The sequence below is a fragment of the Micromonospora sp. NPDC048999 genome (assembly GCF_040649295.1).
GTDB lineage: Bacteria > Actinomycetota > Actinomycetes > Mycobacteriales > Micromonosporaceae > Micromonospora.
Map to the genome: position 1 here is coordinate 1 of NZ_JBEZFI010000003.1, position 57671 is coordinate 57671.

The 57671-nt window shown below is 72.8% G+C and carries 49 protein-coding genes, 1 tRNA gene and 1 pseudogene (1 of these 51 running past the window's edge); 29 read left to right on the top strand and 22 right to left on the bottom strand.

All coding sequences use genetic code 11. The features are described 5' to 3' along the window. Positions 1–244: 244 nt before the first annotated feature. Positions 245–2050, bottom strand: a complete 1806-nt coding sequence (locus AB0C02_RS06485; protein WP_357541849.1) for a hypothetical protein — start codon at positions 2048–2050, stop codon at positions 245–247. A 102-nt stretch (positions 2051–2152) separates the two neighbouring features. Here AB0C02_RS06485 and AB0C02_RS06490 point away from each other — a divergent pair. The 4 genes from AB0C02_RS06490 (at position 2153) to AB0C02_RS06505 (ending at position 4414) form a co-directional block, all read left to right on the top strand. Then, positions 2153–2233 (top strand) — tRNA-Leu (locus tag AB0C02_RS06490). A gap of 109 nt (positions 2234–2342) precedes the next feature. Next, positions 2343–3161 carry a Bax inhibitor-1/YccA family protein gene (locus AB0C02_RS06495; protein ID WP_357541851.1) on the top strand — a complete coding sequence of 273 codons (819 nt, stop codon included), beginning with the start codon at positions 2343–2345 and terminating at the stop codon, positions 3159–3161. Between the two features lie 121 nt (positions 3162–3282). Beyond that, positions 3283–4035, top strand: a complete 753-nt coding sequence (locus tag AB0C02_RS06500; RefSeq protein ID WP_357541853.1) for a Bax inhibitor-1/YccA family protein — start codon at positions 3283–3285, stop codon at positions 4033–4035. Positions 4036–4093: 58 nt separating this feature from the next. Beyond that, positions 4094–4414: a hypothetical protein gene (locus tag AB0C02_RS06505; RefSeq protein WP_357541855.1), complete on the top strand. Its 321-nt coding sequence runs from the start codon at positions 4094–4096 to the stop codon at positions 4412–4414. Positions 4415–4497: 83 nt separating this feature from the next. Here the strand turns inward: AB0C02_RS06505 and AB0C02_RS06510 are convergent, their stop codons facing one another. From AB0C02_RS06510 to AB0C02_RS06520, 3 genes are all read right to left on the bottom strand, one after another. Continuing rightward, on the bottom strand, positions 4498–5760 hold the full coding sequence (locus AB0C02_RS06510; protein ID WP_357541857.1) for an acetyl-CoA C-acetyltransferase: 1263 nt from the start codon (positions 5758–5760) through the stop codon (positions 4498–4500). A gap of 75 nt (positions 5761–5835) precedes the next feature. Continuing rightward, complete coding sequence (locus tag AB0C02_RS06515) at positions 5836–6636, bottom strand: SGNH/GDSL hydrolase family protein (protein ID WP_357541859.1); 801 nt, start codon at positions 6634–6636, stop codon at positions 5836–5838. A gap of 76 nt (positions 6637–6712) precedes the next feature. Beyond that, the gene (locus AB0C02_RS06520) at positions 6713–7759 is read right to left on the bottom strand and encodes an SGNH/GDSL hydrolase family protein (protein WP_357541861.1); all 1047 of its coding nucleotides are present in this window, start codon (positions 7757–7759) and stop codon (positions 6713–6715) included. 141 nt (positions 7760–7900) lie between these two features. Between AB0C02_RS06520 and AB0C02_RS06525 the strand changes: the two genes are divergently transcribed. Together AB0C02_RS06525 and AB0C02_RS06530 are read left to right on the top strand one after the other, a co-directional pair. Continuing rightward, positions 7901–8257 carry a YkvA family protein gene (locus AB0C02_RS06525; protein ID WP_357541863.1) on the top strand — a complete coding sequence of 119 codons (357 nt, stop codon included), beginning with the start codon at positions 7901–7903 and terminating at the stop codon, positions 8255–8257. A 75-nt stretch (positions 8258–8332) separates the two neighbouring features. After that, complete coding sequence (locus AB0C02_RS06530; protein WP_357541865.1) at positions 8333–9703, top strand: cystathionine beta-synthase; 1371 nt, start codon at positions 8333–8335, stop codon at positions 9701–9703. A 51-nt stretch (positions 9704–9754) separates the two neighbouring features. On the opposite strand, the gene AB0C02_RS06535 is transcribed toward AB0C02_RS06530, so the two are convergent. The 4 genes from AB0C02_RS06535 to AB0C02_RS06550 form a co-directional block, all read right to left on the bottom strand. Then, entirely contained in the window at positions 9755–10270 is a 516-nt protein-coding gene (locus AB0C02_RS06535; RefSeq protein ID WP_357541867.1) for a GNAT family N-acetyltransferase, read from the bottom strand. Next, a complete protein-coding gene (locus tag AB0C02_RS06540) occupies positions 10267–11196 on the bottom strand; it encodes a ribonuclease Z (protein WP_357541869.1) in 930 nt (309 codons plus the stop codon). The genes AB0C02_RS06535 and AB0C02_RS06540 overlap by 4 nt, the downstream gene beginning before the upstream one ends. Before the next feature lie 487 nt (positions 11197–11683). Next, positions 11684–12346 carry a peptide-methionine (S)-S-oxide reductase MsrA gene (gene msrA / locus AB0C02_RS06545; protein WP_357541871.1) on the bottom strand — a complete coding sequence of 221 codons (663 nt, stop codon included), beginning with the start codon at positions 12344–12346 and terminating at the stop codon, positions 11684–11686. A gap of 74 nt (positions 12347–12420) precedes the next feature. Further along, the gene (locus AB0C02_RS06550) at positions 12421–12834 is read right to left on the bottom strand and encodes an HIT family protein (protein WP_357541872.1); all 414 of its coding nucleotides are present in this window, start codon (positions 12832–12834) and stop codon (positions 12421–12423) included. Between the two features lie 66 nt (positions 12835–12900). Here AB0C02_RS06550 and AB0C02_RS06555 point away from each other — a divergent pair, with 66 nt between their 5' ends. The 3 genes from AB0C02_RS06555 (at position 12901) to ilvA (ending at position 16829) form a co-directional block, all read left to right on the top strand. Beyond that, positions 12901–14043 carry a cystathionine gamma-synthase gene (locus tag AB0C02_RS06555; RefSeq protein ID WP_357541874.1) on the top strand — a complete coding sequence of 381 codons (1143 nt, stop codon included), beginning with the start codon at positions 12901–12903 and terminating at the stop codon, positions 14041–14043. A gap of 16 nt (positions 14044–14059) precedes the next feature. Further along, on the top strand, positions 14060–15460 hold the full coding sequence (locus AB0C02_RS06560) for an amidase family protein (RefSeq protein WP_357541876.1): 1401 nt from the start codon (positions 14060–14062) through the stop codon (positions 15458–15460). Between the two features lie 148 nt (positions 15461–15608). Continuing rightward, positions 15609–16829, top strand: coding sequence for a threonine ammonia-lyase (gene ilvA / locus AB0C02_RS06565; protein WP_357541878.1), 1221 nt, complete (start codon positions 15609–15611; stop codon positions 16827–16829). Positions 16830–16960: 131 nt separating this feature from the next. Here ilvA and greA read toward each other — a convergent pair whose 3' ends face one another. Then, on the bottom strand, positions 16961–17461 hold the full coding sequence (gene greA / locus AB0C02_RS06570; protein WP_357541880.1) for a transcription elongation factor GreA: 501 nt from the start codon (positions 17459–17461) through the stop codon (positions 16961–16963). 152 nt (positions 17462–17613) lie between these two features. Next, positions 17614–18045, bottom strand: coding sequence for a DUF4307 domain-containing protein (locus tag AB0C02_RS06575; RefSeq protein WP_357541882.1), 432 nt, complete (start codon positions 18043–18045; stop codon positions 17614–17616). Positions 18046–18259: 214 nt separating this feature from the next. On the opposite strand from AB0C02_RS06575, the gene mca reads away from it, so the two are divergent. The 6 genes from mca to purE all read left to right on the top strand — a co-directional run bounded on the left by mca (position 18260) and on the right by purE (position 26007). Then, positions 18260–19141: a mycothiol conjugate amidase Mca gene (mca, locus tag AB0C02_RS06580; RefSeq protein WP_357541884.1), complete on the top strand. Its 882-nt coding sequence runs from the start codon at positions 18260–18262 to the stop codon at positions 19139–19141. A 48-nt stretch (positions 19142–19189) separates the two neighbouring features. After that, a complete protein-coding gene (locus AB0C02_RS06585) occupies positions 19190–19483 on the top strand; it encodes a hypothetical protein (protein WP_357541886.1) in 294 nt (97 codons plus the stop codon). A gap of 213 nt (positions 19484–19696) precedes the next feature. Further along, the gene (locus tag AB0C02_RS06590) at positions 19697–22192 is read left to right on the top strand and encodes a bifunctional diguanylate cyclase/phosphodiesterase (RefSeq protein WP_357542362.1); all 2496 of its coding nucleotides are present in this window, start codon (positions 19697–19699) and stop codon (positions 22190–22192) included. A gap of 62 nt (positions 22193–22254) precedes the next feature. Then, positions 22255–24294 (top strand): thioredoxin domain-containing protein, encoded by a 2040-nt coding sequence (locus AB0C02_RS06595; RefSeq protein WP_357541888.1) that lies wholly within the window; start codon positions 22255–22257, stop codon positions 24292–24294. A 64-nt stretch (positions 24295–24358) separates the two neighbouring features. Next, positions 24359–25519, top strand: coding sequence for a 5-(carboxyamino)imidazole ribonucleotide synthase (locus AB0C02_RS06600; RefSeq protein WP_357541890.1), 1161 nt, complete (start codon positions 24359–24361; stop codon positions 25517–25519). Beyond that, positions 25516–26007: a 5-(carboxyamino)imidazole ribonucleotide mutase gene (gene purE, locus AB0C02_RS06605; RefSeq protein ID WP_357541891.1), complete on the top strand. Its 492-nt coding sequence runs from the start codon at positions 25516–25518 to the stop codon at positions 26005–26007. The genes AB0C02_RS06600 and purE overlap by 4 nt, the downstream gene beginning before the upstream one ends. A gap of 368 nt (positions 26008–26375) precedes the next feature. Here the strand turns inward: purE and AB0C02_RS06610 are convergent, their stop codons facing one another. Together AB0C02_RS06610 and AB0C02_RS06615 are read right to left on the bottom strand one after the other, a co-directional pair. Then, entirely contained in the window at positions 26376–31265 is a 4890-nt protein-coding gene (locus tag AB0C02_RS06610; protein ID WP_357541893.1) for a permease, read from the bottom strand. 93 nt (positions 31266–31358) lie between these two features. Further along, positions 31359–32786: a UDP-glucose/GDP-mannose dehydrogenase family protein gene (locus AB0C02_RS06615; protein ID WP_357541895.1), complete on the bottom strand. Its 1428-nt coding sequence runs from the start codon at positions 32784–32786 to the stop codon at positions 31359–31361. 241 nt (positions 32787–33027) lie between these two features. Here AB0C02_RS06615 and AB0C02_RS06620 point away from each other — a divergent pair, with 241 nt between their 5' ends. Beyond that, positions 33028–34191 carry an acyl-CoA dehydrogenase family protein gene (locus AB0C02_RS06620; protein ID WP_357541897.1) on the top strand — a complete coding sequence of 388 codons (1164 nt, stop codon included), beginning with the start codon at positions 33028–33030 and terminating at the stop codon, positions 34189–34191. A 53-nt stretch (positions 34192–34244) separates the two neighbouring features. On the opposite strand, the gene AB0C02_RS06625 is transcribed toward AB0C02_RS06620, so the two are convergent. Beyond that, positions 34245–34904, bottom strand: coding sequence for a hypothetical protein (locus AB0C02_RS06625; protein ID WP_357541899.1), 660 nt, complete (start codon positions 34902–34904; stop codon positions 34245–34247). Between the two features lie 23 nt (positions 34905–34927). Between AB0C02_RS06625 and AB0C02_RS06630 the strand changes: the two genes are divergently transcribed. Together AB0C02_RS06630 and AB0C02_RS06635 are read left to right on the top strand one after the other, a co-directional pair. Continuing rightward, the gene (locus tag AB0C02_RS06630) at positions 34928–35446 is read left to right on the top strand and encodes an acyl-CoA thioesterase (RefSeq protein ID WP_357541901.1); all 519 of its coding nucleotides are present in this window, start codon (positions 34928–34930) and stop codon (positions 35444–35446) included. 153 nt (positions 35447–35599) lie between these two features. Beyond that, positions 35600–37588: an acetoacetate--CoA ligase gene (locus tag AB0C02_RS06635; RefSeq protein ID WP_357541903.1), complete on the top strand. Its 1989-nt coding sequence runs from the start codon at positions 35600–35602 to the stop codon at positions 37586–37588. A gap of 15 nt (positions 37589–37603) precedes the next feature. On the opposite strand, the gene AB0C02_RS06640 is transcribed toward AB0C02_RS06635, so the two are convergent. Then, positions 37604–38293: a TIGR03089 family protein gene (locus AB0C02_RS06640; protein WP_357541905.1), complete on the bottom strand. Its 690-nt coding sequence runs from the start codon at positions 38291–38293 to the stop codon at positions 37604–37606. 150 nt (positions 38294–38443) lie between these two features. On the opposite strand from AB0C02_RS06640, the gene AB0C02_RS06645 reads away from it, so the two are divergent. Both AB0C02_RS06645 and AB0C02_RS06650 read left to right on the top strand, forming a co-directional pair. Then, positions 38444–39589 carry a glycosyltransferase family 1 protein gene (locus AB0C02_RS06645; protein ID WP_357541907.1) on the top strand — a complete coding sequence of 382 codons (1146 nt, stop codon included), beginning with the start codon at positions 38444–38446 and terminating at the stop codon, positions 39587–39589. Positions 39590–39653: 64 nt separating this feature from the next. Continuing rightward, positions 39654–40745 (top strand): sugar phosphate nucleotidyltransferase, encoded by a 1092-nt coding sequence (locus AB0C02_RS06650; protein ID WP_357541909.1) that lies wholly within the window; start codon positions 39654–39656, stop codon positions 40743–40745. A gap of 43 nt (positions 40746–40788) precedes the next feature. Here AB0C02_RS06650 and AB0C02_RS06655 read toward each other — a convergent pair whose 3' ends face one another. Further along, a complete protein-coding gene (locus tag AB0C02_RS06655) occupies positions 40789–41373 on the bottom strand; it encodes an NUDIX domain-containing protein (protein WP_357541911.1) in 585 nt (194 codons plus the stop codon). Between the two features lie 314 nt (positions 41374–41687). Here AB0C02_RS06655 and AB0C02_RS06660 point away from each other — a divergent pair, with 314 nt between their 5' ends. Further along, entirely contained in the window at positions 41688–42683 is a 996-nt protein-coding gene (locus AB0C02_RS06660) for a winged helix-turn-helix domain-containing protein (RefSeq protein WP_357541913.1), read from the top strand. Between the two features lie 23 nt (positions 42684–42706). Here the strand turns inward: AB0C02_RS06660 and AB0C02_RS06665 are convergent, their stop codons facing one another. Both AB0C02_RS06665 and cofD read right to left on the bottom strand, forming a co-directional pair. Further along, positions 42707–43795 (bottom strand): coenzyme F420-0:L-glutamate ligase, encoded by a 1089-nt coding sequence (locus AB0C02_RS06665; RefSeq protein ID WP_357541915.1) that lies wholly within the window; start codon positions 43793–43795, stop codon positions 42707–42709. Beyond that, on the bottom strand, positions 43792–44778 hold the full coding sequence (gene cofD / locus AB0C02_RS06670) for a 2-phospho-L-lactate transferase (RefSeq protein ID WP_357541917.1): 987 nt from the start codon (positions 44776–44778) through the stop codon (positions 43792–43794). The genes AB0C02_RS06665 and cofD overlap by 4 nt, the downstream gene beginning before the upstream one ends. A gap of 100 nt (positions 44779–44878) precedes the next feature. Between cofD and AB0C02_RS06675 the strand changes: the two genes are divergently transcribed. The 3 genes from AB0C02_RS06675 to AB0C02_RS06685 all read left to right on the top strand — a co-directional run bounded on the left by AB0C02_RS06675 (position 44879) and on the right by AB0C02_RS06685 (position 49037). Next, a complete protein-coding gene (locus tag AB0C02_RS06675) occupies positions 44879–45754 on the top strand; it encodes a hypothetical protein (protein WP_357542364.1) in 876 nt (291 codons plus the stop codon). A gap of 158 nt (positions 45755–45912) precedes the next feature. Continuing rightward, on the top strand, positions 45913–48420 hold the full coding sequence (locus AB0C02_RS06680) for a bifunctional FO biosynthesis protein CofGH (protein ID WP_357541919.1): 2508 nt from the start codon (positions 45913–45915) through the stop codon (positions 48418–48420). Between the two features lie 356 nt (positions 48421–48776). After that, the gene (locus tag AB0C02_RS06685) at positions 48777–49037 is read left to right on the top strand and encodes a WhiB family transcriptional regulator (RefSeq protein ID WP_013284161.1); all 261 of its coding nucleotides are present in this window, start codon (positions 48777–48779) and stop codon (positions 49035–49037) included. Between the two features lie 68 nt (positions 49038–49105). On the opposite strand, the gene AB0C02_RS06690 is transcribed toward AB0C02_RS06685, so the two are convergent. Then, entirely contained in the window at positions 49106–49555 is a 450-nt protein-coding gene (locus AB0C02_RS06690) for a metallopeptidase family protein (RefSeq protein ID WP_357541921.1), read from the bottom strand. A gap of 155 nt (positions 49556–49710) precedes the next feature. Between AB0C02_RS06690 and AB0C02_RS06695 the strand changes: the two genes are divergently transcribed. Continuing rightward, complete coding sequence (locus AB0C02_RS06695) at positions 49711–50085, top strand: DUF3499 domain-containing protein (RefSeq protein ID WP_357541923.1); 375 nt, start codon at positions 49711–49713, stop codon at positions 50083–50085. Positions 50086–50092: 7 nt separating this feature from the next. Here the strand turns inward: AB0C02_RS06695 and AB0C02_RS06700 are convergent, their stop codons facing one another. The 3 genes from AB0C02_RS06700 to AB0C02_RS06710 are packed head-to-tail and all read right to left on the bottom strand — an operon-like array spanning position 50093 to position 53513. After that, on the bottom strand, positions 50093–51469 hold the full coding sequence (locus tag AB0C02_RS06700) for an FAD-dependent oxidoreductase (protein WP_357541925.1): 1377 nt from the start codon (positions 51467–51469) through the stop codon (positions 50093–50095). Further along, positions 51469–52182, bottom strand: a complete 714-nt coding sequence (locus tag AB0C02_RS06705) for a pyridoxamine 5'-phosphate oxidase family protein (protein WP_357541927.1) — start codon at positions 52180–52182, stop codon at positions 51469–51471. Before AB0C02_RS06705 ends, AB0C02_RS06700 begins: the two co-directional genes overlap by 1 nt. Then, entirely contained in the window at positions 52167–53513 is a 1347-nt protein-coding gene (locus AB0C02_RS06710; RefSeq protein ID WP_357541929.1) for an aspartate aminotransferase family protein, read from the bottom strand. The genes AB0C02_RS06705 and AB0C02_RS06710 overlap by 16 nt, the downstream gene beginning before the upstream one ends. Before the next feature lie 781 nt (positions 53514–54294). Here AB0C02_RS06710 and AB0C02_RS06715 point away from each other — a divergent pair. Both AB0C02_RS06715 and AB0C02_RS06720 read left to right on the top strand, forming a co-directional pair. Next, positions 54295–54444: pseudogene (locus tag AB0C02_RS06715) on the top strand (Scr1 family TA system antitoxin-like transcriptional regulator); the annotation flags it as partial. A 95-nt stretch (positions 54445–54539) separates the two neighbouring features. Then, positions 54540–54731, top strand: coding sequence for a DUF397 domain-containing protein (locus tag AB0C02_RS06720; protein ID WP_357541931.1), 192 nt, complete (start codon positions 54540–54542; stop codon positions 54729–54731). Positions 54732–54752: 21 nt separating this feature from the next. On the opposite strand, the gene AB0C02_RS06725 is transcribed toward AB0C02_RS06720, so the two are convergent. Then, the gene (locus AB0C02_RS06725) at positions 54753–55265 is read right to left on the bottom strand and encodes an Lrp/AsnC family transcriptional regulator (protein WP_357541933.1); all 513 of its coding nucleotides are present in this window, start codon (positions 55263–55265) and stop codon (positions 54753–54755) included. A 208-nt stretch (positions 55266–55473) separates the two neighbouring features. Between AB0C02_RS06725 and AB0C02_RS06730 the strand changes: the two genes are divergently transcribed. Both AB0C02_RS06730 and AB0C02_RS06735 read left to right on the top strand, forming a co-directional pair. Then, entirely contained in the window at positions 55474–56658 is a 1185-nt protein-coding gene (locus AB0C02_RS06730; protein ID WP_357541935.1) for a spermidine/putrescine ABC transporter substrate-binding protein, read from the top strand. 2 nt (positions 56659–56660) lie between these two features. Then, on the top strand, positions 56661–57671 hold the 5' portion of the coding sequence (locus AB0C02_RS06735) for an ABC transporter ATP-binding protein (RefSeq protein ID WP_357542366.1). Its footprint extends 135 nt past the window's final position; the window shows 1011 of its 1146 coding nt (coding positions 1–1011); the start codon lies at positions 56661–56663; its stop codon lies off the right edge, out of view.

Below are 57671 nucleotides of genomic sequence, written 5' to 3' on the forward strand. Positions count from 1 at the left end.
ACCGGCACCCCGAACCCGGGGTGCCGGCCAACGGCGTCTTGCGGATCTTGGAGAGTTGCCGTTCGAGGCGAACGGAAACTCTCCAAGATCGGGCGTACTGGAGGGAGACGGTGACGGGCGGGCGGCGTGGGCGCACGACGGGCTGGGGGCGAGGGTGACCGGCGCAGGGATCAAGCCTGACCGCCCGGAGCCGGTCACCCTCGCCCCCAGCCCTCAAGAGCAACCACCCTCAAGAGCGACCCGCTTAGAACCGCCAGGTCCAGGCGTCCGTGACCCGGGTGCCGGGGCCGAACAGGGCCTCCAGGGTCTGGCGCAGGGTCTCGGCGTGCGGCGCGTCGTCGGTCAGCGCCACACAGGAGGCACCCCAGAAACTGACGTCCCGGGCGGCCTGCCGGCGCTGCTTGTCGCCGATCGTCGGCGGCACCCCCCGCTTCGCGACGTCGGCCAGCAGGGCCGAGGTAGGGCGCTGATAGGTGCCGAAGGACGGTGCGCCGTCGTTGCCGTACGGGCCGATGAAGAAGCCCTCCGGCATGCCGAACGCGGCGTTCGCGGCCGTGGCCCAGCGCATCGGCCAGGGGTTCGCCGGGGTGGCCGTTGGCACTGGGACCAGCACCCCGCCGGGGCGTACGCACTGCCGCCAGTGGCCGGCGGTGACGAACTCGGGTAACGCCGGCCGGGGTGTGGTCGGCAGCGGCGCGGGAAACACGCTGAGCAGGCCCACGCCGACGGCTAGCGGCACCAGCCACCGGGCGCGGCCCCGCTGGGACAGTGCCCGGTCCACGGCCAGGGTCAGCACCGTACCGGCCAGCGGCAGCACCGCCAGGCCGAACCGCGTCGGCAGTGCGCCGTCCACCACCGGCAGCCCGACCAGCAGCGCGTACGGAGCGGACAGCCCGGTCCGCGCGCCGGAGACCAGCACCTCGGGGCCGAGCGACAGCACGCCCATGGCCAGGCCCGCGGCCATGCAGGCGACCGCCAGCGGGCGGCGACCCAGCCAGGCCGCGCAGGCGGCGATCACCAACAGCAGGGGCCAGCCGAGGAAGGTGTTGAACTCGGCCGGGCCGGTGGTCAACCGGGACGCGGCGTCGCCGCCCAGCACGGTGAGCGGGGAGAACGTCGTCCAGCTGGTCAGATCGGCGGCGTAGTGGCGCGGGTCGAACACCCCGTCGGAGACGGCCTGCGGCCCGGCGAACTGGTACCACAACGGGTACCAGAGCACGAACCCGGTCAGGCCGGCAGCTGCGGCCAGCCCGACGCCGAACGCGGGCAGTGCCCGGCGCGACAACGTACGGTCGGCCAGCCCGTACGCGACGGCCGTCAGCAGCAGGGTGACCGCGGTGAGGAAGAGCATCTCCTCGCCCGTGAAGAACTGGGCGATGGCCGCCACGGCCAGCCCGAGCGCCGAGGTGGCCACCCGTCGGCGGTTCGGCCCGCCCGTCCGGCCCTTCGGGTCGGCGGCCCGGAGCAGCCGGACCACCAGCCAGACGATCACCGGGACCAACCACTGGGCGGTCATGTGCAGGTGGCCGTTGCTCTGCGAGACCATGCCGGGACCGAAGCCGCACAGCGCCGCGCCGAGGCCGGCGGCGAACGGGTGGGCGCGCAGCACCCGGGTGAACAGCAGGTACCAGGCGATCGCGGTGCCGGCCAGGTTGCCGGCGAGCAGCAGTGCGAAGGTGACCGGCGCTCCGAACGCGAGCGTGACCGGGGCGAGCAGCACCCCGAGCGCGATCACCGTGGTGTTGGTCAGCAGGTTGACCCCGTCCGGCGCGTTGAGCCGGTCGGTGAGCAGGCTGAAGTCGCCCAGCAGGGCGCGCGAGTCGGCGGCCAGGAACCACTCGTAGAGGGTCTGGTCGGCCGGGTTGAGCGCGAGCACCCGCTGCTCTGGGGCCGGCCACAGGCCGTGGGTGAGCACCCCGGCGAGCAGGGCGAAGAGCAGCCCGGCCAGCAGGTCCGCGCGGTGGCGGGCCACGGTGGCGAGCAGGCGGCCGGCCCGGCTCGGGCGGGCGACGGCAGGAACGTGGCGGACTGCCAGGGCGGGGCTGGTCACGGCTTCGACCATAGGTGCGGGACCCGCCGGGGTACGCCTGCCCGGCCCGTAACGGTTACGGTGAGACCTGCACCGCCGCGCTTCGCCGCGCCGGTGTCACCCGCCCGGGTGGTGGAACGGCAGACACGGCCGCCTTAAAAGCGGCTGCCGCGAGGCGTGCGGGTTCGAGCCCCGCCCCGGGCACCTAGACTCTCAGGTTTCCCACAGCTTTACTCCGGGCCCGGGGGTGTGCGCCCCGACTACCCTGGAGCTGCGCGTTCACGTGCATCGACCCCCTGAGGGAGGCCTGAAAGTGAAGACCTCGAACCCGGTGCTGTCCCGGTTCGGCCAGGCGGCCGAGCGCGAGCGGGCGGCCGGGTACGCCCAGCCCGGTTACCCGCAGCAGTACCAGCCGTACCCGCAGCAGGACGCCCCCGGTTACAGCTCCGCGGTGTCCTCGGCCACCGCGGCCCCGATGACCCTGGACGACGTCGTCGTCAAGACGGTCACCATGCTGGCGCTCCTCGGCGGCGCCGCGGCGGCCACCTGGGTGCTCGTCCCCGACCACCTGCTCGGTGCGGCCTGGGGCGCCGGCGCGTTGGTCGGCCTGGTGCTCGGCCTGATCATCTCGTTCTCCCGGATGGCGAATCCGGCGCTGGTGGTGGCGTACTCCATCATCGAGGGCGTCTTCGTCGGCGCGGTGAGCAAGGCCTACGAATCCGCCTTCGACGGCATCGTGCTACAGGCCGTGGTGGGGACCTTCGGCGTCTTCTTCGTGATGACGATGCTCTACAAGGCGCGCGTCATCCGGGCCACCCCGAAGTTCGCCAAGATCATGATCGCGGTCATGGGTGGCCTCTTCGCCGCCATGCTGGTCAACCTGGTGCTCAGCCTGTTCGGCGTCAACACCCACCTGCGCGACGGCAGCCCGCTGGCCATCGGCTTCAGCCTGGTCTGCATCGTGGTCGCCTCGCTGAGCTTCGTGCTCAACTTCGCGAACATCGAAGAGGGCGTCCGGATGGGCCTCCCGCAGCGGTACGCCTGGACGGCCGCCTTCGGCATCGTGGTCGGCCTGGTCTGGCTCTACCTGGAGGTGCTGCGCCTGCTCAGCTACCTCCAAGGCGACGACTGACCGCCGCTACACCTGAGACGCCCGCCTGCCGCGACCGCGGCGGCGGGCGTCGTCGTTTCTCCGTCGCTGCCACGCCGCCCCGGGCAGAGTGAAACCGGGGTACGTCGGCGAGGAGGTCCCGGTGCAGAGTGCCAACCCGGTGCTGACCCGGCTGGACGACGTCGGTCGGGCCGAGCGCCAGGTACTCGGCCCCGCCGACACGATGACCGTGGCCGACGTGGTCAGCCGGACGATCGGCCTGCTGCTGCTCACCGGCGTCACCGCGGCGGTCTCCTGGGTGTACGTGCCGCAGGCGGTGTGGATCCCGGCGGCGCTGGCCGGCAGCTCCCTGGCCAGCCTGGCGTTGCTGCTGTTCATCTCCCTCAGGCAGCTCACCAACCCGCCGCTCATCGTGGGGTACGCGGTGCTGCAGGGGCTGCTGCTCGGGGTGGCCAGCCGGGCCTTCGAGCTGGTCTATCCGGGCATCGTGGTGCAGGCGGTGATCGGCACCTTCGGTGTCTTTCTCGGCATGGCGCTGCTCTACCGGGCCCGGCTGGTCCGAGCCACCCCGAGGATGGCCCGGCTGGTCGCGGGCACGCTGCTCGGGATCCTCGTGCTCGGCCTGGTCAACCTGATCGCCTACTTGATCACCGGGCGGCAGGGGGTGGTGGTCTACAGCCTGACCGGGCGGGTGGGCTGGTTGCCGTACGTCTTCTCGGTGGTGGCGATCATCGCCGGCGCGTTCAGCTTCATCCTCGACTTCGACCTGGTCGAGCGGTCGACCCGCGCCGGCCTGCCCCGCCGGTACGCCTGGTACTGCGCGTTCGGGCTGCTGGTCGGCTTGATCTTTCTGTACTGGCAGATCCTCCGCCTGCTCAGCTACCTCCGGCGCTGACCTGCGACAACTCCAGCTCGCCGCGCCACGACCTGGAGCCGTCGTAGACTCGGCCACGATGAGCGCAGCGGAACTGGACCGGGCGGTGGAGCTGTTGGTCCGTCAGGTCGGGCACTGGGAGCAGCCGCGCTGGTCGGCGGCGGCCGAGGGCGGCAACGTCTCCCGGGCCGACCTGGTGCACAAGCTGGTGCAGGAGATCGCCAACCTGGCGGCGGACGCGGAGGGCGAGCCGCGCCGGGACGTGCCCCGGCTCGGCAGCGACCTGGTCCTGCCCGACCAGCTCCGGGTGGTCGCCGCCGACCTGGCGGCGGCCGGTCCTCCGGAGTCGGTGCTGGCCGAGGCCGCCGCCACGGTCGCCCGGACCCGCGCCACGCTGTAGCCCGCTGGCCCGCTGGCCCGCGGCCCGGGGCGCGGTCCGCCGGTGTGGCACTCCGCGCACCCGGGCCGGGCGCTCGAATCGGGTCAGCTCAGCCGTTCGAGCACCATGGCCATGCCCTGGCCGCCGCCGACGCACATGGTCTCCAGACCGATGGTCTTGTCGTGCCACTCCAGGGCGTTGAGCAGGGTGCCGGTGATCCGGGCGCCGGTCATGCCGAACGGGTGCCCGACGGCGATCGCGCCGCCCATCACGTTCAACTTCTCCTCCGGAATGCCGAGCTGCCGGTACGACGGGATCACCTGCGCGGCGAACGCCTCGTTGATCTCGACCAGGTCGACGTCGTCGATGGTCATACCGGCCCGCGCGAGGGCCTGCTTCGACGCCTCGACCGGGCCGAGGCCCATGATCTCGGGGGAGAGCGCGGTGACGCCGGTGGAGACGATCCGGGCCAGCGGGGTGAGGCCGAGGTCCCTCGCCCGCTGGGCGCTCATCACGATCACGGCGGCGGCGCCGTCGTTGAGCGGGCAGCAGTTGCCGGCGGTGATCCGGCCGTCCGGGCGGAACACCGGCTTCAGGCCGGCGACGCCTGCCATGGTCACCCCCGGGCGTGGCCCGTCGTCGGTGCTGACCACGGTGCCGTCCGGGGCGGTCACCGGGGTGATCTCGCGGGCCCAGAAGCCGTCGGCGATCGCCTTCTCGGCCAGGTTCTGGCTGCGTACGCCGAAGGCGTCCATGTCCTCGCGGGTGATGTCGTAAACCTGGGCGAGGTTCTCGGCGGTCTGCCCCATGGCCAGGTAGACGTCGGGGAGCTGACCCGCCTCGCGCGGGTCGGTCCACACCTCGGCGTCGCCCTGCGCGCGGGCCACGGAGCGCTTGCGGGCCGCCGTGAAGCGGGGGTTCTCCCAGCCGCCGCCGACCAGCGCCTGCGCCTCCGCCGGAAGGCCGTCGGAGTTGCCCCGGGCGTACCTGGAGACGGTCTCGACACCGGCGGAGATGAACACGTCGCCCTCGCCGGCCCGGATCGCGTGCATGGCCATCCGAGTCGTCTGCAGCGACGAGGCGCAGTATCGGGTCAACGTGGCGCCGGGCAGCCCGTCCAGGCCCAGCAGGGTGGCGACCACTCGGGCCATGTTGAAGCCCTGCTCGCCGCCGGGCAGCCCGCAGCCGAGGTAGAGATCCTCGATCGTGGTCGGGTCGAGCGCGGGCACCTTGTCGAGGGCGGCCTGAACGATGGTGGCGGTGAGATCGTCCGGGCGGACGTCCCGCAGGGATCCCTTGACCGCACGACCGATGGGGGATCGGGCGGTGGCGACGATGACGGCGTCACGGGGCGACTCAATCGGCATGAACCAACGTTAACCCGCAGGTAACTTACGGCGGAAGCTCGCCGCTGGGCGGGAAATGTCACGCCCGGCGGCGGGTCAGTGGTGGTGTCGGGTGGCGACCATCGCCGCCGCCTCGACCGCGGGCAGCAGGGCGTGCGCCCAGACCCGGTAGCCGTCGGCGGAGGGGTGGTAGCCGTCGTGGCAGAGCGTGCCCGCGTCCGCCCGGAACACCGGGCCGGTCTCGGTGGCCAGGTCGACCACGCTGGCGCCGGCCTGCAGCACGGCCGACATCTGGGCCCGGGCGATCCGCCGCCCCGACCAGGCGAGCACGTGCCGCAGCGGGGACGCGACCGCGCGTACCGAGCCGAGGTCGGGGCAGGTGCCCACGACCACCTCGACGTGCGCCTCGCGTAGCCGGCGCACCGCCGACCCGAGGTACGCCGCGGCGTCCGCAGGCCGGGCCAGCGCGGTGGCGTCGTTGGCCCCGATCAGGATCACCGCCACGTCGGGGCGCTCACCGAGCAGGGCCCGGGCCACCTGGGTGGCCAGGTCGATGGAGCGGGAGCCGGACACCCCCACGCTGGACAGCCGCACCCGACGGCCCGTAGGCCCCTCGGTGAGCAGTTGGGCCAACTGGCCGCCGACGGTCTCCTCGAGGCGGTCCACCCCGACGCCGAGCGCCGAGGAGTCGCCGAGCAGCACCAGCCGCAGCGGCGGGGCGTCGGCCCGGCCGACCGTCGCGCGGAGCGCGAGGCCCAGCTCGGGCTGGGCGTACCGGCGGCTGCGGGCGGCGATGGCCTGGCCGGCGAGGATCGCCGCCCCGCCCACCGTGCCGGCCAACAGGGACAACGCCGCAGCCCGGCCCAGCCGGACAGCCACCTCGCTGCGCTTGCTCATGCCGTCGCCTCCCTTCGGTCGGCACCGGCATGAGGCTGGGCCGCGCTGTGCCCGATGATTCGCTCGCTACGCTCGCTCATGCCAGTCCCTCCAAGGTGGGTGAGTCGGCGGTGGGACCAGGCTGCGGCACCGCGCCGACGCCGAAGAAGGCGCGCCGCCGAAGCTGCGCCCAACGCCCGCCGGGCCCGTGGTCGCGGCCCCGGACCTGGGTGCCGCTGACCTCGGTGCCAGCGTGCCGGGCCGCCTCGTGAGCTGCCTCGGGGAGCGACCGTACGCCTTCCCGGGCGACAAGCAAAGGCCTGCGTTCCGGACCGGCGCCCAGCGCGGCGAGCAGGGTGGGCAGCAGCGCCGCCGCGGCGACCGCGTACCCCTCGGCGGACGGGTGGAACCGGTCCCAGGCGAACATCCGGGCCGGCTCCGCGGCGAACCGGGGACCGAGCAGGTTACCGAGGGAGACCGTCCAGCCGCCCGCCTCGACCACGGCCACGGTCTGGGCGGCGGCTAGCTGGCGGCTCCAGCGGCGGGCCAGCCAGCGCAGCGGCGGCCGGATCGGTTGGATCGCGCCCAGGTCGGGGCAGGTGCCGACGACCACCTCGCACCCGGCCGCTCGCAGCGTGCGGACCGCGTCGACCAGATAGCGCACGGCCACCGGCGGCGACGTGCGGTTGGTGACGTCGTTGCCGCCGATCAGGATGACCGCGACCTCCGGCTCGACCTCCAGGGCCGCCTCGACCTGCGGCTTCAGCCCGGCGGACAGGGCGCCCACCACGGCGAACCGGCGCAGTCGTACCGGCCGGTGCAGCCGGCGGGACAGGCCGGTGGCCAGCAGCGCGCCCGGCGTCTCGCGGCGGCGGAACACGCCGTAGCCGGCGGCCGAGGAGTCGCCGAGGATCACCATGGTGACCGGGGGACCGGGGAGCTTCGTGCCGTATTCCCCGTCGCAGCGGGGCGGGGGCGCCTCGGCCATCGGGATCGTGCGCCGGGCCTGCCGGGCCTGGCCGAGCAGCACACCGCCGGTCGCGACGGTGGCCGCCACGGTGGCGCCCGTGCCGATCGCCGCCAGGCGGGCGATCCGCCGGACGTCCCGCCAGCCGACGGGTGCGACGGAACCAGCGTCCCCCATGCATCGACATTATCGCGCCACTCCGACACCCGCCCTTCCCGTGATCGGGTGGCTGGGAATCGACGGTTCCGGGTATCTGTTGCGGCAGGGGCGCACTTGCGCCGGGACCGCATGCTGGTGGGGCGGAAAGGGGCGACGAGAATGGCAAGGACGTTGAAACGGAGCGCGGCCTTCGCCGCGCTGGCCCGGGCGCTGCTGGCGGGGGCGCGGGGCGGCCCGTCGCTGGGCGCGCGGCTGGCGGCACTGCCGAGGATGATCCGGGCCACGGCGAAAGGCCACTACGACGGCGGCCTGCGACTGGCCCTGATGACCGCGGCCATGGCGTACATCGTCTCGCCGATCGATCTGATCCCGGAGTTCCCGCTGGGGCTGATCGGCCTGGCCGACGACGCGGTGATGGCCAGCTGGCTGGCCGGCAGCGTGCTCGCCGAGACCGAGCGGTTCCTGGAGTGGGAGGCCCGTCGCAGCTCGGTCATCCCGGGCCATGTGGTGCCCTGACGACACGTACCCTGGGCGACGAGTGAACGTCCGCCCGGCCGCCGGCGCCGGTGCCGCAACGAAGGGCACAACGAGGTGCAGTACTACGACAACGTCGTCGAGCTGATCGGCAACACCCCGCTGGTACGGCTGCGCAACGTCACCGAGGGCATCCAGGCGACGGTGCTGGCGAAGGTGGAGTACGTCAACCCGGGCGGTTCGGTGAAGGACCGGATCGCGTTGCGGATGGTGGAGGACGCCGAGAAGGCCGGGCTCCTGAAGCCGGGCGGCACCATTGTCGAGCCGACCAGCGGCAACACCGGCATCGGGCTGGCTCTGGTGGCCCAGCTTCGGGGCTACCAGTGCGTCTTCGTCTGCCCGGACAAGGTCAGCCAGGACAAGCAGGACGTGCTGCGCGCGTACGGCGCCGAGGTGGTGGTCTGCCCGACCGCCGTCGCGCCGGAGGACCCGCGTTCCTATTACAACGTCTCCGACCGGCTGGCCCGGGAGATCCCCGGCGCCTGGAAGCCCAACCAGTACAGCAACCCGGCCAACCCCCGCTCGCACTACGAGACCACCGGTCCGGAGCTGTGGCAGCAGACCGAGGGGCGGATCACCCACTTCGTCGCGGGCGTCGGCACCGGCGGCACCATCTCCGGCATCGGCCGCTACCTGAAGGAGGCGTCCGAGGGCCAGGTCAAGGTCATCGGCGCGGATCCGGAGGGGTCGGTCTACTCGGGCGGCACCGGGCGGCCGTACCTGGTCGAGGGCGTCGGCGAGGACTTCTGGCCGGAGACGTACGACCGCGCCGTCGCCGACCAGATCGTCGAGGTGTCGGACAAGCAGTCCTTCGACATGACCCGGCGACTGGCCCGCGAGGAGGGGCTGCTGGTCGGCGGCTCGTGCGGCATGGCCGTGGTCGCCGCCCTGGAGGTGGCCCGCACGGCCGGCCCGGACGACGTGATCGTGGTGCTGCTGCCGGACGGTGGCCGGGGCTACCTGTCGAAGATCTTCAACGACAGGTGGATGGCCCGGTACGGCTTCCTGGACAATGCCGGCACCGAGCCGACCGTGGCCGACGCGCTCGCCAGCAAGCCGGGCGGCCTGCCCGAGCTGGTGCACGTCCACCCGACCGAGACGGTCCGCGACGCCATCGACTACATGCGCGAGTACGGCGTCTCCCAGCTGCCGGTGCTCAAGGCCGAGCCGCCGGTGGTGACCGGTGAGGTGGCCGGCTCGATCGCCGAGAAGGACCTGCTCGACGCGCTCTTCACCGGGCAGGCCCACCTGCACGACACGATCGAGCGGCACATGGCCGAGCCGCTGCCGATGATCGGTGGCGGGCAGCCGGTCAGCGAGGCCGTCGCGCTGCTGGAGAAGGCCGACGCCGCGCTGGTGCTGGTCGACGGCAAGCCCAAGGGCGTGCTGACCCGGCAGGACCTGCTCGCCCACCTCGGCGCCCGCTGAGACGTTAGGAGGGGCCCCTTCCTAACGCCTCGTGCACAGGAAGGGCCCCTCCTAACCTCCGGTGAGCCGGGCGTATCGGAGCTGGGGGACCAGGACGGTGCCGATCCGGTCGTCCCGGCGCGCGCCGGTCGCCGTCCAGCCGCCGTGCTCGTAGAACCGGCGGGCGTGCGCGTTCCGCTCCAGCACCCAGAGCGCCGCCCGGGACCAGCCGCGCGCCCGCATCGCGGCCAGGGCGTCGACCATCAGCGCCCGCCCGGTGCCCCGACCCCGCTCGTCCGGCGCAAGGTGGATGGCGTTGAGCAGGCCGGTGTCCGGGTCGCCCGCGTCGTCCGGGCCGAGGTAGCTGAAGCCGACCAGCTGGCCGTCACGCTCGACGACGGTCATTCGATGGTCCGCGGCCTCCCAGGTCAGCCGTTCCACCCAGTACAGGCCCAGTTGCTCCGGCGTCGGCCGGGCCAGCGTCGCCGCCGGCAGGAACGACGAGTACGCCGCCACCCGGGACCGCTGGTGCAGCGCGCCGACCGCCATCAGGTCGGCCTCGGTGGCGGGGCGTAGCGTGACGGTCACCGGGTCGAGGCTACCCGCCGGGGCGGCACGGGGATCGTCATCAGGTCCTCGGCGATCACCAGCTCACCGGTGAAGTGCCGCCGAGCCTCGTCCGCGAAACGGCGCGGGTCGGCGTACCGCTGGGAGAAGTGGGTGAGCACCAGCGTGCGTACCCCCGACTCGGCCGCGACCCGCGCGGCCTGCCCGGCGGTGAGGTGGCCGACCTCGGCGGCGAGGGTGGCCTCCGACTCCAGGAAGGTCGACTCGATGACCAGCAGGTCGGCGTGCTCGGCCAGGGCCCACACCCCGTCGCAGAGCCCGGTGTCCATCACGAACGCGAACCGCTGCCCCGGCCGGGTCACGCTCACCTCGTCCCGGGTGACGCGGCGTCCGTCCAGGTCCAGGTGGCCGACGCGGTGCAGCTCGCCGACCGCCGGGCCGGCGATGCCGTACGCGGCCAGCTTCTCGGGCAACATCCGGCAGCCGTCCGGCTCGACGAGGCGATAGCCGTACGTCTCGATCGGGTGGCTCAGCCGGCGGGCCTCCAGCGTGCCGATGCCCAGGTTGAACCGTTGCCCGTCGGCCCCGATCGGCTCGACGGCCAGCTCGGCGGTCTCGTAGAAGCTCGCCGCGTGGCGCAGCCGGGCGAAGTAGTCCGCGCCACCGGCGGGAAAGTGTACGGCCACCGGGTGCGGCACCCGGTCGAGCGAGAGCCGCTGGATGACGCCGGGCAGGCCGAGGCAGTGGTCGCCGTGGAAGTGGGTGACACAGATCCGGGTCAGGTCGGTGGCGGAGATCCCGGTGTGCAGCATTTGCCGCTGGCTGCCCTCGCCCGGGTCGAAGAGCAGCACCTCGTCGTCCCAGCGCAGCAGGTAGCCGTTGTGGTTGCGCCGTCGGGTGGGGGCCTGGCTGGCCGTCCCGAGCACCACCAGCTCGCGCATGGACACGGCTCCTCCTGCTGACATGAAGCGACCCCCGGGGCTTCCGCGCTTGCGCGGGCCGGCTGGACTGGGCCGGCACCCCGGGGGTCGGGTGGCTGTCGTGAATTCGCCGCACCGCTGCCACACGGTCTCGACGATGGTGCCTGTGCCCGCCTCGCGGCGGACGGGGTTACTGTCGAGGACAGCGGCTAGCGGACAGCCACCTCACGAGTCCGATTGCTATACAAAGCTGGACCACCTCCTTTCCCGTGTACCGCCACGCTATCCAGTTCCGCGTGACCCCGGCAACGGATTTCGATCACAGGCCGGGGGGCGGGAGCCCGGGCGGGACCCAGGGCGGCCACCGGCCCCTCCGATGCCGGGTGTCGCGGGCAGAGACGACTGCGCGCCGCCTTTGGAGCTGATGTCGTAAGCGATTCACGGAGACGGCGAGTCGTTCCTGATGTCAGCTCCAAAGGCGGTGACGGGATATCGATGCCCCGCAGCCCTCTGATCAGCCGGCGGTACGGGCCACGCCGACGGGGCAGCTCAGCCCGGTCGGGCCGTGGGTGCAGTAGCCGTTGGGGTTCTTGGTCGGTGCCAGGTACTGCTGGTGGTAGTCCTCGGCGAAGTAGTAGTCACCGAGCCGGGTGATCTCCGTGGTGATCTCGCCCTTGCCGGCCCGCTTCACGATCGGCGCGAACGCGTCCCGGGACGCCTGCGCGGTGGCGAGCTGCTCGTCGGTGGTGGTGTAGATCGCCGAGCGGTACTGGGTGCCGACGTCGTTGCCCTGGCGCATGCCCTGGGTCGGGTCGTGGTTCTCCCAGAAGACCTTGAGCAGGTCCTCGTAGCTGATCCGGCTGGGGTCGTAGACCACCTGGACCACCTCGGCGTGCCCGGTCATCCCCGAGCAGACCTCCTCGTACGTCGGGTTCGGGGTGATGCCACCCGCGTAGCCGGCCGAGGTGGTGATGACGCCGGGGAGGGTCCAGAACAGGCGCTCGGCCCCCCAGAAGCAGCCCATCCCGAAGACGGCGACCTGCGAGCCCTCCGGGAACGGGCCCTTCAGCGAGGACGGCAGCACCTCGTGCCGGTCGGCGATCGGCATCGCGATCGGTCGGCCCGGCAGGGCCTGGTCGGGGGTGGGCAGCTCGGCCTTCATACGGCGAAGAAACACAGTGGGGCTCCTCTCATGCCTTTCCCAGCGTGCAACACCGCCGGTCCCCGCTTTCTTACCCGCCCGCGCCGCGCTCAGGCCAGCGCGGTGCTGATCCGGCGGGCGAAGCCCTCGGCCTCGGCGTCGTCCGTGTAGCGGGTGCGCGGCCAGAAGAAGCCGCGTAGCCCGTCGCCCTTCGTGCGGGGCACCACGTGGGTGTGCAGGTGCGGGACGGACTGGGACACCTTGTTGTTGACCGCCACGAACGTCCCACCGGACCCCAGACCGGCCTCCACCGCCACGATGATCCGTTGCACCAGCCGGAAGTAGCCGGGCAGCAGCTCGGCCGGCAGCTCATCGAGGGTGACCACGTGGGGGCGCGGCACCACCAGCAGATGCCCCTTGAAGACCGGCCGGGTGTCCAGGAACGCCACCCCGTCCGACTCGTCGGCTACCCGGAACGCCGGCACCTCGCCCGCCACGATCCCGCAGAACACACACCCGCTCACCGCGCCAGGCTAGTGCCGGCCCGGGTTCCACGCACCGGGACGCGACGGCGGACTAACGTCTCGGGAATGAGTCACGGCTTCGAGACGCTCGCCATCCACGCCGGCCAGGACCCGGAAACCCGCACCGGCGCGGTGATCCCACCGATTTACCAGACCAGCACCTACGCCCAGGACGCCGTCGGTGCGCCCCGGCAGGGCTACGAATACAGCCGTTCCGGCAACCCCACCCGGGACGCCCTCCAGGAGTGCCTGGCCGCGCTGGAGGGCGGGCCGGTGGGCCTCGCCTTCGCCAGCGGCCTGGCCGCCGAGGACACCCTGCTGCGTGCCGTCTGCAAGCCGGGCGATCATGTGGTCATCCCGGATGACGCGTACGGCGGCACCTACCGGCTGTTCGCCAAGGTCGCCGAGCGGTGGGGCCTGGACTTCACGCCGGCGAAGGTCTCCGACCCGGACGCCGTGCGGGCCGCGATCCGCCCCGGCAGCACGAAGATCATCTGGGTGGAGACGCCGACCAACCCGCTGCTCGGGATCGCCGACATCGCCACCCTGGCCGCCGTCGCGCACGACGCAGACGCGTTGCTGGTGGTCGACAACACCTTCGCCTCGCCGTACCTGCAGCAGCCGATCGCGCACGGCGCCGACGTGGTGGTCCACTCCACCACCAAGTACGTCGGCGGACACTCCGACGTGGTCGGTGGCGCCCTGGTCGTGGCCGACGCCGGACTGGGCGACCAGCTGCGCTACCACCAGAACGCGATGGGCGCGGTCAACGGGCCGTTCGACGCCTGGCTCACCCTGCGCGGCATCAAGACCCTCGGCGTACGGATGGACCGGCACTGCGACAACGCCGAGCGGATCGCGGCCTACCTGGACGGTCACGCCAAGGTGGCCGAGGTCCTCTACCCCGGCCTGCCCGCGCACCCCGGGCACGAGGTGGCCGCCAAGCAGATGCGCCGGTTCGGCGGCATGATCTCCTTCCGTGCCGCGGGCGGCGAGGAGCACGCCGTGCAGATCTGCAACCGGGCCAAGCTCTTCGTGCTCGCCGAGTCCCTCGGCGGCGTCGAATCCCTGATCGAGCACCCGGGACGGATGACACACGCAAGTGCAGCCGGCTCGCCGCTTGAAGTTCCCGGTGATCTCGTGCGACTGTCTGTCGGCATCGAGACGGTCGACGACCTGCTCGCCGATCTGGAGCAGGCGCTGGGCTGACCGCTGGCTGGGGAGGGTGGCCGTGCCGGACATCATGCCGACGACCTGGGTGGGGGCGACCGCCAAGCAGATCGCCCGGGGCGTACGACGGGGTGACGTCTCGGCCACCCAGGTCGTGGCCGACCACCTGGATCACCTCGCGCACGCCGACGCCGAACTCGCCGCGTTCCGGACGGTACGCGGCGGGCAGGCGATCACCGAGGCGGAGAAGGTCGACGAGCAGGAGGACCTGGCCAACCTCCCGCTGGCCGGGGTGCCGGTCGCGGTCAAGGAGAACACTCCCGTGGCCGGGCTGCCCACCTGGAACGGCTCGGCCGCCGCGCGTACCCCGGTGGCGGAGGCCGACCACGAGGTGGTCCGGCGGCTGCGCGGTGCGGGCGCGGTGATTCTCGGGGTGACCCGGATGCCGGAGCTCGGCCTCTGGGCGCTCACCGACGACGAGACCGGGGCCACCCGCAACCCCTGGGACCTGTCGCGTACCCCCGGCGGCTCGTCCGGCGGCGCCGCCGCCGCGGTGGCCGCCGGGCTGGTGCCGATGGCGCACGGCAACGACGGCCTCGGCTCGATCCGCATCCCGGCCGCCTGCTGCGGCCTGGTCGGGCTCAAGCCTGGCCGGGGGGTGATTCCCTATCAGCTCGGCGCGGACGACTGGTTCGGTCTCGCCGAGCACGGTGTGCTCACCGGCACGGTGGCCGACGCGGTGGTCGGCTTCTCGGTGTTGGCCGGGCGGCGCCCCGACAAGCTGGCGCAGCCGTCGCGGCTGCGGGTCGGCGTGTCGCTGCGCTCGCCGGTGCGCGGCGTCGCGCCGGACGCGCCCAACCGGGACGCGGTGGCCGCTGCCGGTCGGCTGCTCGCTGCCGCCGGCCACGACACCGTGCCCGCCGACCCGGTCTATCCGACCGCGCTGGGCCTCAAGGGGCTCGCCACCTGGTTCGCCGCGGCCGCCGCCGACGCGCAGGCCGCCGGGCTGCCGCGGAGCGGGCTCCAGCGGCGCAGCCGCCGGCACGTGGTGCTCGGCGAGTGGGCGCAGCGCCGGGGGTATGTCCGCGAGGCCGATCGGCGTGCCTGGCGCGAGCGGTCGGTGGGCTTCTTCGCCGACCACTCGATCGACCTGCTGCTCACTCCGGCGTTGGCCGGGCCGCCGCCGGAGGCCGCCGGCTGGTCCGGCCGGTCCTGGCTGGCGAACATGAAGGCCAACATCCGGTACGCCCCGTACGCCGCCCCGTGGAACATCGCCGGGCTGCCGGCGATCGTGGTGCCGGTCGGCCGCCGCCCGGACGGCCTGCCGGTCGCTGTGCAGTTCGTCGGCCCGCCCGGCTCCGAACTGCTGCTGCTCGGCGTCGCCGGCCAGTTCGAGTTGCAGGCACCCTGGCAGCGGCACGCCCCCGGCTATCCCCGGGTCGCGGCCACCGCTTGATCGACTCCGTGTGCGGCAGGTTGTGGTCACATCCGATGAGGTGACCACATATTGCCGCACACCGAGTCGATCAAGGTGTTTCCCGGCGCGTGCCGGTCGTTGGGGACGTCGCCGCAGGTCGCGGCGGGGCGGGTGGCACGATCGAGGCATGACGGAACTGGTCGGCCTCGCCGACGTACGGGCCGCGCGGGAACTGCTCGCCGGCGTCACCCGCACCACCCCGCTGGAACCCTCCCGGCCGCTCAGCGCCGTGCTCGGCGGCCCGGCGTGGCTCAAGTGCGAGAACGTCCAACGCGCCGGGTCGTACAAGGTGCGCGGGGCGTACGTGCGGATCTGCCGGCTCTCGGCCGACGAGCGGGAACGCGGCGTGGTCGCGGCGAGCGCCGGTAACCATGCGCAGGGAGTGGCGCTCGCCGCCGGCCTGGTCGGCACCCATGCCACCGTCTTCATGCCGATCAACGCGCCGCTGCCGAAGGTGGCCGCCACCAAGGGGTACGGCGCCACCGTCGAACTGGTCGGCAACACCGTGGACGAGTCGCTGGTCGCGGCGCAGACCTTCGCCGAGCGGACCGGGGCGGTGTTCATCCACCCGTTCGACCACCGGGACGTCATCGCCGGCCAGGGCACCGTGGCGTTGGAGATCCTCGAACAGTGCCCGGACGTGCAGACCATCGTCACCGGGGTGGGCGGCGGTGGCCTGGTCTCCGGCATCGCGGTGGCGGCCAAGGCGCTGCGCCCCGACGTACGGGTGATCGGGGTGCAGGCGGCGAGCGCCGCCGCCTTCCCGCCCTCGCTCAAGGCCGGCGCGCCGGTACGCCTGCCGTCCTTCTCGACCATCGCCGACGGCATCGCGGTGGGCCGCCCCGGCGAGCTGACCTTCACCCACGTCCGCAAGCTGGTCGACGAGATCGTCACCGTGTCGGAGGAGGACATCTCCCGGGCGCTGCTGATGCTGCTGGAACGCGGCAAGCAGGTGGTGGAACCGGCCGGGGCGGTCGGGGTGGCCGCGTTGCTGGCCGGGGCGGTCGAGCCGCAGGCGCCGGTGGTGGCCGTGCTCTCCGGTGGGAACATCGACCCGCTGCTCATGCTCCGGGTGATCGAGCACGGCCTGGCGGCGGCCGGTCGCTACCTGCGGGTCACCGTACGCTGCTCGGATCGGCCGGGTCAGCTCGCCTCACTGCTCAGCCAGATCGCCGAGCACCGGGCCAACGTGGTCGACGTGGAGCACCAGCGGGTCAACCCGCACCTGCGCCTCGGTGAGGTGGAGGTGGCGCTCTCCGTGGAGACGCGCGGCGTGGAGCACTCGGACACGCTGATCAGCGCCCTGCGGGCCAGTGGCTATCAGGTGGTGTTCGCCGGCGAGGCGTGAGGTGGCGCTTCGGGCCCGAGAGACGACGCGACCGCCCTGGCCGGTGGGCCGGGGCGGTCGGTGTGGCTCGGGTCCGACCGGCCTGTCAGCCCCGGTCGGGAGGTCGGTCCCGGCCGGTCGGCTCGGGCGGTCTAGCCGGAGAATGGCTCGAACTTGACGATGGTCACCTTGATGTCGGCGCCGCTTGGGGCCGTATAGGTGCAGCTCTGGCCCGCCTTGCCGTTCAGGATCGCCCGGCCCAGCGCGGACTCGGGGCTGTAGACGGTCAGGTCGGTGGTGGAGGCGATCTCCCGGGAGCCGAGCAGGAAGGTGTCGGTGTCGCTGGCGTCGTCGTCGAAGTAGATCGTGACGACCATGCCGGGCGACACCACGTCGGCGGTCGGGGCCTCGCCGACCTTGGCCGTGCGGAGCAGCTCCTTGAGGTAGAGGATGCGGCCCTCCGCCTTGCCCTGCTCCTCGCGGGCGGCGTGGTAGCCACCGTTTTCCCGCAGGTCGCCCTCCTCGCGCCGGGCGTTGATCTCGGCGGCGATGATCGGCCGGTTGGCGATCAGCTCGTCGAGCTCGCCCTGCAGGCGGTCGTACGCGTCCTGGGACAGCCAGGTGGCGGGCGCCTCGTTGCCATTCGTAGACACAGGCGGTCTCCTTGGTCGTGCGGACTGGCTGACAGGTGAACTTCCAAGGCTACCAGTGCGAGACCCGTCCCCGGGTGCAGTAGATCACCCGCGGATGGCCGCCGGCGACGGTCACCCGGTCCGTGGCGCCGCCCTGTGGCGCGGAGGCCGAATCAGCGTTGGAAGCAGCGCAGCACTTCGCCGACGTACGGGCGGGCTGTGGTGGGCACCTCGTGCCGGGCGGTGACCTGCCGCTCGCCGGCCGGGGCGGTCACGGTGACCTCCGCGCGGCCCACCTCGGCGCCGTCGTACGAGCGGGCGCGCAGCAGGCATGTCGCCGAGCCGCCCGGAGGCAGGGTCACCCGGAAGTCGACCACCACGCGGGAGTCGGTGATGTCGGTGTAGGTGATCACGTCGGCCCGGTACTCCGGGTCGCCGTACTGGCGGTAGAGCTTCGCGGCGACCAGGCCCAGGATCGCCAGCAGCACGAGCGCCAGCAGCGTCCGTAGGACGGGACGGCGGCGCCCCGGCTCTCGGCGTCGGCCGTAGCGGCCGGGCGGAAAGACCGGCGCGCCCGGTGCGACTGTGGCGTGCGTCTCGGTCACCGGCGGGTATCTCCTGGCGTTGTTTGTCGGCGGCATCGGCAAGAATGGCAGAGTCCATCTTCCCAGCCCGGCGCTGAGTCAAGGATGGCAGGTCGGCTTCGTTGCCGAGCGGCCAGCACGGGGGTCTACACGGGCGCGGGGGAGGATTCCGGCAGGTCAGTCGGTTGGTCCCGGGGCGGGCCCGGCCGGCGGGCACAGACGAGGAGTGCCGAAGGTGGCAGAGCAGCTGCGTCTCATGGCCGTGCACGCCCATCCCGACGACGAGTCGAGCAAGGGTGCGGCGACCATGGCGAAATACGTCGCCGAGGGGGTGGATGTCCTGGTCGTCACCTGCACCGGTGGCGAGCGGGGCAGCGTCCTCAACCCGAAGATGGACCGGCCGGACGTCTGGGCCAACATCGGCGACATCCGCCGTGCCGAGATGGACACGGCCCGGGCGGTCCTCGGCATCGAGCAGGCCTGGCTCGGCTTCGTCGACTCCGGGCTGCCTGAGGGTGACCCGCTGCCGCCGCTGCCCGAGGGCTGCTTCGCCCTGCAGGACGTCGAGGCCGCCGCAGGCCCGCTGGTGCGGCTGATGCGGCAGTTCCGTCCGCACGTCGTCACCACGTACGACGAAGAGGGTGGCTACCCGCACCCGGACCACATCATGACCCACAAGGTGACCGTTGCCGCCTTCGAGGCGGCCGGCGACCCGGAGCGCCACCCGGAGCTGGGCGAGCCGTGGCAGCCGCTGAAGCTCTACTACGACGTGGGCTTCTCCCGGAGCAAGATCATGGCCCTGCACGAGGCCATGCTCGCCGCCGGCAGCGAGTCGCCGTACCACGACTGGATCAAGCGCTGGGACGAGCGCCCCGACAAGGGCCACCGGATCACCACCCGGGTCGAGTGCGCCGACTACTTCCCGGTCCGTGACGACGCCCTGCGCGCCCACGCCACCCAGATCGACCCGGACGGCTTCTGGTTCCAGGTGCCGATGCAGTTGCAGCAGCGCGCCTGGCCCACCGAGGATTTCCAGCTCGCCCGCTCGCTGGTGGACAGCCCGCTGCCGGAGTCCGACCTGTTCGCCGGGGTCCGCGAGACGTGCCATGCCCGCTGATTCCCCGGCGGGCTACGCTGGTCGGCAACCGCACATCGGAGGAACACCATGCTGACCACCGCCCAGGTGCTCGCGCAGAACAACTTCGGTGACACGCGCACGGGTGGTCTGGCCGGGCCGATGGGCCTCTTCCTCATCGTGCTGCTGGGCACCGCCACCGTCCTGCTGATCCGCAACATGAACGCCCGCCTGCGCCGGCTGCCGGACCGTTTCCCGCAGCAGGCCGGTCCGGCCGGCGGGAATCAGGCCGAGGCGACGGTCCTCGACCCGACGGATGGGATCGTGACGCAGGATTCACCGACGAACGTTCCCAGCGGCCCCCAGCAGCGCCGAAACGGGTAGTCGGCGCGTGAATCACGCCGAAGCCGGTCGTCGACCCCTGTTGCGACCACCGGCTTTGGCTTAGCCTTCCGCCGGGGGACCAGAGTCCCTCAGCCGTGCGCGGGAGGGGGCGTCGATGTCGATGGCAGCAGTGTCCGCCCGCCGTGCCCGCGAACCGTCGGCCGGCAGGGTGAGACCGTGAGCTCCGGCAGGGACGGGCAACCCCCCGATCGGCTGGGCCTGCGCGGTACGCCGACCGGAGCGCTCCTGCTGACCCTCGCCGTCGCGGTGACCGCCCTGCTGGCCGCCGTGCTCGGCCTCACCGTCACGGCGTCCCTCCCATCGGGCGACCCGCTGCCGGCGCCCGCCCGGTTCGGCCTGGCGGTCGCCGCGTTCGCCGTCGCCCACCTCGCCCGCCTGCGCTTCCGGACCGCGTCCGGGATGGTCAGCATCACCTGGGGCGAGGCCGCCCTCATCGTCTGTCTCTATCTCGTACCGGCCGGCTGGCTGCCGAGCGCGGCGCTGCTCGGCACCGGGGCCGCCTGGACGACGATGTCGCTGCTCGCCGACCGTCAGCCCGTGCTGGAACTGGTCCGGATCACCGGCTCGCTGACCGCCGCCACCGCGCTGGCCGCGGCGGTCGCCAGCGCGCTCGGCCGCCCGATGCTCGCCGCACCGACCCCCGAGCTCGCGCTGGCCCTGATCGCCGGCTCGGTGACCTACCTGCTCACCACCGCCTGGCTGGGCGGCGCCACCCTCGCCCTGCGGCACGGGATCTCGGTCGGTCCGCCGGTGCTCGCCGCGCTCCGCGGCAAGCTGCTCATGTTCGTCGGCAACGTGGCCGTCGGCCTGGTCGTGGTCACGCTGCTGGAACTGGACGTCCGCTGGCTGCTGCTCCTCCCACCGCCGCTCTGGCTGCTCCAGCAGACCTACCGGCACCGGCTCCGGGCCGACCAGGAGCGGCGCACCTGGCGGGCCTTCGCCGAGGCCACCGCCGCGCTCAACCAGCTCGACGAGCGGGGCGTGGCGACCGCCGCGGTGACCGGTGCGCTCACCCTCTTCGGCGCCGAACTGGTCGAGGTTGACGTCGCCCGGGGCGACGGCCGGTGGCGGCGCTATCGGGCCGACCCAAGCGGCCAGGTACGCGACCGCGAGGTGGCGTCGCCGGCGCGTACCGAGTCGAGCGAGCAGGAGCTGATCCGGCCGCTGACCGTGGGCAGCGCCGAGGTGGGCCAGCTGCGGGTCCACTTTCCCCGGTCCGCCCCGCCGTCCGCCCGGGAACGGGACGCGATCGCCGCCTTCGGCGACGCCCTGGCCGCCGCCCTGCACGACGCCGCGACCCACCGTGAGCTGCGGCTGGTCACCGCCCGATCGTCGTACGAGGCGGTGCACGACCAACTCACCGGGCTGCTCAACCGGGCCGCGATGCTCACCAAGGGCGACCAGGCGCTGCGGCAGCGCGCCCACGACCACCCGGTGGCGCTACTGCTGCTCGACGTCAACCAGTTCAAGGAGGTCAACGACACGCTGGGGCACGCGGCCGGCGACGAGCTGCTGCGGCTGACCGCGAACCGGCTGGCCACCCTGACCCGCCCCGGCGACCTGCTCGGGCGGCTCGGCGGCGACGAGTTCGCCCTGCTGCTGACCGCGGTCCCGGTGGTCGACGACCGGGCCGCGCCACTGGCGTACGCGCTGCGCCAGGCCCGGGAGATCGCCGAACGGCTCGCCGCGCCGACCGAGGTGGCGGGTGTACGAATGTCCGTCGAGGTGGCGGTCGGGGTGGTGGTCGCCGACGCGGGCACCGCCGACATGACCGAGCTGCTGCGCCGGGCCGACATCGCCATGTACCAGGCGAAGGAGGGCGGCGGCAGCGTCGCCGCGTACGACAGTTCCCGGGATGCGGCGAGCACCGACCACCTGGCGTTGCTCGCGGAGCTGCGGGAGGCCCTGGCCGCCGACGACCAGTTGGTGCTGGCGTTGCAGCCGGCGGTGGACCTGGCCACCGGCGCCCCGACCGGGGTGGAGGCGCTGATCCGCTGGCGGCACCCGCGGCGGGGCTGGCTCGGCCCGGCCGACTTCATCCGCCCGGTCGAGAACAGCGAGCAGCTCGGCAGCTTCACCCGGTACGTGCTGGACAAGGCCCTCGCCGTGGCCGCCGGGTGGGCCCGCGAGGGGCTGGACCTGCCGATCTCGGTGAACCTCTCCGCGCGTAGTCTGCTCGACCCGCGACTGCCGGCGGAGATCGGTGAGGCGCTGCGCCGACACCAGGTGCCGGCGCAGCGGCTGGTCCTGGAGATCACCGAGACGGTGGTGATGAGCGAGCTGGAGGTCATCGACGAGGTGCTCGCCACCCTGCGGTCGATGGGAGTGCAGCTCGCCGTCGACGACTTCGGGACCGGCTTCTCGTCGTTGACCTTCCTGACCCGGATCGCCGTCGACGAGCTGAAGGTCGACCGCTCCTTCGTGATCCGGATGGCCGACTCGCCGGAGGCGGCGGCGATCGTCCGGACCACCGTCGGGCTCGCCCATGAGCTGGGGTTGCGGGTGGTGGCCGAGGGGGTGGAGACGGCCGAGCAGCGGACCGCCCTGGCCGAGCTGGGCTGCACCGCCGCCCAGGGTTACCACTTCTTCAAGCCGATGCCGGCGGACAAGATCGGCGCGGTGCTGGGGTCACTTGTGGACACCGCCCACGGCAACGTCGTCCCGCTCCGCGCCGACGGCGCGTCCTGACGGCTCATCCCGAGAGGCCGCTCCCGCAGCGCTATCGGCGACACCCTCGATATGGTCATCGGGTGAACCGACTTGCCAATGCCACGTCGCCCTACCTGCTCCAGCACGCCGACAATCCGGTCGACTGGTGGCCCTGGTGCGACGAGGCGTTCGCCGAGGCGAAGCGGCGCGACGTACCGGTGATCATCTCGGTCGGCTACGCGGCCTGCCACTGGTGCCATGTGATGGCGCACGAGTCGTTCGAGAACGAGGCCGTCGCCCGAGTCATGAACGACGACTTCGTCTCGATCAAGGTGGATCGGGAGGAGCGGCCGGACGTCGACGCGGTCTACATGACCGCCACGCAGGCGATGACCGGCCAGGGCGGCTGGCCCATGACCGTCTTCGCCGCCCCGGACGGCACCCCGTTCTTCTGCGGCACGTACTTCCCGCGCCCGAACTTCATCCGTCTCCTCGGTTCCGTCGCCACCGCCTGGCGCGACCAGCGGGAGGCTGTGCTGCGCCAGGGCGCCGCGGTGGTCGAGGCGATCGGCGGTGCTCAGGCCGTGGGTGGCCCGACCGCCCCGCTCACCGCCGAGCTGCTGGACGCCGCTGCGGACCAGCTCGCCCGGGAGTACGACGAGACGAACGGCGGTTTCGGCGGCGCACCCAAGTTCCCGCCGCACATGAATTTGCTCTTCCTGCTCCGGCACCACCAGCGCACCGGCTCGGCCCGGAGCCTGGAGATCGTCCGGCACACCTGCGAGGCGATGGCCCGGGGCGGCCTGTACGACCAGCTCGCCGGCGGGTTCGCCCGCTACTCGGTGGACGGCCACTGGACCGTGCCGCACTTCGAGAAGATGCTCTATGACAACGCCCTGCTGCTGCGGGTCTACACCCAGCTCTGGCGGCTCACCGGTGACCGGCTGGCCCGCCGGATCGCCCGGGACACCGCCCGGTTCCTCGCCGACGAGCTGCACCGGCCGGGTGAGGGCTTCGCGTCCGCGCTGGACGCGGACACGCAGGGCGTCGAGGGCCTCACCTACGTCTGGACCCCGGCGCAACTGGTCGAGGCGCTGGGGGAGGAGGACGGCCGCTGGGCCGCCGACCTGTTCGGGGTCACCGAGTCCGGCACCTTTGAGCACGGCAGCAGCGTGCTGCGGCTGGCCCGGGACGTGGACGACGCCGACCCGGAGATCCGGGCGCGCTGGCAGAGCGTGGTGGGCCGGCTGCTCGCCGCCCGGGACGCCCGCCCCCAGCCGGCCCGCGACGACAAGGTGGTGGCCGCCTGGAACGCCCTGGCGATCACCGCGATCGCCGAGTTCCAGCAGGTCGCCGCGCTCTATGCGTCCCCCGACGACGAGGACGCCAACCTGATGGACGGTGTCACGATCGTGTCCGACGGCGCGATGCGGGACGCCGCCGAGCACCTGGCGAGCGCGCACGTCGTGGACGGGCGGTTGCGCCGGGTCTCCCGGGACAAGGTCGTCGGCGAGCCGGCCGGTGTGCTGGAGGACTACGGCTGCGTGGCCGAGGCGTTCTGCGCGATGCACCAGCTCACCGGCGAGGGGCGCTGGCTGGCCCTGGCCGGTCAGCTCCTCGACGTGGCGCTGGCCCGGTTCGCGGCACCGGAGGGCGGCTTCTACGACACCGCCGACGATGCCGAGCGGCTGGTCAGCCGGCCGGCCGACCCCACCGACAATGCCACCCCGTCGGGCCGGTCGGCGATCGTCGCGGCGCTGGTCGCGTACGCGGCGTTGAGCGGCGAGACCCGCTACCGGGAGGCGGCCGAGGCGACCCTGTCGACCGTCGCGCCGATCGTCGGCCGGCACGCCCGGTTCACGGGGTACGCGGCCACCGTCGGCGAGGCGGTGCTGTCCGGGCCGTACGAGATCGCGGTGGTGACCGACGACCCGACGGGTGACCCGCTGGTGGCCGCCGCCCAACGGCACGCCCCGCCCGGCGCGGTGGTGGTGGCGGGCCGCGCCGACCAGCCCGGGGTGCCGCTGCTGGCCGGGCGGCCGGCGCTGGACGGGCGCTCCACCGCGTACGTCTGCCGGGGGTTCGTCTGCGACCGGCCGGTCACCGCGGTCGACGACCTGGTCGCCCAGCTCAGCGGTTGACCTCGTCGACGGGGGCGGCCCGGCCGGCGGCCCCCGCCATCCGCCCGGATAGGCTGGCGGCGCTATGGATACCCGTACCGGACTGCCTGTTGTCGGCATGGTGGGCGGAGGCCAGCTGGCCCGGATGACCCACCAGGCCGCTATCGCCCTCGGCCAGTCGCTGCGTGTGCTGGCGCTCACCCCGGATGACGGCGCGGCCCTGGTCGCCGCCGACGTCCAGTACGGCGACCACACCGACCTCGCCGCTCTGCGTACCTTCGCCAAGGGCTGTGACGTGGTCACCTTCGACCACGAGCACGTGCCCTCCGCGCACATCCGCACCCTCGCCGGCGAGGGCGTGAAGCTCTTCCCGCCGGCCGATGCGCTGCTGCACGCGCAGGACAAGCGGGTGATGCGGGAGCGGCTCGGCGAGCTGGGAGCGCCGAATCCGGCCTGGCGTCCGGTGGAGGCACCCGCCGACCTGATCGCCTTCGGCGCGGAGACCGGCTGGCCGGTGGTGCTCAAGGCGGCCCGGGGCGGCTACGACGGCCGGGGCGTGTGGCTGGTGGAGGACGCCACCCAGGCCGGCGAGCTGGCCGCGACCCTGCTCGACGGGGGCACCCCGCTGATCGTCGAGGAGCGGGTGGCGCTGCGCCGGGAGCTGGCCGTGCAGGTGGCCCGCTCGCCGTTCGGGCAGGTCGCCGCATACCCGGTGGTGGAGACGGTGCAGCGGGACGGGATCTGCGTCGAGGTGCTCGCCCCGGCGCCCGGCCTGCCGGAGGAGCGGGCGGTCGCCGCCCAGCAGCTCGCCATCGACCTGGCCACCGCGCTCGGCGTGGTCGGCCTCCTCGCCGTGGAACTGTTTGAGACCGCCGACGGCCTCGTGGTCAACGAGCTGGCCATGCGGCCGCACAACTCGGGGCACTGGACCATCGAGGGCGCCCGTACCTCACAGTTCGAGCAGCACCTGCGGGCCGTGCTCGACTACCCGATGGGCGACACCTCGCTCACCGCGCCGGTCGTGGTGATGGCCAACGTGCTGGGTGGCGAGCCGGGCGGGCTGCCGATCGACGAGCGGCTGCACCACCTGTTCGCCGCCGAGCCCGGGGCCAAGGTCCACCTGTACGGCAAGCAGGTGCGGCCCGGCCGCAAGATCGGGCACGTCACGGTGCTCGGACACGACCTGGATGAGGTACGAGCCAGGGCCGCGCGCGCCGCCCGTTGGCTGCGGGAGGGACGCGAGTGAGCACCGTCGGGCTGATCATGGGCAGCGACTCGGACTGGCCGACCATGAAGGCCGCCGCCGAGGCGCTCGACGAGTTCGAGGTGGCGTACGAGGTCGGCGTGGTTTCGGCGCACCGCACTCCGGTCAAGATGATCGAGTACGGCCGGTCCGCTGCCGACCGGGGGCTCAAAGTGATCATCGCCGGTGCGGGGGGCGCGGCTCACCTGCCCGGCATGGTCGCGTCCGTCACCCCGCTGCCGGTGATCGGGGTGCCGGTGCCGCTCAAGTATCTCGACGGGATGGATTCGCTGCTGTCCATCGTGCAGATGCCGGCGGGCGTGCCGGTGGCCACCGTGTCGATCGGCAACGCCCGCAACGCCGGGCTGCTCGCCGTCCGGATCCTGGCCGCCTCGGATCCGGCCCTGCGCAAGCGGATGGTCGACTTCCAGCAGGGCCTGGAGAGCCTGGTGGCCGAGAAGGACGCCGCCCTCCGCGCCACCCTGTCCTGACCACCGCCAGCGGTCCCGTCCGGCCGGGCGGCAGTCCCGTCCGCGCACACCATGACTACGCTACGTCATGATGGGGCGTCAATCGCTCTGCGTGAGCGCGTCCAGCTCTGCCGGCAGGACCTCTTCGTGCCTTTGCTCTGCAGCCATATACGCAGCATCGCGCTGAGCTGGTAATCCGTGGCGGAGGCGCATGAAGACGAATCCGGCGGAGGTGACGGTCCGTTACTGTTGCGTCGATGGCTGCAGAGCAAAGGCAGCGCCGACCCATCTCCCGACAGCGAGAGTTGAGCACCGAGGGTGACCGCCCCCCTCCCCGCGAACCGTCACCCCTCTGCCCGCCCACGACGGTGGATGCCAGCCCCTCCGATTCATCTCATGCCGCGGAGGGCGGTCTGCAACCGCTCCTGGGCCCGGCGGCGGCGCTCGTTGCTGGCACCGAGCGCCAGCAGGATGATCCCGACCGGGATCAGCATCAGCCACGGACCGAGGCTGATCAACGCGTGTACCGCGGCCACCGCGGTGACCGTGGCCCCGACGATCACCGGTGCCTGCTGTCGGCTCATCGAGCCGAAGATCAGCACCGTCACGGCGCCGAGCAGTAGCAGCACCTGACGCAGCATGTTGGTGTCGGTGGCCAGCACGATCGCCAGCGTCGGCAGGAACGCGGCGACCAGCGCGGGTCCGTACGCTACCCAGCTGGACTGGTCCGGCCGGTGCCGCAGCTCCAGCAATCCAACCAACAGGGCGAGCGCGGCGAACGGCAGCGTGTATGCCTCGGGCAGCGCCACGTCGGTCACCCACATCAGGATCCACCAGGCGCTGATCTCGCAGCCCACCACCGACCAGAACAGGATCCGGCGCTCCACCGGCCGGCGGCCCGGGCGGCCGGCCGCCACCCCGAGCACGGCGCCCCAGGCGGCCAGCAGCGCGGCGATGTGCCGGGGCGAGTCGTACGCCATGGCCAGCGCGATGAGCGCTGCGGCGTACCCGGTCCACTCCACGGTGGCCGCCTCCCGGTACGCCTCAGGGCGACGCAGTCGGGGGAGGCCAGCGGCGAAGACCTGGAGCGCGGCCCCGACAGCCAGCACCCCGAACGCCGACCAGACCGCGGCGAGCCCGGCGACCAGCCCGAGGGTGAGCACGAACAGTTCGGCCATCAGCGAGGCGAACAGCCAGCCGAGAATGCGGGCCCGCTGGGTGGTGCCGAAGAGCGCGGCGCCCACGCCCACGCCGACCGCCCCACCCAGGGTGAACAGGGTCAGCTCCCGGTTGGCGAGGCTGCCGGCCAGCCCGGCGCCCCCGGCGGCGAGCCCGATCGCGAACACCAGCACCCGCGCGACCCGCAGCGAACGGGCCGGCTCGACCAGCGGCGGGGGCAGGGTCAGCGCCAGCCCCAGCATGGCGAGGGCGAAGACCGCCGCGCCGGCCAGCGCGCTCGCCGGCCAGCCCTGCCCGAGGGCCACCGGCGTGATCAGCAGGGTGACCGCCGCGCCGGGCAGCACCACCGGGACGGCCCGGGAACGCCGGTTGCCGCTGAACCCGGTGGCGGCGAGCGCGGCCGTCGCGGTGAGCAGCAGCGCGGTCAGTACGTGGGTGGCATCGACGGCCCCGGCGGGTGGGGTGAGCAGTTCGGGCGGTGCCCCGTGCCAGATCCGTGGCAGCACCCGGAACGGCTCGACCAGCGCCACCAGCAGCGGTGGGGCCAGGCTGATCAGGGCCAGCGCGGTCGGCAGCGCCGCCGCCGCGAGCGCGCCGGCGGCGGGACTGACCCGCCAGCGCAGCTCGGCGTCGTCGTCCGACGGCCGGCGCAGCGCGCCGTCGAGCAGGACCGTCCAGCGGCGTACCGGCCGGGCCGACTCGACCGGCGGGGCGGTGGCGGCCCGGACCAGCTCCGCGAGTACGCCGAGCAGCGCGGCCGCGGCGGCAAACACGCCCGAGGGCAGGTGGGCGATCGCCGCGGCTACCGCGCCGGCGGTCGCGCCGCCCACCACGGCCACGCTCGCGTACGGAAGGTATTGCGGCACCTGCCGGCGGACCGCCGCCACCGCGGCGAGGCCGATGCTGGACGCGGCCAGCGCGGCGGTCAGCACCACCTGCGGTGCGCGGCCGAACTCGACGGCCAGCGCGGCGACCGCGCCGGGGAGGGCGAGCAGGGCGGCGGCCACTGCCGCGCCGCCCACCTGCACCAGGTGGGGCGGCATTCCCTCGGTGCGGATGTCTTCGACGAGCGTCGGCGCGAGCGTCCGGGCCAGGGCGGCCACCACCACCCCGATCAGGGCGACGCTGGTCAGCGCCAGCGCGGTGGTCCACGGGCGGACCAGCCCGGCGCCGGTGGCGTGCAGGGCCACCACCCCGGCCACGGTGGCCCGGGACAGGGCGGCGCGGGGGTCCACCGCGGCGGACGCCGCCATCCCGAAGACCGTGGCGACCGTGGCGCCCACCAGCACCGGCGACCACCAGGGCAGGTCGAAAGCGGCCGGGGCGCCGATGGTGGCGAGCACTGCGGCCGCCCCGGCGACGTCGTACTTCCACGGCGGTGGCAGCAGGACGCCGGCGGCCAGCGCGAGCAGCGCCAGCGCGACGGGCGCCTGCCAGGCCGAGCCGCCGGTGGGCGCGGCCGGCCAACTGCTCAGGTCGCCGGCCCAGATCGGACCGGGGGTGGCCAGGACGCCGATGCCGCCGCGCAGCGCGCTCCAGCCGGCGACCAGGCCGACCAGCATGCCGCCGATCGCGAGGCCGACGATCGGTCCGCGCCGCCACTCCTCGGGCAGCGCCCGGGCGGCGACGGCGACCACCAGTACCAGCCCGGCCCCGACCACGAGCTGACCGCCGGGCGCGAGGACGGCGGCGATCCGGACCAGGGTGGCGACCAGTCCCGCCGTGGTGACGGCGAGTGCGAGATCCGACCCGTCCAGCGACAGGTCGGAGCGGCGGCCCGCGTCGATCCGTGGGGCGAGCGCGAGCAGCGTGGCGGCGAGCAGCAGCAGCCCACTCACCCAGGCGTCGGCGGCGGTGGCCCCGGGCGCGCCGAACCCGGCCGCGGCGACGGCCGCGGCGCCGAGCACGGTGCCGATCGCGTGCGGCGCGCTGAGGTGTCGCTGGGCGACCTGGACGAGGGCGGCGTAGCCGAGGGTGACGCAGAGGCCGAGGAGGCTCGCCGCGAGGATCGGGACGGTGACCTCACGCAGGCTCGCCGGGGTGAGGGTCGGGCGGGCCGGCACGGTCGCGGCGACGAACGCGGCCACCGCTCCGGGGAACGCGAACGCCGCGCCGCCGGCCGCCCAGCCGCAGACCGTGTCCACCGACGCGGCGGCGATCCGGAACCGGGGCGCCAGCGACACCAGCGTGCCGGCCAGGAAGATGGTGGTCAGCGCGGCGGCGGTGAGCGCCGGCCGGGCGAGCGAGGCGCCGACGCCGAGCACGCCCAGCCCGGCGGCGGTGACGGCGTGGAGCACTGCGGAGCGTCCGGTGTCCGCGGTGAGCCCGAGCACGCCGATTCCCACCGCGGTCAGCAGCATCGGCCAGCAGGCGGTCGTCCAGCCCAGACCGAGGGAGGCCGGCACGGCGAGCGCGGTCAGCGCCGCTCCGACCACCGCGAAGTCGCGTCGGATCTCCGGCGGCAGGGCGACCGCTGCGGCGATCGTGAGCAGCAGCGCGCTCGCCGCGAGCTGCCAGCCGGTTGGCCCGACCGACGCGGCCAACGTGGCGTGCCACCGGTCCAGGTCCGCCGACCAGGCGGGCAGCGCCGCGCGGACCGGCGCCAGCCCGGCCCGCAGCGCGCCGCCGGCCACCACCAGACCGCTGACGGTCAGCGCCACGGCCGAGGCGAGCTGCGGCCCGCGCCGGGCCGCCTCGGGTACGCCTCGGACGGCGAACCCGGTCAGCGCGATGACCGCGGCGATGAGCAGCAGCGACCGGCCGGGAAAGCCCACCGAGGCGACCCGGCCCAGGGCGCCGATCACCGCGAGGGTGACGATGCCGGCGGCCACGTCCGGCAGCGGCGGCCGGCGCAGCGTCAGGGCCCCGGCCAGCCCGACCAGCGCGGCGAGCAGCAGCACCGCGCCCGCGCCGGCGGTGACCGGGACCGTCGCGGCGCGCAGCAGCGCGGTGACCGCGTACGCCAGGGCGACGGCGACCGCCGCGCCGTGCAGCATCCAGGTCAGCTCGGGCAGCAAGGGCACCGGGCGACCCGGCGGGCTGCCCGGTGCGGCTCCGGCCGGTGCCGCGCCGAGCACCTCGGGGGACTCCTCGGGGTCTGTCTCGGGGCGTTCGTCCGTGCTGCGCTGGCGGGGTGGAGCGGGGGTTGGCGGCGGGCTGGGCAGGTCCCGCCGGACCGGCCGTTCGACGACCACCGCCGAGCGGGCCAGGGCGAGGTCGATGCCGGCCACCACGGCCGCCACCAGCGCCCAGCCCGCCGGCCCGGTGATCCGCTCGTACGCCAGCAGCGGCAGCACCGGTTGGGCGGCCAGTACGGTGGCGAAGCGCGGGGCCCGCAGCCCGGTCCAGTGCGCGTACCCGAACGCGACGACGGTGGTGACCAGGAAGATGGACCCGGCGAAGGCCGAGCCGGAGGCCCCGCCGATCCGGTCCACGGCCCAGAGCGCGTACCCGGCCAGCGGCACCAGCAGCAGGCCCACCGCGGCGATCGTCTCGGCGGTCGAGGTGAGCCCCCGACGGGCCAGCACCGGCGGGGCGAGCAGCATCAGCACCGTCGCCACCAGCAGCACACCGAGCCGGGCCAGCGCGTCCATCGAGCTGGTGGCGACCGCGGCGAAGACCACGGCGGCGACGCCGAGCAGCAGTGCGCCGAGCCCGAGCGGGATGTTCTGCACCTCTCGGGAGGACGCCTCCGGCGGGTGCTCCGGGGCGTCCACGTCGAGCAGCGGCGGCCGGGGCCGGGGCGGCAGGTCGCCGCGGGCGGGCGGCGGGGGGCCCTGACGGGGCACCCGCGACCACGCGCCGGCCGTCGGCGGGCGGCGGCTCGGGCGGCGCAGCACCCGACGTGGCCGGGTGGCCTGCTCCTGTTGTTTCTCACCTGCGTGCGCGAGGATGTCCCGCTGGAAGAGCGCGGCCTGCATCTTGGCGGCGATCTGCCGCTGTTCGCGGGCGATCTCCGCCTCGCGGGCCTTCATCTCCGCGATCGAGCGCTCGATCTCCGTGAGGTGGTCGGCCCACTGTGGCTGGCCGGCACCGCAGTGTGGGCAGACGGCGGCCGGTTTGATCTCTCGCCCGCACGAGGCACATCTGAACGCCTGCACGACACTCCTCCGCCCGGCCGGCCTGCACTGTGGATCCCCACTGTCGCAGCATGCCTTGACCGGGCGCGGATTTCGACCGTTGTCGGCGAGGCGTCAGGGGCGGCCCATGCCTCGATACTCCCAACCCGCCTGCGTCCACAGAGTGGAGTCCAGGCAGTTGCGGCCGTCGACCACCTTGCGGCCGTTGACCAGTTCGCCGAGAGCGACCGGGTCGGCGTTGCGGAACTCGGCCCACTCGGTGAGGACGCAGACCAGGTCGGCGTCGCGGACCGCGTCGTTCATGTTCGCCGCGTACGTCAGCTCGGGCACCGCGCGGCGTGCGTTCTCCATGCCCTGCGGGTCGAACACGTGCACGTCGGCGCCGGCCTTGCCGAGCAGCGCGGCGACCGCGAGCGCCGGGGCGTCCCGTACGTCGTCGGTGTTGGGCTTGAAGGTGGCGCCGAGCACGGCGACCCGGGTGCCGGAGAGGTCCGGCCCGGCCGGACCCGACCGGCGGCCGAGCAGGTCGGCGGCGACCTGCAGCACCCGGGTACGCCGACGCATGTTGATCAGGTCGACCTCGTGCAGGAAGCGCAGCGCCTCGCCGGCGCCGAGCTCCTGGGCCCGGGCCTGGAACGCTCGGATGTCCTTGGGTAGGCAGGCGCCGCCGAAGCCGAGGCCGGCCTGGAGGAAGCGGTTGCCGATCCGGGGGTCGTAGCCGATGGAGCGGGCCAGCTGCGTGACGTCGCCGCCAGCGGCCTCGCAGACCTCGGCCATCGCGTTGATGAAGGAGATCTTGGTGGCCAGGAAGGCGTTCGCCGCCACCTTGACCAGCTCCGCGGTGGCGAAGTCGGTGACCACCAGCGGCACCTCGCGGTCCTCGGTGGCGGCCAGGTCGAAGACGCCCTTGTGGGCGGCGTAGAGCATGCCGTTGGCCCACTCGCTCTTGACGCCGACGACGATCCGGTTGGGGCGCAGCACGTCGTCGACGGCGAAGCCCTCCTGGAGGAACTCGGGGCTCCACGCCACCTCGATGCCCAAGTCGGCCGGGGTGTGCTTGCAGACCAGCTGCTCCACCCAGTCGGCGGTGCCCACCGGAACGGTGGACTTGCCGACGATCAGCGCCTTGCGGGTCAGGTGCTGGGCGAGGTTGGTCACCGACGCCTCGACGTACGACAGGTCGGCGCCCAGGCCGTCGGCCCGCTGCGGGGTGCCGACGCAGATGAAGTGCACGTCGCCGAAGTCGGCGGTCTCCTGGATGTCGGTGCTGAACCGCAGCCGGCCGGCGGCCAGGTTGCGCCGGAGCAGCTCGTCCAGGCCGGGCTCGTGGATCGGGACCTCGCCCGCGTTCAGCTTGGCGATCTTGTCCGCGTCGACGTCGAAGCCGAGCACCTCGTAGCCCAGCTCGGCGTAGCAGATGGCGTACGTCGCACCGAGGTAGCCGGTGCCGAGGAAGGTCACCCGGGGCCGGGCCGCGCCCGAGGGCGGGGTCACCGCGGCGATGGCCGGCATCGGCTGGGTGTTCGGGTACGGGATCGTCACGCCTTCATCTCCGCTCGCACTGGCGGCGCTTCCTTGCGTCGCATTCTGCTGCGGCGCCTGGCCGGGCACCGGTGGGGGACCTCGCTGTGGTTCTGTGGCCGCGTGCGGCTTCGACGCCCAGGAACGAGCCTACGCGCCGGTAAGGTGCCCCAGATCCTCGGTCGCTATCCTTCTGCCTGTGCGGCCGACGGTGCTGAAGCGCTCGGACTGCGCATTTTAGCGGTGAAGGGGAGGGTCCGACATGGCCGCGGAGCAATCGTTCGACGTCTACCGATTGCCGGAGGAGCACGACGCGATCCGGGAAGCGGTTCGTGAGGTCTGTGCGGCGAAGGTGGCGCCGCATGCCGCTGAGGCGGATGAGACGGGTGAGTTCCCCAAGACGTCGTACGATGCGCTGCGCTCGGCCGACTTCCACGCCCCGCACATCCCCGTCGAGTACGGCGGCGCCGGCGCGGACGCGCTGGCCACGGCCATCGTGATCGAGGAGGTGGCGCGCGCCTGCGCCGCCTCGTCGCTGATCCCGGCGGTGAACAAGCTGGGCACGATGCCGCTGCTCCTGGCCGGTTCCGAGGAGCTGAAGCGGAAGTATCTGACCCCGGTCGCCACCGGTGAGGCGATGTTCTCCTACTGCCTCTCCGAGCCGGAGGCGGGCAGCGACGCCGTCTCGATGACCACCAAGGCGGTGCGGGACGGCGACCACTGGGTGCTCAACGGCGTCAAGCGGTGGATCACCAACGCGGGTGTCTCCGAGTACTACACGGTATTCGCTGTGACCGATCCCACAGCCCGGTCGAAGGGCATCTCGGCGTTCGTGGTGGAGAAGTCCGACGCCGGGGTCAGTTTCGGCGCGCCGGAGAAGAAGCTCGGCATCAAGGGCTCGCCCACCCGCGAGGTCTACTTCGACAACGTCCGGATCCCGGCGGACCGCATGATCGGCGCCGAGGGCACCGGCTTCGCCACCGCGATGCGCACCCTGGACCACACCCGGGTCACCATCGCCGCCCAGGCGCTCGGCATCGCTCAGGGCGCGCTGGACTACGCCAAGGGGTACGTCCAGGAGCGCAAGCAGTTCGGCAAGCCGGTCGCCGACTTCCAGGGCGTCCAGTTCATGCTCGCCGACATGGGCATGAAGCTGGAGGCGGCCCGCCAGCTCACGTACGCCGCCGCCGCGAAGTCCGAGCGGGGCGACGCGGACCTGACCTACTTCGGCGCCGCCGCGAAGTGTTTCGCCTCCGACGCCGCCATGGAGATCACCACCGACGCCGTGCAGTTGCTCGGCGGGTACGGCTACACCCGTGACTACCCCGTCGAGCGGATGATGCGGGACGCCAAGATCACCCAGATCTACGAGGGCACCAACCAGGTGCAGCGCATCGTCATGGCGCGCCAACTCCTCAAGGGCTGACCAGGCCGGGACGATCGGGCGGGCGGGCCGGGGTTCCGGCCCGCCCGCGGTCGTCAACGGGGCTCGGCGCTGCCCTCCGGTCGGGACGCCGTACGCGGGGGCGCGGACCACGGCGATTCGCCGCCGATCCGACGGGGCAGGGGTTCGGTGGGGGTGAGGTCGGGATAGCCCAGCGTGAGCGGCGCGGTGTCCGTGTCGTTCGGGTCGGCCGGCGGCCAGTCGCCGAGCGAGTGGGGGTTCTCGATCGGCGCGTCGGTCGGGCTCGGCATCGCCACGGCCGCCGGCTTTCCGGGCCACCGCCGCCACCGCTGCCGGCTGAACACGGCCATCAGCAGCAGCACGCCGATCAGGAACAGGGTGCCGTTCTCCACCGGTTGGCGCAGCGGCAGCGAACTCCCGAGCATTTTCCAGCCCTCGGGAATCTGGTCACGGACGGTGAATGGCGCGACGAACAGGCCGACGTAGGGCACGACCAGCAGCAGCCCGGCCACGAGCGAGCCGAGCGGCGACAGGCGCAGTGTGCCGAGCAGGCCGAGCAGGATGCCGGCGACGCCGAGGTAGACGGCCGGCTCGATCAGGTTGGGCGTGCTGTACGTACCGTTGTTCACCCAGCGGTGCACGGTACTTCCAGACCCGTCCTGACCGAGGGTGACGAGCACCCAGGTGACGGGCGCCACCACCAACCCGGCGAGGAAGCTCCAGAGATGTCGCATCCGCGCACCGTACCGTTTCTGGCATGACAGATCACCCCTCCGCCAAGCCGGCGGGCAAGCCGACCTCGTACTCACGGGTCACGTTGAGCCGGATCATGACTGCCGTCGATGTCAATCTGTACGGGACCGTGCACGGTGGGGTACTGATGAAATTCGTCGACGACGTTGCCGGGGCGGCGGCGGCCCGGCACAGCGGCGGCACCGCGGTCACCGCCTCGATCGATGAGATCGTCTTTTCCGAGCCGGTCCGGGTGGGGGATCTGGTGCACGCGCACGCCCAGGTCAACTGGACCGGGCACACCTCGATGGAGGTGGGTGTGAAGGTGGTCGCCGAGCGCTGGGATTCGGCCGAGGACGAGCCGGTCGGGGTCGCCACGGCGTACCTGGTCTTCGTGGGTGTGGACGTCGGCGGCGCGCCGCGTCCGGTCCGGCCGGTGCTGCCGGAGACCCTGGAGGACGAGCGCCGCTGCCGGGAGGCGGAGATCCGCCGGGCCCACCGGCTGGCCCGCCGCCGCGCCATCCAGGCCCACCGCGGCGCCTGAGGACGCCGGCCACACAGGGGGGCGGTGCGGGGTGTGGGCGGGGCACGCCCCGGCGGCGGTACCCGGTGCGGACAATGGCCTCGCGAGGTAGGGCAAGATGGCGCCACGGCCCATGCACAGTGTCGTGACCGGGGCCTGAGGGAGGGTGGAGCAGTGGGTGACGTGCTGTGGGCGCCGCCGGCCGACGTGCGCGAGCGGTCCCGGATCGGCGACTACCTGCGCTGGCTGGCCGAGCACCGGGGGCTGGAGTTCGCCGACTACGACGCGTTGTGGCGCTGGTCGGTGACCCACATCGAGGGGTTCTGGCGCTCGATCTGGGACTACTTCGAGGTGGTCACGCACACCCCGCCGACCGCAACGCTCACCGACCGGGCGATGCCGGGTGCCCGCTGGTTCCCCGGCGCGACGCTCAACTACGCCCAGAACGTGCTGCGGATGCCCGGCCTGGCCGACGACGACCCGGTGGTGATCGCGCACGGGCAGACCCGCGCGCCGGAGACGCTCACCGCGGCCGAGTTGCGCGAGCAGGTCCGCCGGGTGGCGGCCGGGCTGCGGCGGCTCGGCGTCGGCCCCGGCGACCGGGTGGCGGCGTACGCGCCGAACATCCCCGAGACGTTTGTGCTGCTGCTCGCCACCGCCAGCCTGGGTGCGATCTTCTCCTCCTGCGCCCCCGAGTTCGGCACCCGCAGCGTCACCGATCGGTGGCAGCAGATCGAGCCCAAGATCCTGGTGGCCGTGGACGGCTACCGGTACGGCGACAAGCCGGTGGACCGTCGGGCCGAGGTGGCCGCCATCCGGGCCGCGCTGCCGTCGGTGGAGCACACCGTCAGCATCGCGTACCTCGATCCGGCCGGCGCCGCGCCAACGGGCGCGATCGCCTGGGCCGAGTTGGCGGCGGCGACCGACGAGCCGTTGACCTTCACCCCGGTGCCGTTCGACCACCCGCTCTACGTGCTCTATTCCTCCGGCACCACCGGCCTGCCCAAGCCGATCGTGCACGGCCACGGCGGCATCCTGCTGGAGCATCTCAAGATGCTGGCCCTGCACCACGACCTGGGCCCGGCGGACCGGTTCTTCTGGTTCACCACCACCGGCTGGATGATGTGGAACTTCCTGGTCTCCGGGCCGGCGGTGGGCGCCGCGATCGTGCTGTTCGACGGCAACCCGGGCCACCCGGACCTGGGCGCGCTCTGGCGGCTGGCGGAGGAGACCGGCACCACCTACTTCGGCACCTCAGCCCCGTTCCTGCTGGCCTGCCGCAAGGCGGGTCTCATCCCGAAGGACATCGCCGATCTGTCCGCGCTGCGCGGGCTCGGCTCGACCGGCGCGCCGCTGCCGGCCGAGGGCTTCACCTGGGTGTACGAGACCGTCGGCGACACCGTGCAGCTCCAGTCGCTCTCCGGCGGCACGGACGTCTGCACCGGCTTCGTCGGCGGTGTGCCGCTGCTGCCGGTGCACATCGGTGAGATCACCTGCCGGGCGCTCGGCGCGAAGGTGGAGGCCCGCTCCGCCGACGGCACCCCGGTGATCGGGCAGCTCGGTGAGCTGGTGATCACCGAGCCGATGCCGAGCATGCCGGTGGGCTTCTGGAACGACTCGGACGGTTCGCGCTACCGCGAGGCGTACTTCGAGGTCTATCCCGGGGTGTGGCGGCACGGGGACTGGATCACCATCAACGAGCGGGGCGGCTGCGTGATCACCGGCCGGTCCGACGCCACCCTGAACCGGGGCGGCGTACGCCTCGGCACCGCCGAGTTCTACTCGGTCGTCGAGGGGATGGACGAGGTGGTCGACTCGGTGGTGGTGCATCTGGAGGACGACCAGGGCGGAGCCGGTGAGCTGCTGCTCTTCGTGGTGCTCGCCGAGGGGCTGGAGCTGGACGACGAGCTGCGGAAGAAGATCTGCCGCGAGCTGCGCACGGCCCTGTCGCCCCGGCACGTCCCCGACGAGATCCATCAGGTCCGCGCGGTCCCCCGCACCCTGAGCGCGAAGAAGCTCGAGGTTCCGGTCAAGAAGATCCTCACCGGCACTCCGGTCGACCGCGCCGCCGCCAAGGGCGCCCTGGTCAACCCGGAGTCCCTGACCGCATTCGCCGCCTTCGCCCAGCGCCGTACCCCCACCGACCACCCCACCTCCGCCTGACCCGCCCCCGGTCGGCTAGGCCAGGACGCGGGTGGTCTTCTCGGCGGCGGTGCGGGCGTCGAGGCGGGACGGGTCCAGGTTGGCGCAGAGGACGAGGCTGGCGCGGGCGGTGAGGGGGGCCAGGAGCCAGTCGACCGGGTCGGGGTGCTGTCCGGTGTCGACCAGCAGGCGGTCGCCGGGGGTGAGGCAGAGCTCCGTGGCGCGGGCCTCCGCGCGGGCCAGCAGCGCCGCGTCCGCCTCACCGCCCTGCGGGTACGGCGTGAAGTGGTCGCCGTGGCCGCGTACCGCCGACACGAAGTCGGCGAAGCCCGGCGGCACCTGCCGCATCGGCAGGGCGAACGGGTCGAGCGCGAGGGCGTAGCGCTCGCCGGCCGACCAGGCGGCCGCCGCGTCGATCCGGTCGGCGGCGGCGAAGAGCACGTCCACCGCGCCCGGCGCGTCGACCACGGTCAGCTTCGCCGACCAGCAGCCGAGCAGCACCGCGGCGCTCTGCCAGTGCGGTGGCAGCAACACGCCGGCCGTGTCGTCGGGGCCGAGGGCGGCCTCGTCGACGAGCAGGTTGGCCGTCTTGGCCACCCAGTTGGCCAGCGTCGCGCCGGACAGTTCGGTGCGCTCGCCGGTGGCGTCGTCGTACCAGGTCAGCAGGGGGCGGGTGGGGTCGGTCGCGATCGCGTCGGCGAAGACCCGGGCAATGTTGTCGGCCATCGGCGCGAACGATACGCGTCCGAATCCGTATTCGATGACAACGCGAAGTCGACGTACGGTCGGGTCGCAGTCAGCGTCAGGACCCGCGCCCGGCGTAGGCTTGCCGACAGTGTCATGGCCCACAGACCCGCCTGCCCGAGGAGTCGCCCTGTGACCGCCGGCCGCCCACCCCGTGTGCTCATCGACGCCACGAGTGTCCCCGCCGATCGCGGCGGCGTCGGTAGATACGTCGATGGCCTGCTCGGCGCCCTCGGCCAGGTCTGTGGCTCCGGCGTGGACCTGGTCGTGGTGAGCCTCCGCACCGATCTGGAGCGCTACACCCGGATGCTGCCCGGGGCCGAGGTGATCCCCGCCCCGGCGGCGGTCGCGCACCGCCCGGCCCGGCTCGCCTGGGAGCAGACCGGCCTGCCGCTGCTGGCTCAGCAGGTGGGCGCGGAGGTGCTGCACTCGCCCTTCTACACCTGCCCGCTGCGGGCCGGCTGCCCGGTGACGGTCACCGTGCACGACGCGACGTTCTTCACCGAGCCGGAGCATTACGACAAATCACGCCGGACGTTCTTCCGCAGCGCGATCAAGACGTCGCTGCGTCGGGCCGACCGGGTGATCGTGCCCAGCAAGGCCACCCGGGACGAGCTGATCCGCCTGCTGGACGCCGACCCGACCCGGATCGACGTGGCATACCACGGGGTCGACCAGGCCGCCTTCCACGCCCCGAGCCAGGAGGAGAAGGCCCGCGTCCGGGCCCGCCTGGGGCTGGGCGGCAGCAGCTACATCGCGTTCCTCGGGGCCAAGGAGCCGCGCAAGAACGTACCCAACCTGATCCGCGGCTGGGCCCGGGCGACGGCCGGCCGGGAGAACCCCCCGGCGCTGGTCATCGCCGGCGGCCAGGGGCACGACGACGACATCGACCGCGCGGTGGGCGAGGTCCCGTCGCACCTGCGGCTGCTCCGTCCGGGTTACCTGCGCTACGCCGACCTGCCCGGCTTCCTCGGCGGCGCGCTGGTCGCCGCCTACCCGTCGTACGGCGAGGGGTTCGGCCTGCCGATCCTGGAGGCGATGGCCTGCGCGGCGCCGGTGCTGACCACGCCGCGGCTGTCGCTGCCCGAGGTGGGCGGCGACGCGGTGGCGTACACCAGTGAGGACCCGGACCAGATCGCCACCGACCTCTCCGCCCTGCTGGACGACGAGCAGCGCCGCCTCTTGCTGGCCAAGGCCGGCTTCGACCGGGCCAAGGAGTTCACCTGGGAGTCCAGCGCGGAGGTCCACATCGCCGCGTGGGGCCGGGCCCGTTCCTGAGCCGGCCCCAGCGGGTACCGTCGACCGCCGGTCCGGGGTGCGGCGGTTCGGGCATGATGTGCTGATGTTCTACGCGGTCATTCCGGCGGGTGGCAGTGGCACACGGTTGTGGCCACTGTCGCGGGCCGGCCATCCCAAGTTCCTCCACCCGTTGACCGGCACCCCGGCGTCGCTGCTGCAGGCGACGGTGGACCGGTTGGCGCCGCTGACCACGCCCGAGCGCACGCTGGTGGTCACCGGTGCCGCGCACGTCGCGGCGGTGGCCCGGCAACTGGCTGGCCTGCCCGAGGAGAACATCCTGGTCGAGCCGTCGCCGCGCGACTCGTGCGCGGCGATCGCGCTGGCCGCGGCGGTGATCGCGGAACGCGAACCGACGGCGGTGATGGGCTCGTTCGCCGCCGACCACCTGATCGGTGACCCGGCGCGCTGGGCCGAGACCGTACGCCAGGCGATCAGCGGCGCGGAGCAGGGCCTGCTGATGACGGTGGGCATCACCCCGACCCGGCCGGAGACCGGCTACGGCTATCTGGAGACCGGCGAGCCGGTCGGCGACGGCCCGCTGCGCCCGGTGGCGGAGTTCAAGGAGAAGCCGGCCGCCGAGGTGGCCGAACGCTACCTCCACTCCGGGCGACACCTCTGGAACGCCAGCATGTTCGTCTGGCGGGTGGACGTCTTCCTGGCCGAACTGGCCCGGCAGCAGCCGGCCCTGCACGCGGCGATCACCGCGATCGCGGCGGCCTGGGGCACCCCGGAGCAGGACGACGTCCTCGGCACCGTCTGGCCGACCCTGCCGAAGATCTCCGTGGACTACGCGGTGATGGAGGGTGCGGCGACCGCCGGCCGGGTGGGGACCGTGCCGGGCGACTTCGGCTGGAACGACGTCGGCGATTTCCACACCCTCGGCGAGGTGCTCCCCGCCGACGAGGCCGGCAACGTGGTGCTGGGCGCGGACGCCAAGCCTGGTGTGCTGCTGCGGGACAGCGACGGCCTGGTGGTGGTGTCGCATTCAGGGCGCCTGGTGGCGGTCCTCGGCCTACGCGACCTGATCGTGGTGGACACCCCGGACGCGCTGCTGGTCTGCCCGCGTGACCGGGCCCAGGACGTCAAGAAGCTGGTCGACGAGCTCAAGGAACGCGGCGAGGAGAGCCTGATCTGACCGGGCGCGGCGGCCGACACCGGACTGGCCTGCCACGCCCCGCTCAGCGGCCGGCGCGGCGGGCCAGGGCGGCGAGGGCCGGCGCGATCAGCTGCACGGTGGCGTGGGCCAGCGGCTCGGGCAGCCGGTCCGGCGGGAACCAGCCCAGCGCCTCGGACTCGTCGCTGACCCGCTCGGTCGCCCCAACCGGGGCGAGCACGGCGAACCGTACGTCGTAGTGCAGCGAGCCGCCCTGGCAGGTGACCGGGTGGATGTCCACGTCGATCGGCTCCGGGTCGACCACCATCCCGGCGATGCCGGACTCCTCGGCGACCTCCCGCAGCGCGGCGGCGGCCAGGGTCCGGTCGCCGGGCTCGCAGTGCCCGCCGAGCTGCACCCACTTGCGGAATTTGCCGTGCAGGCAGAGCAGGATCCGCTCGCCGGTCGCGTCGAGCACCAGCGCGCTCGCGGTGACGTGCCCGGCCCGATGGCCGCGGCTCATCGCCACCGGCCCGGCGGCCAGCAGTTCCAGGGTCCGGTCGCGGGCCGCTGCGGCGGCCGGGCTGGTCGGCGTCCAGCGGCTCAGCACCGCGGTGGCGTCGGCATGCAGGTCGGCGTACGCCGGCAGGTCGTTGCGGAGGTCGGGCACCCGGACACTCTACGAGCGGGCCCCGGCCCTGCGGTTGATTGGGCGTGTCCTCACGGGTGGGACGACCGGATGGCACCTCCACGGCGAGTGCCGCGGACCCTCGTTGGCGCTGTCCGGCCGCCCGTTCCCCCCGGAACGCCGGTCGCCTCGGGCCGGGGTGCTGACACCTGGCCCCTACCGGCAAGAGGAAGTCTTGCCGAACGCCCCGCTCGCCGTCGAGGTCTTTCAGCCCACGCTTAAAGATGGAGATAAACGCCGCCGGGTACAGTGCCATCGGTGGCGGGCGTTCCCGCGGCCCGCCCCGGGAGCGCGCCATGCTGAAGATCATTTTCACGAGTGAGGACATCCTGCGGACCAGGGTGGCCCCCGCTGCGGATCCGGTCTGGGAGCTGATCCTCAGCCTGCACCTGCTCCAGGGCCGCAGGCATGAGCCGCTGCTGACCGAATGGCGCCGCGCCACGGCCCGCACCCTGCGGATGGACAGTGCCGCCGAGCGGTTCCGCCTGCTGCTCGCACTCAATCCCCCGCGCGGCTACTTCCCCGACTTCCTCACCCCGTACGCCAGCAAGGAGGGCTTCCAGGCGGGGCTGGAGGCGGTCCGCGGTACGCCCGTCGACATGCTGCACCGGGACCTGACCCGGCTCGCGGAGGAGAATCCGCTGCCCGCCCCGGCCGCCGCGCTGGCCCGGGGGGAGCCCGAGGTGCTCCACCACCTCACCGACTCGATGGCGCACTACCACTCGCTCGCTGTCACCCCATACTGGTCGCGGATCCAGGCCGCGGTGGAGGCCGACCGGGCGCGGCGGGCGCGGGCGATGCTCGACGGCGGGCCGGAGGGCCTGCTGGCGAGTCTGCGGCCCAGCATGCGGTGGGCGGACGGGGTGCTCGAGGTGCTGGACTACCCGGACAGCCGGGAACTGCACCTGGGCGGCCGGGGCCTGCTGCTGGTCCCGTCGTTCTTCTGCGCGCGGACCCCGGTCGCGCTCCTCGACCCGACGTTGCCCCCGGTGCTGGTATATCCGGTCGACCGGCTCGGCGGCCTCGCCCGGCAGGCCGGCGGTGGGCGGAACCCGGACGGCACCCGGGAGGCGCTCGCCGCTCTGCTCGGCCGTACCCGCGCCGCCGTCCTGGAAGCCGCCGACGACGGCTGCACCACCGGGGAGGTGGCCCGCCGGCTCCACATCTCGGCCGCCGCGGCCAGTCAGCACACCACGGTGCTGCGCAACGCCGGCCTGCTGGTGAGCCACCGGGACCGCAACACCGTGCTGCACACCCTCACCCCGCTCGGCCGCGCCGTCCTCGACGCCTGACTCCCTGGGCGCGGCAGCGGAGGTCAGACGGCCAGGGCGGCGCTGGCGGTGCTGCCGGCCGGCGGCGGAAGCAGCGCCGAGGAGACGCCCTCGGCGGCCAGCGCGGTCCGCAGGCGTTGCAGGTCGGCACCGAAGCGCACCAGGTCCGCCGGGTCGACCGGGGTCGGCGGGGCCCCCAGGACGAGCCCGCCGGCCTGTTCGGGCCAGCCGGGCACGGTGGCGACCAGGCCGGCGCGTACCTCGTCGTCGGTCACGTGGGTGAAGACCGTGCCGGGCGCGACCACCCCGGCGACCGCGGCGATCGCCCGGTCCACCGCGGCCGGGTCGGCCGGCGTCGGTCCCACGCCGTCGGCGAGGACGGCGGCCTGCCGCAGCCCGGCCGCCCTCGCCTCGGCGGTGCCCAGCGAGAACAGATCCAGCGCGGCGTCCCGGATCAACACCCGGGCGCCCCCGTCGTCGGCGGGCCGTGCCACACCCAGGTAGCCGCGGACGACCGCGACCGGCACCTGGTCGCACTTGCCCTTGATCAGCTCGGCGGCGCCGGCCAGCTCGTCCACCACCGCCATCTGGGTGAGCTGGAGCTCGTTGCCGTACGGGTCGATCTCACCCCGGTGGTCGCGGATCGCCGGCATTCCGGCCACCCCGAGCGCCACGTCGGTGAGCCCGTTGCGCCACGGCCGGCCCATGGTGTCGCTGATGATGACCGCGACATCAAGGTGATACTGGTCACGCAGCGCCGCCCGTAGCGCCCGGGCGGACGCATCCGGATCCTTCGGCAGCAGCACCAGTCGGGTCTTGTCCACGTTCGAGGCGTCGATGCCGGCGGAGGCCATCACGAAGCCGTGGTGGGTCTGCACGATCCGGGTCGTCCCGCGGGCGGCTACCACCCGGGCGGTTTCCGCGGCGAGCACGTCGTCCCGGGCGGCCAGCCGCTCGGGCCCGTCGGCCGGCACGTCGACCAGCCGGCCCTCCGCCTTCGACACGATCTTGCTGGTCACCACCAGCACGTCGCCGTCGCGCAGCCACGGCGCCGCGGTGGCGATCATCGCGGCCAGGTCGTCGCCCTCGGTCACGTCGCCGATGCCCAGCACCGGCAGGATTTCCAGCTTCACACCAGCTCCAACGCGGCTCGGACCATCGTGGCCGTCGCCGCCTCGTCGATCATTCGCAGCGGCGCCGACCGCACGGTCACCGCCGGCACCAGCGTCCCGGAGTCCTCCGGAGCGACCAGCCAGCCGTCGAGCAGGCCGCCGGCCGACCGGCCGCCGTAGAGGCCGCCCACCCCGGCCGCGCTGCACTCCACACCGAGCACGGCGAGGCAACGGTCGGCCATGCCGCGCACCGGGGCGCCGCCGATGATCGGCGACACGCCGACCACCGGGGCCCGCCCGTCGGCGACCGCGTCCCGCAGCCCCGGCACGGCCAGGATCGGGGCGATGCTCACCACGGGGTTGCTCGGCGCGACCAGCACCACGTCGGCCGAGCCGATCGCCTCCAGCACGCCGGGCGCCGGCTTCGCCGTCTCCGCGCCGACGAAGACGAACCGGTGCGTCGGAAGGTCCGCCCGGTGCCGCACCCACCACTCCTGGAAGTGGATCGCCCGCTGGCCGCCGTCCAGGTCGGCTGCGCCGGCGCTGCTGGCGGCTGCGGGGCTCCCGCTCACCACCACGTGCGTCTCCAGGCGGTCGTCGGTGGCCGGCAGCAGGCGTACGCCGGGCTGCCACCGGGTGGCGAGCGCCTCGGTCACCTGGGACAGCGGGTAGCCGGCGTTGAGCATGGTCGTCCGGACCAGGTGCGTGGCGAGGTCCTTGTCGCCCAGGCCGAACCAGGTGGGCTCGGCGCCGTACGCGGCCAGTTCGGACTTGACCGTCCAGGTCTCACCCACCCGCCCCCAGCCCCGCTCCGGGTCGGCGCCGCCGCCCAGCGTGTACATCACGCTGTCCAGGTCCGGGCACACCCGGAGCCCGTGCAGCAGCAGATCGTCGCCGACGTTGACCACGGCGGTCACCTCGGCCCCCACCTCCCGGGCGTACGCCCGGACGCCGAGCAGGAACCGGGCCCCGCCGATTCCGCCGGTCAGAACCACGATGCGCATGGTGTCCATCCTGTCGCATGCGCCGCTGCCGGTCGGCCGGTGGCCGGGCAGACTAGGCTCCCGTGTGCAACTGTCCGCTTTCGTCCCCGAGGGGGAGTCCGTGACCAGCCCCGCCGAGCCCGTGTCCGGCGACGCCACGCAGGCCAGCCAGGTGACCAAGCCATTGCGCGAACTGGCCGCGCTCGTGCTGCTCGGCGCGAACGCCGTGCTGCTCTTCGTCGGCCTGCTACGCCTGCTGGTGCCGATGGGTAGCTACAGCTTCGCCGGCCGGGCGGGCAGCAGCTTCGGCATCTTCGTCGGCGTCGGGTCGACCGCGCTGCCGTTGCTGGCCGTGCTGCTCGCCACCCACGTGCGCCCGACGCTGTCCAGGGCGAAGCTGGTCACCGAGGTGGCCCTCGGCGAGTACGCCTTCGCCGCCCTGTTCGGTGGGCTGAGCTTCCTGATCTGGCTGGTCGGCCGGCTCGCCGAGGTCGAGATGCTGGCCGCGTTCCTCGGCATGCTGGAGCGGGCGGCCTGGTTGGCGATCTTCGGGATCGCCGCGTTCGCCGTGTACCGGATCTGGCGCACCCTCTACTACGTCCCGAAGCCGAAGCCGCAGCCCGGTGTGTACGGGCAGGCCCAGCCGGGCTGGCCGCAGCAGCCGGGCGGCTATCCCATGCCCGGCCAGCCGGGCGGGTACCCGGCCCCCGGCCAGTACGGCCAACCGCCGGTGGCACCGCCGTTCAACACCGCCCCGCCGCACGCCCCACAGTCCGGGCCGCCCTTCGGCGCTCCGCAGTCCGCGCCGCCGTTCGGTACGCCGCAGCCCGCGCCCTCGTTCGACGCCACGCAGCCGGTGCCGCCCTTCGGTCAGCCGCCGTCGGCGGACCCGACACAGGTCATTCCGCGCCAGTCGATCGAGCCCGTCCAGCCGGCCACGGAGGACAGCGACCGTACCCAGCGGCTGGACCGGGACGACCCGAACCACCCGCGCTGACCGCTCGATCTGAAACGCGGCACCTGCACCGAAAGAGTGGCCTTCCCACCGTCGTCCGGGGGAGGGCCACTCCTTTCGCATCTGCGCCTACGACACCGGGTCCGGCCGCCCGCGGCGTCCCTGATGGAGGCGGGCCGGGCAGCGCATAGTCTGGAGGAATGGTTGATCGCAGCGAGTCCGTGCCGACCGAGGCGAGTGTGCGGCGGGCCCTGCGCCGGGCCGAAACCGGCCGGGCGCTCGACGTCGACGAGGCGAGCGCCCTGCTGGCCGCGCGCGGCGACGCGCTCGACGAGCTGCTCCGAATCGCCGGCGAGTTGCGCGACGCCGGGCTGCGGGAGGCCGGCCGCCCGGGAGTGGTCACCTTCTCGAAGAAGGTCTTCATCCCGCTGACCCGGCTCTGCCGGGACCGCTGCCACTACTGCACCTTCGCCACCGTGCCGCACCGGCTCCCGGCCGCCTACCTGGAGCGGGACGAGGTGCTCGCGATCGCCCGGGAGGGCGCCGCGCAGGGCTGCAAGGAGGCGCTGTTCACCCTCGGCGACCGGCCGGAGGAGCGCTGGCCGGCGGCCCGCCGGTGGCTGGACGAGCGTGGCTACGACTCCACTCTCGACTATCTGCGGGCCTGCGCGGTGTCGGTGCTGGAGGAAACCGGCCTGCTGCCGCACCTCAACCCGGGCGTGCTGTCCTGGTCGGAGCTGCAACGGCTCAAGCCGGTCGCGCCGAGCATGGGCATGATGTTGGAGACCACGGCGACCCGGCTCTGGTCGGAGCCGGGCGGCCCGCACCACGGCTCGCCGGACAAGGAGCCGGCCGTCCGGCTGCGGGTGCTCGACGACGCCGGCCGGGTCGGGGTGCCGTTCACCACCGGGATCCTGATCGGCATCGGGGAGACCCTGGCCGAACGCGCCGACGCGCTCTTCGCGATCCGGCGCAGCATGCGGGAGTACGGCCACCTCCAGGAGGTGATCGTGCAGAACTTCCGCGCCAAGCCGGACACCGCGATGCGGGGCATGCCGGACGCGGAGCTGCACGACCTCGCCGCCACGGTGGCGGTGGCCCGGGTGCTGCTCGGCCTGAAGGCCCGGATCCAGGCCCCGCCGAACCTCATCGAGGGCGAGTACGACCTGCTGCTGCGCGCCGGCATCGACGACTGGGGCGGCGTCTCGCCGGTCACCCCTGATCACGTCAACCCGGAGCGCCCCTGGCCGCAGCTCGACGAGCTGGCCCGGCACACCGCGCGGGCCGGTTTCACCCTGCGCGAGCGGCTGACCATCTACCCCGAGTACGTCCGGGCGGGCGACCCGTGGCTGGATCCGCGCCTGCTGCCGCACGTCACCGCCCTCGCCGACCCGGAGACCGGGCTCGCGGTCGAAGAAGCCCGCCCGGTCGGCCGCCCCTGGCAGGAGCCGGAGGAGGTCTTCGGCGGGCGCACCGACCTGCACGCCAGCATCGATACGACCGGCCGGACCGGGGACCGGCGTGGCGACTTCGACAGCGTCTACGGTGACTGGTCCGAGGTGGCCGGAAAGGTCAGCGTCCCGACGAGCGGGGCGACCGACTCGGACCTGCGGGCGGGCCTGCGGCTGGCCGCGGACGACCCGGCGGCGCTGCTGGCGCCCCGGCACACCGACGCGGCGCTGGCGCTGTTCGCCGCCGGCGGCCCGGCGTTGGACGAGCTGTGCCGGATCGCCGATGACGTGCGCCGGGATGCGGTCGGCGACGACGTCACCTATGTGGTCAACCGCAACATCAACTTCAGTAACGTCTGCTACGTCGGCTGCCGGTTCTGCGCCTTCGCCCAGCGGGAGAGCGACTCCGACGCGTACCGGCTCTCGGTGGGGCAGGTCGCCGACCGGGCCGAGGAGGCCTGGGCGGCCGGGGCGAGCGAGGTCTGCCTCCAGGGCGGCATCGACCCGAAGCTGCCGGTCACCGGCTACGCCGACATCGTGCGGGCGATCAAGGCCCGGGTGCCGGGGATGCACGTGCACGCCTTCTCGCCGATGGAGATCGTCACCGCGGCGGCCAAGGCCGGGGTGCCGGTGAAGGAGTGGCTGCTCCAGCTCCGCGACGCCGGTCTGGATACCATCCCGGGCACCGCCGCGGAGATCCTCGACGACGAGGTCCGCTGGGTGCTCACCAAGGGCAAGCTGCCGGCCGCCGCCTGGGTCGAGGTGGTGACCACGGCCCACGAGCTGGGCATCCGGTCCAGCTCCACGATGATGTACGGCCACGTCGACCACCCCGGCCACTGGCTCGCCCACTTCCGGGTGCTGGCGGGTGTGCAGGACCGCACCGGCGGCTTCACCGAGTTCGTGGCCCTGCCGTTCGTGCACACCAACGCGCCGATCTATCTCGCCGGCATCGCCCGGCCCGGGCCGACCTGGCGGGAGAACCGGGCGGTGCACGCGATGGCCCGGCTGCTGCTGCACGGCCGGATCGCCAACATCCAGTGTTCCTGGGTCAAGCTCGGCGACGAGGGCACCGTGGCGATGCTCCAGGGTGGCTGCAACGACCTGGGCGGCACCCTGATGGAGGAGACCATCTCCCGGATGGCCGGCTCGGGCAACGGCTCGGCCCGGACCGAGGAGCAGCTGCGGGCGATCGCGACCGCGGCGGGCCGACCGGCCCGCAAGCGGACCACCGCGTACGGGCACGCCGGGGCGTAGCGGCAAACCCTTTCCAGCCACCTGATTCACCCCGACAACGATGTCGACGGCGGGGTCCGAGCCGGGTGCGCCACGGCAGAAATGTCGGGCAACTCGCCGGTGAGGGCGTTACCCGTTTGGGGTCTGAATCGGTAGGGCAGGTTGCGAGGGCCGGGCGGTGCGGATGGCCGCCCGGTATCTGTCGGGAGGGCGACTCCATTATCAAGTTCGGCTTGACGGCGCACGTATTACACGCGTGTAATTTGAATGGGGTTGTTCGCTCGGAACGCAACAAATGGTGACCGGACGGACAAGCACGCCTTTCGCGTGGGGGGTTGCAGCGGCGATGACGCCGGTGCGCGACAAGGAGGCAACAGATGGACGGCCAGCTTGAGGTGGCCGACCTGCTCGGAAACGCGCCGGAATGGCAGGAGCGGGCGCTCTGCTCGCAGACCGACCCGGAGGCGTTCTTTCCCGAGAAGGGCGGCTCGACCCGCGAGGCGAAGCGGATCTGCTCGCGGTGCGAAGTCAAGACGGAGTGCCTGGAATACGCCCTCGGGCACGACGAGCGGTTCGGAATCTGGGGTGGACTCTCCGAACGGGAGCGGCGCAAGCTGAAGCGGCGGGTTGCCGCCTGACGCGTACCGGGCCGGGGCGGTGGGGGCCGCCCGGGCCCGGGGCCGACGGGGTTGGACCGGTGACCGGCTCAGGCCAGCTCGTCGGGATCGACCCCGAGCAGGTTCGCCACCTGCTCGATGATCACGTCATGGACAAGATCCGCGAGGTCCTCGCGGTCCATGGCACGAAACTCCAGCGGCCGCCGGTAGAGCACGATCCGCGGCGGCACCTCCTGCCGGCCCGGGCGCCCCGGCAGCAGCCGGGCGAGCGGCACCTCGCCGTCCTCCAGCACGTCCGAGTCGTACACGTTCAAATCCGGCGGGACGTCTTCGACGGCGAACTCGACGCCCGCCAGTTCCTTGGCGAAGCGGCGTTCGAGCGTCTCGACCGTGTCCAGCACCAGGTCGTCGAAGATCTCGGCCTTGGTCCGGGCCAGCGGTACGGTGGCCGGCACCAACCGCCCCCGCAGCCCCCGCCCGTGGCGGTCGCGGTGGGTGCGCCGGCGGGAGCCGGGGCGGCGGTGTTCCGGGCTCGTCATGACGCACAGGGTAGCCCTCGTCACCCGGCCCACACCCGTTGCGTCACTGGTGCGGCGTGCCGGTGACCCGATCGGACGAATTGTGATCACCAAGATGGGCGTGTCGCAACGCGAAGCGGTGCGCCGAACCCGGTAATGGAGATACCCTGCCGCACGTGAGGTCAACACGGCGCTGCTCCCGTAACGGCTGCCCCCGGCAAGCGGTCGCCACATTGACCTATGTCTACAACGAGTCCACCGCGGTGGTGGGGCCGCTGGCGGCCTTCGCCGAGCCGCACACGTACGACCTCTGCGAGCCGCACGCCCGCAGCCTGACCGCGCCGCGCGGCTGGGACGTGGTCCGGCACGAGGGTGAGTTCGAGCCACCGCCGCCCAGCACGGACGACCTGGTGGCCCTGGCCGAGGCGGTCCGCGAGGCAGCCCGGCCGGCACCACCGCGCCCGCCGGAGGACGACCAGGCCAGCCCCCAGCACCACCCTCAGCAGACCGGCCGCCGGGGCCACCTTCGCGTCATCCCCCCCAACCACTGACCCTGGGTCAGTGGCCGAGGAGGCGGGAGAACGCGGCGGCGCGGCGGGAGGGACGGCCGGTGCGCCGCTCGGCCTCGTCGGCGGAGAACATGATCCGCAGACCGGCGTTCACGGCCAGCCAGCGCAGCGGTTCGGGCTCCCACCGGGGTGAGCGGTGGTTGACCCAGGGGAGGGCGGTCAGGTCGCTCGGCACTCCCCGGATCAGGTCGGCCAGCGTACGTCCGGCCAGGTTGCTGCTGCCGACGCCGTCGCCGACGTAGCCACCGGCCCAGCCGAGACCGGTGGTCCGGTCCAGCCCCACCGAGGCAGTCCAGTCTCGGGCCACGCCGAGCGGCCCGCCCCAGGTGTGGCTCGTCGACACCTCCGGCCCGAGCACCGGGAACAGTTCACCGAGCACCCGCCGCAGCGCGGCGAACACCCGGGGTTCCCGGTCGTAGTCGGGACGGACCCGGGAGCCGAAGTGGTAGGGCGCACCCCGGCCGCCGAAGGCGAGCCGGCCGTCGGCGGTGCGCTGGCCGTAGATGATGACGTGCCGGTAGTCGGAGAACGTCTCCCGCTCGGCCAGCCCGATCTCCGCCCAGCTCGCCTCGGGCAGCGGCTCGGTGGCGACCATGAGCGAGTAGACCGGCGCGACGGCGCGGCGCTGTCCCGGCAGGGCGGGGGTGAAACCCTCGGTCGCCCGAACCACCACCGGGGCGCGGACCACCCCGGCGGGGGTCACCGCGGCGCCGGAGCGCACGACTGTCACCGGGGTCCGCTCGAAGATCCGTACGCCCCGGCGTTCCACCGCCTCGGCGAGGCCGCGAACCAGCTTCGCCGGGTGCACCGCGGCGCAGTGCGGGGTGTACGTGCCGCCGCGTACCCCCTCGGCGTGGCAACGGGCGGCGGCCTCGGCGGCGTCCAGCAGCACCAGATCCTCGTCGGCCAGGCCGTACTCCCGGGCCTCGGCCACGGCGGCCCGGGCCCGGCCGAGTTGAACGTCGCTGCGGGCCAGCACCACCGTCCCGCCGGCCCGCCAGTCGCAGTCGATCCCCTCGGCGGCGACCACCCGGCCGACCTCGCGGACCGTCTCGTGCATGGCCCGCTGCATGTCCAACGCCCGGTCCCGGCCGTGCCGGCGGGCCAGCGCGGGCAGCGAGGTGGGGAGCAGCGCCGAGCACCAGCCGCCGTTGCGGCCGGACGCGCCGTATCCGGCGATCTCCTTCTCCAGTACGACGATCCGCAGCGACGGGTCGGCCACCGCCAGGTAGTACGCCGTCCACAGGCCGGTGTAGCCGGCGCCGACGATCACCACGTCCGCGTCGGTGTCGCCCGGCAGCCCGGGGCGCGGGATCAGCGGCTCGTCGACGCTGGACAGCCAGTACGACAGGTCCTGGTAGTGCATCACCACTCCGGTGGGGGCAGGTCGTGGCGCAGCCGCGGATCGGGCTGCGGAGTGCCGTACGTCTCGACGATCGGGACCACCCCGGCCCAGACCGGCCGGTCGAGGTCGTCGTCGGGGTCGTCGGGCGGGCCAACGCTGATTTTCACCGAGCACTCGTCCAGCGGCAGGGCGAGGACGAGGGTGGCGGCCATTTCCTTGACCGAGGGCGGCCGGATCTGCGCCCAGCGGCCGGGCAACAGGTGCTCGGAGAGCCGTTCCAGGGCGGTCAGCTTCTCGTCACGGTGTAGCACGGTGAGCATCCCGAGCACCATGGCGCACCGGTAGTTCATCGAGGACTCGAACGCACTGCGGGCCAGCACGAGCCCGTCGAGCAGGGTGACGGTGAGGCAGGCCGGGGCGCCGGCGGCGAGGTGCCGGAAGAGGCGGCTGCCGGTGGAGCCGTGCACCAGCACCCGCTCCCCGTCCCGGGCATAAGCGACGGGCAGCGCGTACGGCTGGGCACCGTCGGCGATGGCGAGATGGGCGACCCGGCCGGCGTCGAGGACGGCGTGCAGGGCCGCCCGGTCGTGGACGGCGAGGTCGGGCAGCCGGCGTACCCGGGTCCGGTCGGTGCCGCCGACGTCCGCGACGCCGTCGGTGCTTCCGGGCCGGGGCTCGCCGTCGCGACTCCTGGCCCCGTCCGGCGCTGAGCTGCCGCTCAGAGCCGAGCCCATGCCTCGGTCAGCACGGCGCGCAGGATCTGCTCGATCTCGTCGAACTGCTGCTGGTCGGCGATCAGCGGCGGGGCGAGCTGCACCACGGGGTCGCCCCGGTCGTCGGCGCGGCAGTAGAGCCCGGCCTGGAAGAGCGCGGTGGAGAGGTAGCCGCGCAGCAGCCGCTCCGACTCGGCCTCGTCGAAGGTCTCCCGGGTCGTCTTGTCCTTGACCAGCTCGATGCCGTAGAAGTAGCCGTCGCCCCGGACGTCGCCGACGATCGGCAGGTCGTTGAGCTTCTCCAGGGTGGCCCGGAACGCGCCCTCGTTGGCCCGGACGTGCCCGACCAGGTCCTCGCGGGCGAAGACCTCCAGGTTGGCCAGGGCCACCGCGCAGGAGACCGGGTGGCCGCCGAAGGTCACGCCGTGGGCGAACATGCCGGTCTCGGTGAGGAACGGCTCCATCAGCCGCTCGCTGGCGATCATCGCGCCGAGCGGGGCGTAGCCGGAGGTGATGCCCTTGGCGGTGGTGATGATGTCGGGCTGGTAGCCGTACCGGGTGGCGCCGAAGTACTCGCCGAGCCGGCCCCACGAGCAGATCACCTCGTCGGAGACGAGCAGCACGTCGTACGCGTCGCAGATCTGGCGGACCCGCTCGAAGTAACCGGGCGGCGGCGGGAAGCAGCCACCGGAGTTCTGCACCGGCTCCAGGAAGACCGCGGCGACGGTGTCCGGCCCCTCCCGCTCGATGGCGCGGCCGATCTCCTCGGCGGCCCAGCGGCCGAACGCCTCGGCGTCGTCGCCGTGCTCGGGGGCCCGGTAGAAGTTGGTGTTCGGCACCTTGATGCCTCCCGGCACCAGCGGCTCGAAGTCGGACTTGATGCCGGGCAGGCCGGTGATCGACAGGGCGCCCATCGAGGTGCCGTGGTAGGCGATGTAGCGGCTGACCACCTTGTGCTTGTTCGGCTGGCCGGTGCGCTTGAAGTAGGCGCGGGCCAGCTTCCACGCCGCCTCGACGGCCTCCGAGCCGCCGGTGGTGAAGAAGACCCGGTTCAGGTCGCCGGGGGCCAGGGAGGCGACCTTCTCGGCCAGCTCGACGGCCTTCGGGTGGGCGTACGACCACAGCGGGAAGTAGGCCAGCTCGGCGGACTGCTTCGCGGCCGCCTCGGCGAGTTCGGTCCGGCCGTGGCCGGCGTTGACGACGAAGAGCCCGGCGAGTCCGTCCAGGTAGCGGCGGCCCTGCGAGTCCCAGACGTATGCGCCCTCGCCGCGCACAATCGTCGGCACCTCGCCGTCGGAGTAGCTGGCCATCCGGGTGAAGTGCATCCAGAGGTGGTCGGTTGCGTTGGCCATGTCAGCCCCATCGGGTCTCGGGCCGGTCAGGGGTTACACCGGCCGCTCTGCCCACGGTTATGCCACAGTCGGTGCCGATAACGCAAGCCCTGACCACTTGGGGCAACGGATTCAGCGGGCGGCATTTGCATCTGCAACGGATTCCGCAGAAGCCCCGCCGAGGGTGGCTGTGCTGGTTCGGGCCCTTTGGAGCTGACTCGCTTGCGATATCGCCCGCAAACTCCTTGATCAACCCGGACCGCGGCGCCCGGCCCCTCCGCGCTGCCCGGCTTGCCTGGCCTGCTTGGCTCGCTTGGCTCGCTTGGCTCGCTTGGCGAGTGGGCCGGGCGCGAGATGCGGCAAGTTGTGCTGTTCGGCGTCGGGAAGACCACAGGTTGCCGTACACCGCGTTGATCATGGTCGCCCGGCCCGCCCGGCCCGCCTGCCTGGGTGCTTGGCGGCCTGACCGGTGCGCAAGATGCGGCAAGTCGTGGTCTTCGGCCCGGCGGAGACCACAGGTTGCCGCGCATCGCGTTGATCATGGTCGGTCGTTCGGATGAGCGAGCGATCTGCGGCGATCGGCGCTGAGTCGTTTACGACATCAGGTCTGTAGGGAGACGAGAGACATCCGGTCCCGGCCCGGCGTAGGCCCCGAGGCGCGAGCCATCGAGAGGACAGGTCCAGGGCCTTTGCCGGGCACCCGGCGGCCGTGCGAGATGCCGCGAAGAGATCCAGGCGCAACACGCCGGTTCGGTGCGGACATCGACACGGAGCGTCGCTAGGGTGCCGCTCATACGCGACCGTGGCCAGCCGCCTCCAGCGGCAGGCGATCCTGACCGCCGAGGCCCCGCCCCAGCTCATCGCGGTGATTGATGAGATGGTGCTGCGCCGGGTGGTCGGCGACCGGGCGGTGATGGCCGGCCAGCTTGCCCACCTGGCGGCGGTGGCCGAGCAGGAGCACGGTCCAGGTTCGGGTGATCCCGGCCGACGGCCTATGGCACACCGGACGGGCCGGTCGATTGAGCTGATCAGGGAAGTGGCGACGACATGGAGCTGACCAACGCCCGCTGGCGCACCGCCACCCGCAGCAGCAACAACGGCGGTGACTGCGTCGAGGTGGCCGACAACCTGCCCGGCCGGATCCTGGTCCGGGACAGCAAGGATCGCGACGGCGGCACCCTCGCCTTCACCCCGGCCGCCTGGCACGCCTTCGTCGAGCTGGCCAAGCGCCCGGCCTGACCCGCCCGCCCGCGCCGGCCGTCAGGCCGTGCCCCAGCTGTAGGTCTGCTTACGGAGCTTGAGGTAGACGAACGCCTCGGTCGCCAGTACGCCGGGGACGGTGCGCAGCTTCTGGAGAATCTCCAGCAGGTGTGCGTCGTTGCGGCAGACCACCTCGGCCAGCAGGTCGAACGAGCCGGCCGTGATCACCACGTAGTCGATCTCCGCGAACTCGGCGAGCCGGTCGGCCACGCTCTCCAGGTCCCCGTCGGTACGTAGGCCGATCATGGCCTGGCGGGGGAAGCCGAGCTGGAGCGGATCGGTCACCGCGACGATCTGCATGACCCCGGCGTCGAGTAGCCGCTGCACCCGTTGCCGGACCGCCGCCTCGGACAGGCCGACCGCCTTGCCGATGGTCGCGTACGGGCGTCGGCCGTCCTCCTGGAGCTGCTCGATGATCTGCTTGGCGACGTCATCGAGCAGTGCGTGATTAGCCCCTTCACGCACAGTGACGCGGCGCGCGCCGTTGCCGTTCTCCTGGTGCCGGTTGGCCATCGCCCGCTCCCCATGTCCAATTTCCTCGCGCTGAGGGTAGCGCCCGACGCAGTCTGGCGTATTTCGTGGTCCTTGGCTATTCCCGCAACGGAATCCCTTGTAAGGGAGGTCACCTCATGTCAGGATCAGTCGTCCATCGCCATTGACCCTCCCGTTGGCGCGCCCCCTTGTCACGCCGCCGACGATGCCCCCCCATAGGAGTCGTCACATGCGTAGTCCCCTCCGGCCCCTCACCCGGCGTGGCCTGCTGACCGGCACCCTCGGCTCGGCCGCGTTGATTGCCACGACGGGTGCCCTGACCGGCTGCGGCACCAAGGGCGCTCAGCAGACCGAGGCCGGCTGCAAGAGCGATGACCTCTCCGCCACCGAGAAGAAGCTGGCCTTTTCGAACTGGCCGCAATACATCGACGTCGACGATAAGGACGAGTCGAAGCGGCCCACCCTCGAGGCGTTCATCGCCCGGACCGGCATTCAGGTGACCTACACCGAGGACGTCAACGACAACAACGAGTTCTTCGGCAAGGTGCAGAACCAGCTCGCCGGCTGCCAGCCGACCGGGCGTGACCTCATGGTCCTCACCGACTGGATGGCGGCCCGGATGGTCCGGCTCGGCTGGCTCCAGAAGCTGGACAAGGCGAAGCTGCCTAACGTCGAGGCGAACCTGCTGCCGACGCTGCGCAACGTGTCGTTCGACCCGGAGCGTCAGTTCTCGGCCCCGTGGCAGTCCGGCCTGGCCGCGCTCGCGTACAACGCCAAGGTGACCAAGGAGATCCGGACGGTCGACGAGTTGCTCACCCGCCCGGACCTCAAGGGCAAGGTGACCGCGCTGTCCGAGATGCGGGACACCATGGGCCTGCTGCTCCAGTCCAACGGCCACGACCCGTCGAACTTCACCACCGCACAGTTCGACGACGCGCTGGCCAAGCTGAAGCGGGCCGTCGACTCCGGGCAGATCCGCAAGTTCACCGGCAACGACTACTCGCAGGACCTCAACAAGGGTGACATCGCCGCTTGTATCTGTTGGTCCGGTGACGTGATCCAGCTGAGTTTCAACAATGACAACATCAAGTTCGTGATGCCCGAGTCCGGGGCGATGCTCTGGTCGGACAACATGCTGGTGCCGAACAAGGCCACCCACAAGGCGAACGCCGAAGAGCTGATCAACTACTACTACGAGCCGGCGGTGGCCGCGAAGCTCGCCGCCTACGTCAACTACATCTGCCCGGTCAAGGGCGCGCAGGCCGAGATGGAGAAGATCGATCCGGACCTGGCCAGCAACCCGCTCATCTTCCCTGACGAGGAGATGCTGTCGAAGACCAAGGGCTTCATGGCCCTGACCGAGAAGCAGGAGCGGGATTTCGAGTCCAAGTTCCAGAAGGTCATCGGGGCGTGAGGATGATGGGACACGAGACACCGGCCGGCGACCTGCGCCTGGCCAACCTGACCAAGCGGTTCGGCGTCTTCACCGCGGTGGACGACCTCAGCCTGACCATCCCGCAGGGCTCGTTCTTCGCCCTGCTCGGGGCCTCCGGCTGCGGCAAGACCACCACGCTGCGGATGATCGCCGGGCTGGAGGAGCCGACCAGCGGGCAGGTGCTGCTCGGTGACCGGGACATCGCCGGGCTGCGCCCGTACAAGCGGCCGGTCAACACGGTGTTCCAGAGCTACGCGCTCTTCCCCCACCTCGACATCCACGAGAACGTCGCCTTCGGGCTGCGGCGGCGGGGCATCCGCAAGGTGACCGAGCAGGTCGAGCAGATGCTCGCGCTGGTACAGCTCGAAGGGTACGGCCGTCGCAAGCCCGCCCAACTCTCCGGCGGCCAGCAGCAGCGGGTCGCGCTGGCCCGCGCGCTGATCAACCACCCGCAGGTGCTGCTGCTGGACGAGCCGCTCGGCGCGCTCGACCTGAAGCTGCGCCGGCAGATGCAGATCGAGCTGAAGCGGATCCAGACCGAGGTCGGCATCACCTTCGTGCACGTCACCCACGACCAGGAGGAGGCCATGACCATGGCCGACACGGTCGCGGTGATGAACGCCGGCCGGATCGAGCAGCTCGGTGCCCCGGCCGACATCTACGAGTACCCGGCGACCGCGTTCGTGGCGAACTTCCTCGGCCAGTCCAACCTGCTCGCCGGCGAGGCCGCCGGGCTCAGCGGGCACGACGTGCTGGTCACCGCGCACGGTGCGCGTTTCTCGGTGCCCGCCGGGCGGGCCCGCGTCGAGCGGGGGCCGATCTTCCTCGGGGTACGCCCCGAGAAGCTGCACCTGGTCGCCCACCCCGACGAGGTGCCCGCCGGACACCAGCACGTCGGTGGCGTGGTGACCGACGCCTCGTACGTCGGGGTGAGCACGCAGTACCTGGTGAAGACGCCGTGGGGCAGCGAGCTGTCCGCCTTCGCGGCGAAC

What these genes read in the sequence shown, in the direction of transcription:
- AB0C02_RS06505 (WP_357541855.1), top strand. Translation starts at nt 4,094, where the DNA reads ATGAGCGCAGCGGAACTGGACCGGGCGGTGGAGCTGTTGGTCCGTCAG.
- AB0C02_RS06510 (WP_357541857.1), bottom strand. Translation starts at nt 5,760, where the DNA reads ATGCCGATTGAGTCGCCCCGTGACGCCGTCATCGTCGCCACCGCCCGA.
- AB0C02_RS06515 (WP_357541859.1), bottom strand. Translation starts at nt 6,636, where the DNA reads ATGAGCAAGCGCAGCGAGGTGGCTGTCCGGCTGGGCCGGGCTGCGGCG.
- AB0C02_RS06520 (WP_357541861.1), bottom strand. Translation starts at nt 7,759, where the DNA reads ATGGGGGACGCTGGTTCCGTCGCACCCGTCGGCTGGCGGGACGTCCGG.
- AB0C02_RS06525 (WP_357541863.1), top strand. Translation starts at nt 7,901, where the DNA reads ATGGCAAGGACGTTGAAACGGAGCGCGGCCTTCGCCGCGCTGGCCCGG.
- AB0C02_RS06555 (WP_357541874.1), top strand. Translation starts at nt 12,901, where the DNA reads ATGAGTCACGGCTTCGAGACGCTCGCCATCCACGCCGGCCAGGACCCG.
- ilvA (WP_357541878.1), top strand. Translation starts at nt 15,609, where the DNA reads ATGACGGAACTGGTCGGCCTCGCCGACGTACGGGCCGCGCGGGAACTG.
- AB0C02_RS06585 (WP_357541886.1), top strand. Translation starts at nt 19,190, where the DNA reads ATGCTGACCACCGCCCAGGTGCTCGCGCAGAACAACTTCGGTGACACG.
- AB0C02_RS06600 (WP_357541890.1), top strand. Translation starts at nt 24,359, where the DNA reads ATGGATACCCGTACCGGACTGCCTGTTGTCGGCATGGTGGGCGGAGGC.
- AB0C02_RS06620 (WP_357541897.1), top strand. Translation starts at nt 33,028, where the DNA reads ATGGCCGCGGAGCAATCGTTCGACGTCTACCGATTGCCGGAGGAGCAC.
- AB0C02_RS06625 (WP_357541899.1), bottom strand. Translation starts at nt 34,904, where the DNA reads ATGCGACATCTCTGGAGCTTCCTCGCCGGGTTGGTGGTGGCGCCCGTC.
- AB0C02_RS06630 (WP_357541901.1), top strand. Translation starts at nt 34,928, where the DNA reads ATGACAGATCACCCCTCCGCCAAGCCGGCGGGCAAGCCGACCTCGTAC.
- AB0C02_RS06640 (WP_357541905.1), bottom strand. Translation starts at nt 38,293, where the DNA reads ATGGCCGACAACATTGCCCGGGTCTTCGCCGACGCGATCGCGACCGAC.
- AB0C02_RS06650 (WP_357541909.1), top strand. Translation starts at nt 39,654, where the DNA reads ATGTTCTACGCGGTCATTCCGGCGGGTGGCAGTGGCACACGGTTGTGG.
- AB0C02_RS06660 (WP_357541913.1), top strand. Translation starts at nt 41,688, where the DNA reads ATGCTGAAGATCATTTTCACGAGTGAGGACATCCTGCGGACCAGGGTG.
- cofD (WP_357541917.1), bottom strand. Translation starts at nt 44,778, where the DNA reads ATGCGCATCGTGGTTCTGACCGGCGGAATCGGCGGGGCCCGGTTCCTG.
- AB0C02_RS06680 (WP_357541919.1), top strand. Translation starts at nt 45,913, where the DNA reads ATGGTTGATCGCAGCGAGTCCGTGCCGACCGAGGCGAGTGTGCGGCGG.
- AB0C02_RS06685 (WP_013284161.1), top strand. Translation starts at nt 48,777, where the DNA reads ATGGACGGCCAGCTTGAGGTGGCCGACCTGCTCGGAAACGCGCCGGAA.
- AB0C02_RS06690 (WP_357541921.1), bottom strand. Translation starts at nt 49,555, where the DNA reads ATGACGAGCCCGGAACACCGCCGCCCCGGCTCCCGCCGGCGCACCCAC.
- AB0C02_RS06700 (WP_357541925.1), bottom strand. Translation starts at nt 51,469, where the DNA reads ATGCACTACCAGGACCTGTCGTACTGGCTGTCCAGCGTCGACGAGCCG.
- AB0C02_RS06705 (WP_357541927.1), bottom strand. Translation starts at nt 52,182, where the DNA reads ATGGGCTCGGCTCTGAGCGGCAGCTCAGCGCCGGACGGGGCCAGGAGT.
- AB0C02_RS06710 (WP_357541929.1), bottom strand. Translation starts at nt 53,513, where the DNA reads ATGGCCAACGCAACCGACCACCTCTGGATGCACTTCACCCGGATGGCC.
- AB0C02_RS06720 (WP_357541931.1), top strand. Translation starts at nt 54,540, where the DNA reads ATGGAGCTGACCAACGCCCGCTGGCGCACCGCCACCCGCAGCAGCAAC.
- AB0C02_RS06725 (WP_357541933.1), bottom strand. Translation starts at nt 55,265, where the DNA reads ATGGCCAACCGGCACCAGGAGAACGGCAACGGCGCGCGCCGCGTCACT.
- AB0C02_RS06730 (WP_357541935.1), top strand. Translation starts at nt 55,474, where the DNA reads ATGCGTAGTCCCCTCCGGCCCCTCACCCGGCGTGGCCTGCTGACCGGC.